This is a genomic window from Levilactobacillus mulengensis (assembly GCF_003946045.1).
GTDB classification, from domain to species: Bacteria; Bacillota; Bacilli; order Lactobacillales; family Lactobacillaceae; genus Levilactobacillus; species Levilactobacillus mulengensis.
In genome coordinates, this window is record NZ_RHNW01000011.1 from 57,672 (window position 1) to 114,264 (window position 56,593).

Annotated in this window: 54 protein-coding genes, 1 other RNA gene, 1 pseudogene and 1 other annotated feature; of the genes and pseudogenes, 47 read left to right on the top strand and 9 right to left on the bottom strand. The window is 50.8% G+C overall.

The window, feature by feature from the left end; genetic code table 11:
• Positions 1-470 precede the first annotated feature (470 nt).
• The 17 genes and pseudogenes from EKM84_RS10250 to EKM84_RS10330 all read left to right on the top strand — a co-directional run bounded on the left by EKM84_RS10250 (position 471) and on the right by EKM84_RS10330 (position 14,001).
• Positions 471-1,010, top strand: a complete 540-nt coding sequence (locus tag EKM84_RS10250) for a dCTP deaminase/dUTPase family protein (RefSeq protein ID WP_125765672.1) — start codon at positions 471-473, stop codon at positions 1,008-1,010.
• A 92-nt stretch (positions 1,011-1,102) separates the two neighbouring features.
• Entirely contained in the window at positions 1,103-2,485 is a 1,383-nt protein-coding gene (gene radA / locus EKM84_RS10255) for a DNA repair protein RadA (RefSeq protein ID WP_125765673.1), read from the top strand.
• A 33-nt stretch (positions 2,486-2,518) separates the two neighbouring features.
• Positions 2,519-3,697, top strand: coding sequence for a PIN/TRAM domain-containing protein (locus tag EKM84_RS10260; RefSeq protein WP_125765674.1), 1,179 nt, complete (start codon positions 2,519-2,521; stop codon positions 3,695-3,697).
• A gap of 152 nt (positions 3,698-3,849) precedes the next feature.
• The gene (gene gltX / locus EKM84_RS10265) at positions 3,850-5,340 is read left to right on the top strand and encodes a glutamate--tRNA ligase (protein WP_125765675.1); all 1,491 of its coding nucleotides are present in this window, start codon (positions 3,850-3,852) and stop codon (positions 5,338-5,340) included.
• 243 nt (positions 5,341-5,583) lie between these two features.
• Complete coding sequence (gene cysS, locus EKM84_RS10270) at positions 5,584-6,996, top strand: cysteine--tRNA ligase (protein ID WP_125765676.1); 1,413 nt, start codon at positions 5,584-5,586, stop codon at positions 6,994-6,996.
• On the top strand, positions 6,996-7,403 hold the full coding sequence (locus EKM84_RS10275) for a Mini-ribonuclease 3 (RefSeq protein ID WP_125765677.1): 408 nt from the start codon (positions 6,996-6,998) through the stop codon (positions 7,401-7,403). Before cysS ends, EKM84_RS10275 begins: the two co-directional genes overlap by 1 nt.
• Positions 7,403-8,170 carry a 23S rRNA (guanosine(2251)-2'-O)-methyltransferase RlmB gene (rlmB, locus tag EKM84_RS10280; protein ID WP_125765678.1) on the top strand — a complete coding sequence of 256 codons (768 nt, stop codon included), beginning with the start codon at positions 7,403-7,405 and terminating at the stop codon, positions 8,168-8,170. The genes EKM84_RS10275 and rlmB overlap by 1 nt, the downstream gene beginning before the upstream one ends.
• A gap of 30 nt (positions 8,171-8,200) precedes the next feature.
• On the top strand, positions 8,201-8,746 hold the full coding sequence (locus EKM84_RS10285; protein ID WP_125765679.1) for an NYN domain-containing protein: 546 nt from the start codon (positions 8,201-8,203) through the stop codon (positions 8,744-8,746).
• Positions 8,747-8,914: 168 nt separating this feature from the next.
• Positions 8,915-9,484 (top strand): sigma-70 family RNA polymerase sigma factor, encoded by a 570-nt coding sequence (locus EKM84_RS10290; RefSeq protein ID WP_125765680.1) that lies wholly within the window; start codon positions 8,915-8,917, stop codon positions 9,482-9,484.
• A 74-nt stretch (positions 9,485-9,558) separates the two neighbouring features.
• Entirely contained in the window at positions 9,559-9,708 is a 150-nt protein-coding gene (rpmG, locus tag EKM84_RS10295; RefSeq protein ID WP_125765681.1) for a 50S ribosomal protein L33, read from the top strand.
• Between the two features lie 46 nt (positions 9,709-9,754).
• Positions 9,755-9,931, top strand: a complete 177-nt coding sequence (gene secE / locus EKM84_RS10300; RefSeq protein WP_125765682.1) for a preprotein translocase subunit SecE — start codon at positions 9,755-9,757, stop codon at positions 9,929-9,931.
• 125 nt (positions 9,932-10,056) lie between these two features.
• A complete protein-coding gene (nusG, locus tag EKM84_RS10305; RefSeq protein WP_125765683.1) occupies positions 10,057-10,608 on the top strand; it encodes a transcription termination/antitermination protein NusG in 552 nt (183 codons plus the stop codon).
• A gap of 131 nt (positions 10,609-10,739) precedes the next feature.
• Entirely contained in the window at positions 10,740-11,165 is a 426-nt protein-coding gene (rplK, locus tag EKM84_RS10310) for a 50S ribosomal protein L11 (RefSeq protein ID WP_057732912.1), read from the top strand.
• Between the two features lie 98 nt (positions 11,166-11,263).
• Positions 11,264-11,962, top strand: coding sequence for a 50S ribosomal protein L1 (gene rplA / locus EKM84_RS10315; protein WP_125765684.1), 699 nt, complete (start codon positions 11,264-11,266; stop codon positions 11,960-11,962).
• Between the two features lie 72 nt (positions 11,963-12,034).
• Positions 12,035-12,159: a sequence feature (ribosomal protein L10 leader region), on the top strand.
• A 25-nt stretch (positions 12,160-12,184) separates the two neighbouring features.
• The gene (gene rplJ / locus EKM84_RS10320) at positions 12,185-12,691 is read left to right on the top strand and encodes a 50S ribosomal protein L10 (protein WP_125765685.1); all 507 of its coding nucleotides are present in this window, start codon (positions 12,185-12,187) and stop codon (positions 12,689-12,691) included.
• Positions 12,692-12,748: 57 nt separating this feature from the next.
• A complete protein-coding gene (rplL, locus tag EKM84_RS10325; protein WP_125765686.1) occupies positions 12,749-13,114 on the top strand; it encodes a 50S ribosomal protein L7/L12 in 366 nt (121 codons plus the stop codon).
• A 294-nt stretch (positions 13,115-13,408) separates the two neighbouring features.
• Positions 13,409-14,001 (top strand): annotated as a pseudogene (locus EKM84_RS10330) (NADPH-dependent FMN reductase).
• Between the two features lie 180 nt (positions 14,002-14,181).
• Here EKM84_RS10330 and EKM84_RS10335 read toward each other — a convergent pair.
• Positions 14,182-15,435 carry an RNA-guided endonuclease InsQ/TnpB family protein gene (locus EKM84_RS10335; RefSeq protein ID WP_125765687.1) on the bottom strand — a complete coding sequence of 418 codons (1,254 nt, stop codon included), beginning with the start codon at positions 15,433-15,435 and terminating at the stop codon, positions 14,182-14,184.
• Positions 15,436-15,530: 95 nt separating this feature from the next.
• Between EKM84_RS10335 and tnpA the strand changes: the two genes are divergently transcribed.
• The gene (gene tnpA / locus EKM84_RS10340; RefSeq protein WP_125765688.1) at positions 15,531-15,950 is read left to right on the top strand and encodes an IS200/IS605 family transposase; all 420 of its coding nucleotides are present in this window, start codon (positions 15,531-15,533) and stop codon (positions 15,948-15,950) included.
• 223 nt (positions 15,951-16,173) lie between these two features.
• On the top strand, positions 16,174-18,783 hold the full coding sequence (gene mprF, locus EKM84_RS10345; RefSeq protein ID WP_125765689.1) for a bifunctional lysylphosphatidylglycerol flippase/synthetase MprF: 2,610 nt from the start codon (positions 16,174-16,176) through the stop codon (positions 18,781-18,783).
• 49 nt (positions 18,784-18,832) lie between these two features.
• Here mprF and EKM84_RS10350 read toward each other — a convergent pair whose 3' ends face one another.
• A complete protein-coding gene (locus EKM84_RS10350) occupies positions 18,833-19,411 on the bottom strand; it encodes an LOG family protein (protein ID WP_125765690.1) in 579 nt (192 codons plus the stop codon).
• 178 nt (positions 19,412-19,589) lie between these two features.
• Between EKM84_RS10350 and EKM84_RS10355 the strand changes: the two genes are divergently transcribed.
• A complete protein-coding gene (locus EKM84_RS10355; RefSeq protein WP_125765691.1) occupies positions 19,590-20,501 on the top strand; it encodes a 3-hydroxyacyl-CoA dehydrogenase in 912 nt (303 codons plus the stop codon).
• A 292-nt stretch (positions 20,502-20,793) separates the two neighbouring features.
• On the opposite strand, the gene nrdF is transcribed toward EKM84_RS10355, so the two are convergent.
• The 3 genes from nrdF to nrdH all read right to left on the bottom strand — a co-directional run bounded on the left by nrdF (position 20,794) and on the right by nrdH (position 24,351).
• Entirely contained in the window at positions 20,794-21,789 is a 996-nt protein-coding gene (gene nrdF, locus EKM84_RS10360) for a class 1b ribonucleoside-diphosphate reductase subunit beta (protein ID WP_125765692.1), read from the bottom strand.
• Between the two features lie 59 nt (positions 21,790-21,848).
• Positions 21,849-24,014 carry a class 1b ribonucleoside-diphosphate reductase subunit alpha gene (nrdE, locus tag EKM84_RS10365; protein ID WP_125765693.1) on the bottom strand — a complete coding sequence of 722 codons (2,166 nt, stop codon included), beginning with the start codon at positions 24,012-24,014 and terminating at the stop codon, positions 21,849-21,851.
• A 109-nt stretch (positions 24,015-24,123) separates the two neighbouring features.
• Positions 24,124-24,351 carry a glutaredoxin-like protein NrdH gene (gene nrdH, locus EKM84_RS10370; RefSeq protein WP_125765694.1) on the bottom strand — a complete coding sequence of 76 codons (228 nt, stop codon included), beginning with the start codon at positions 24,349-24,351 and terminating at the stop codon, positions 24,124-24,126.
• 199 nt (positions 24,352-24,550) lie between these two features.
• Between nrdH and EKM84_RS10375 the strand changes: the two genes are divergently transcribed.
• The 18 genes from EKM84_RS10375 (at position 24,551) to EKM84_RS10460 (ending at position 39,323) form a co-directional block, all read left to right on the top strand.
• Positions 24,551-25,159: a class I SAM-dependent methyltransferase gene (locus EKM84_RS10375; RefSeq protein WP_125765695.1), complete on the top strand. Its 609-nt coding sequence runs from the start codon at positions 24,551-24,553 to the stop codon at positions 25,157-25,159.
• Between the two features lie 57 nt (positions 25,160-25,216).
• Positions 25,217-25,729 (top strand): nucleoside deaminase, encoded by a 513-nt coding sequence (locus EKM84_RS10380; protein WP_164511380.1) that lies wholly within the window; start codon positions 25,217-25,219, stop codon positions 25,727-25,729.
• Between the two features lie 22 nt (positions 25,730-25,751).
• An RNA gene (gene ffs, locus EKM84_RS10385) (signal recognition particle sRNA small type) lies at positions 25,752-25,838 on the top strand.
• A 794-nt stretch (positions 25,839-26,632) separates the two neighbouring features.
• A complete protein-coding gene (gene dnaX / locus EKM84_RS10390) occupies positions 26,633-28,369 on the top strand; it encodes a DNA polymerase III subunit gamma/tau (RefSeq protein ID WP_125765697.1) in 1,737 nt (578 codons plus the stop codon).
• A 19-nt stretch (positions 28,370-28,388) separates the two neighbouring features.
• Positions 28,389-28,709 carry a YbaB/EbfC family nucleoid-associated protein gene (locus EKM84_RS10395; protein ID WP_191988081.1) on the top strand — a complete coding sequence of 107 codons (321 nt, stop codon included), beginning with the start codon at positions 28,389-28,391 and terminating at the stop codon, positions 28,707-28,709.
• Between the two features lie 21 nt (positions 28,710-28,730).
• Complete coding sequence (gene recR / locus EKM84_RS10400) at positions 28,731-29,330, top strand: recombination mediator RecR (protein WP_125765699.1); 600 nt, start codon at positions 28,731-28,733, stop codon at positions 29,328-29,330.
• A gap of 14 nt (positions 29,331-29,344) precedes the next feature.
• Entirely contained in the window at positions 29,345-29,596 is a 252-nt protein-coding gene (locus EKM84_RS10405) for a YaaL family protein (protein ID WP_125765700.1), read from the top strand.
• A 570-nt stretch (positions 29,597-30,166) separates the two neighbouring features.
• Positions 30,167-30,811: a dTMP kinase gene (gene tmk / locus EKM84_RS10410; RefSeq protein ID WP_125765723.1), complete on the top strand. Its 645-nt coding sequence runs from the start codon at positions 30,167-30,169 to the stop codon at positions 30,809-30,811.
• Positions 30,812-30,838: 27 nt separating this feature from the next.
• Positions 30,839-31,168, top strand: a complete 330-nt coding sequence (locus EKM84_RS10415) for a cyclic-di-AMP receptor (protein ID WP_125765701.1) — start codon at positions 30,839-30,841, stop codon at positions 31,166-31,168.
• Positions 31,169-31,177: 9 nt separating this feature from the next.
• Positions 31,178-32,191, top strand: coding sequence for a DNA polymerase III subunit delta' (holB, locus tag EKM84_RS10420; RefSeq protein WP_125765702.1), 1,014 nt, complete (start codon positions 31,178-31,180; stop codon positions 32,189-32,191).
• Positions 32,192-32,220: 29 nt separating this feature from the next.
• Complete coding sequence (locus EKM84_RS10425) at positions 32,221-32,559, top strand: DNA replication initiation control protein YabA (protein ID WP_125765703.1); 339 nt, start codon at positions 32,221-32,223, stop codon at positions 32,557-32,559.
• Between the two features lie 11 nt (positions 32,560-32,570).
• Positions 32,571-33,452 carry a 16S rRNA (cytidine(1402)-2'-O)-methyltransferase gene (gene rsmI, locus EKM84_RS10430; RefSeq protein WP_125765704.1) on the top strand — a complete coding sequence of 294 codons (882 nt, stop codon included), beginning with the start codon at positions 32,571-32,573 and terminating at the stop codon, positions 33,450-33,452.
• Positions 33,453-33,457: 5 nt separating this feature from the next.
• On the top strand, positions 33,458-34,201 hold the full coding sequence (locus tag EKM84_RS10435; protein WP_125765705.1) for an acyl-[acyl-carrier-protein] thioesterase: 744 nt from the start codon (positions 33,458-33,460) through the stop codon (positions 34,199-34,201).
• Positions 34,202-34,394: 193 nt separating this feature from the next.
• Positions 34,395-35,123, top strand: a complete 729-nt coding sequence (gene tsaB, locus EKM84_RS10440; protein ID WP_125765706.1) for a tRNA (adenosine(37)-N6)-threonylcarbamoyltransferase complex dimerization subunit type 1 TsaB — start codon at positions 34,395-34,397, stop codon at positions 35,121-35,123.
• Positions 35,107-35,700: a ribosomal protein S18-alanine N-acetyltransferase gene (gene rimI, locus EKM84_RS10445; RefSeq protein WP_125765707.1), complete on the top strand. Its 594-nt coding sequence runs from the start codon at positions 35,107-35,109 to the stop codon at positions 35,698-35,700. The genes tsaB and rimI overlap by 17 nt, the downstream gene beginning before the upstream one ends.
• A gap of 41 nt (positions 35,701-35,741) precedes the next feature.
• Entirely contained in the window at positions 35,742-36,803 is a 1,062-nt protein-coding gene (gene tsaD / locus EKM84_RS10450; RefSeq protein WP_164511377.1) for a tRNA (adenosine(37)-N6)-threonylcarbamoyltransferase complex transferase subunit TsaD, read from the top strand.
• 24 nt (positions 36,804-36,827) lie between these two features.
• A complete protein-coding gene (locus tag EKM84_RS10455) occupies positions 36,828-37,892 on the top strand; it encodes a winged helix DNA-binding domain-containing protein (protein WP_164511378.1) in 1,065 nt (354 codons plus the stop codon).
• A 714-nt stretch (positions 37,893-38,606) separates the two neighbouring features.
• Positions 38,607-39,323 (top strand): SDR family NAD(P)-dependent oxidoreductase, encoded by a 717-nt coding sequence (locus EKM84_RS10460; RefSeq protein WP_125765709.1) that lies wholly within the window; start codon positions 38,607-38,609, stop codon positions 39,321-39,323.
• Positions 39,324-39,387: 64 nt separating this feature from the next.
• Here EKM84_RS10460 and abc-f read toward each other — a convergent pair whose 3' ends face one another.
• On the bottom strand, positions 39,388-41,340 hold the full coding sequence (abc-f, locus tag EKM84_RS10465; protein WP_125765710.1) for a ribosomal protection-like ABC-F family protein: 1,953 nt from the start codon (positions 41,338-41,340) through the stop codon (positions 39,388-39,390).
• A 345-nt stretch (positions 41,341-41,685) separates the two neighbouring features.
• On the opposite strand from abc-f, the gene EKM84_RS10470 reads away from it, so the two are divergent.
• From EKM84_RS10470 to EKM84_RS10490, 5 genes are all read left to right on the top strand, one after another.
• On the top strand, positions 41,686-42,321 hold the full coding sequence (locus EKM84_RS10470; protein ID WP_125765711.1) for a redox-sensing transcriptional repressor Rex: 636 nt from the start codon (positions 41,686-41,688) through the stop codon (positions 42,319-42,321).
• A gap of 681 nt (positions 42,322-43,002) precedes the next feature.
• Positions 43,003-43,287 carry a co-chaperone GroES gene (gene groES / locus EKM84_RS10475; RefSeq protein ID WP_125765712.1) on the top strand — a complete coding sequence of 95 codons (285 nt, stop codon included), beginning with the start codon at positions 43,003-43,005 and terminating at the stop codon, positions 43,285-43,287.
• 60 nt (positions 43,288-43,347) lie between these two features.
• The gene (groL, locus tag EKM84_RS10480; protein WP_125765713.1) at positions 43,348-44,973 is read left to right on the top strand and encodes a chaperonin GroEL; all 1,626 of its coding nucleotides are present in this window, start codon (positions 43,348-43,350) and stop codon (positions 44,971-44,973) included.
• Positions 44,974-45,335: 362 nt separating this feature from the next.
• Positions 45,336-47,174: an APC family permease gene (locus tag EKM84_RS10485; RefSeq protein WP_125765714.1), complete on the top strand. Its 1,839-nt coding sequence runs from the start codon at positions 45,336-45,338 to the stop codon at positions 47,172-47,174.
• A gap of 640 nt (positions 47,175-47,814) precedes the next feature.
• Positions 47,815-49,035, top strand: a complete 1,221-nt coding sequence (locus EKM84_RS10490) for an RNA-guided endonuclease InsQ/TnpB family protein (protein WP_125765715.1) — start codon at positions 47,815-47,817, stop codon at positions 49,033-49,035.
• 1,119 nt (positions 49,036-50,154) lie between these two features.
• Here the strand turns inward: EKM84_RS10490 and EKM84_RS10495 are convergent.
• Both EKM84_RS10495 and EKM84_RS10500 read right to left on the bottom strand, forming a co-directional pair.
• Positions 50,155-50,961 (bottom strand): LrgB family protein, encoded by an 807-nt coding sequence (locus EKM84_RS10495; protein ID WP_125765716.1) that lies wholly within the window; start codon positions 50,959-50,961, stop codon positions 50,155-50,157.
• Between the two features lie 44 nt (positions 50,962-51,005).
• Positions 51,006-51,374 carry a CidA/LrgA family protein gene (locus EKM84_RS10500; protein ID WP_125765725.1) on the bottom strand — a complete coding sequence of 123 codons (369 nt, stop codon included), beginning with the start codon at positions 51,372-51,374 and terminating at the stop codon, positions 51,006-51,008.
• A gap of 480 nt (positions 51,375-51,854) precedes the next feature.
• Here EKM84_RS10500 and EKM84_RS10505 point away from each other — a divergent pair, with 480 nt between their 5' ends.
• Positions 51,855-52,952 (top strand): glycosyltransferase family 4 protein, encoded by a 1,098-nt coding sequence (locus EKM84_RS10505; protein WP_125765717.1) that lies wholly within the window; start codon positions 51,855-51,857, stop codon positions 52,950-52,952.
• Between the two features lie 89 nt (positions 52,953-53,041).
• Here the strand turns inward: EKM84_RS10505 and EKM84_RS10510 are convergent, their stop codons facing one another.
• Positions 53,042-53,707, bottom strand: a complete 666-nt coding sequence (locus EKM84_RS10510) for a YigZ family protein (RefSeq protein ID WP_125765718.1) — start codon at positions 53,705-53,707, stop codon at positions 53,042-53,044.
• Between the two features lie 80 nt (positions 53,708-53,787).
• On the opposite strand from EKM84_RS10510, the gene EKM84_RS10515 reads away from it, so the two are divergent.
• From EKM84_RS10515 to hpf, 3 genes are all read left to right on the top strand, one after another.
• A complete protein-coding gene (locus EKM84_RS10515) occupies positions 53,788-55,104 on the top strand; it encodes a DEAD/DEAH box helicase (RefSeq protein ID WP_125765719.1) in 1,317 nt (438 codons plus the stop codon).
• The gene (locus tag EKM84_RS10520; RefSeq protein WP_125765720.1) at positions 55,101-55,778 is read left to right on the top strand and encodes a ComF family protein; all 678 of its coding nucleotides are present in this window, start codon (positions 55,101-55,103) and stop codon (positions 55,776-55,778) included. Before EKM84_RS10515 ends, EKM84_RS10520 begins: the two co-directional genes overlap by 4 nt.
• A 139-nt stretch (positions 55,779-55,917) precedes the next feature.
• Complete coding sequence (gene hpf / locus EKM84_RS10525) at positions 55,918-56,475, top strand: ribosome hibernation-promoting factor, HPF/YfiA family (RefSeq protein ID WP_125765721.1); 558 nt, start codon at positions 55,918-55,920, stop codon at positions 56,473-56,475.
• Positions 56,476-56,593 lie beyond the last annotated feature (118 nt).

A 56,593-nucleotide genomic window follows, 5' to 3' on the forward strand; every position in this document is an offset into this window, starting at 1 on the left:
GCCAATCGAAAATTAGAGGGTTAACGTCTGTGTAAAAGCTGTTGAACCCAGCGACAAAAAGATAATGATGAGGTCCTCTGCTGATTGGCCTGCTATCACGTTGATTGACTGGATTAATATGCGAGAGACGGTGACGGATGGCTTAGTCGATTACGGGCTAAGCCAATGTAAGCCGCAGGGCTGGGAAACTGGACCAGTCGTGGTAGTGACCAGAGGTGAGCCAAGGTGACCAGCTGTGTCGGTGGTCTTGGCTGGCGTTCTTTGCCAGCCTAGTCCACGGGGCAACCTTTGCGACCGTTCCTCAGGCGCAAAGTTGAGGTGGAAGCCCGTTTCTCAGGCTGGAACCGACCCCACAGCAGGGCAGCTTGAGCTCACCGCCGGGAACGGACGCGACTAGGTCCATTTTCACCAGCCCGGAGGCGACACCAAGGACAAACAAAGACAAAAGACTATCAAGGGAGTGTTTTGACATGCAACGAGGATTTGAAATTGTCAGTAAGTACGCCAACCAAGGACTAAAGCTGCCGTACCGGACCACCCAACAGGCGGCCGGCTACGATTTTGAGTGTGCGGCAGACTTTACCCTGCCATCTATTTGGCGGCATGACCTACTCCACGCCTTCAAGCGACTTCGGCACCAGAACGAGCTGACGACCGAGGAATTACTGGCCGGTCAAAGCGACCTGAAGCCATGGCTGGTACCAACGGGGGTCAAGGCCTACATGCAACCGGGCGAGGTCTTGATTCTGGCCAACCGGTCCAGCAGTCCGTTGAAACACAACCTGATTTTACCCAATGGTATCGGGGTGATTGACGCGGATTACTACAATAATGAAAAGAACGAGGGCGAAATTTTCGTCCAGTTAATCAATGTTGGATTAGAGGACCAGGTCATTAAGAAGGGGCAACGTATTGCGCAGGGCCTGTTCATGCCGTATTTATTGGCTGATGATGAGCAGGCGCCGCAACAACAGCGGACCGGTGGATTCGGGTCGTCTGACCGTAACTAAAACTTTACAATTGACGTTGATAGACTAGTGGGGGATTGCCCGCTAGATATGCTAAAATAAGGGTATTCAGACTAAGAAAAAGGGGGATCTCCGTGGCTAAACCAAGAACGACTTACGTATGTCAAAATTGTGATTATAGTTCACCGCGTTATCTCGGGCGTTGCCCGAACTGTGGTGAGTGGAATACCATGGTGGAGGAAGTGGTCACACCTACGGCCGCAAAGGCTAAGCCTCAGTCAACGCGGACTGCGGTAGGCAGCGAACAATCTCATCCCCAATTAATGAAGGATATCAAGCATTCCAGTGAGACGCGAACCAAGACCAAGATGGAAGAACTCAACCGGGTCTTGGGTGGCGGTATCGTAGCCGGTTCTCTCATCTTAATTGGTGGGGACCCCGGTATCGGGAAATCCACGCTGCTGCTCCAGGTCTCTGGTCAGTTGAGTGAGACCGGTGGCAAGGTGCTGTACGTTTCCGGTGAAGAAAGTGCCTCACAGATCAAGATGCGGGCCGACCGGTTAGTCGTCAACAGCGATAACCTCTACCTCTATCCCGAGACGGATATGGCCAGCATCCGAGCCAACATCGAGCAGATGCAGCCGGATTACGTGGTGATTGACTCCGTTCAAACCATGCAGGCACCGGGCATTGAGTCCGCCATCGGGTCCGTTTCACAGATTCGGGCCGTCACGGGCGAACTGATGCAGATTGCGAAGACCAATAACATTACGATTTTTGTAGTAGGTCATGTGACCAAGGGTGGCGCGATTGCCGGCCCTAAGATTTTGGAACACATGGTGGATACCGTCCTCTACTTTGAAGGGGACCTGCACCACACCTACCGGATTCTCCGGGCGGTCAAGAACCGGTTTGGCTCGACCAACGAACTGGGAATCTTTGAAATGCGCGAGGGTGGCCTGTACGAGGTCGCCAATCCGTCGGAAATATTCCTGGAGGAACGACTCAAGGACGCGACGGGTTCCGCTATCGTGGTTTCAATGGAAGGGACGCGGCCAATTCTGGTCGAAGTTCAGGCCTTGATTTCACCGTCCGTCTTCGGAAATGCCCAGCGGACCTCCAGTGGTTTGGATCGTAACCGCGTGGCCCTGTTGATGGCGGTTTTGGAAAAGCGGGCCAACCTGATGCTCCAGAACCAGGATGCCTTCCTGAAGGCGGCTGGTGGCGTTAAGCTGGATGAGCCAGCGATTGACTTGGCCATTGCCTTGTCGATTGCCTCCAGCTATCGCGATACGGCCACGGCACCAACGGACTGTTTCGTGGGTGAAGTTGGCTTGACCGGTGAAATTCGCCGGGTCAACCGGATCGAATCCCGGGTGGCCGAAGCCAAGAAGCTCGGTTTCAAACGGATTTTTGTTCCTAAGAATAACCTCCAAGGTTGGACGGCCCCCAAAGGCATTGATGTGGTGGGGGTCTCCACCTTGCGGCAAGCGTTAAAATTAGCCCTCGGCGTGTAAGCCACAGGGACCTTTGAAGGGAGGTGAACAAATATGCGTAAAAAAACGGTTGTGTTAATTATTTTCGCCATCTTAGGTGGGGTCATGGGAGCCGCTTACTTCTCCCGGCTCTGGCTACTGATGGGGGTGACCAGTCGGTTACTGAACAACGTTATCGTGAATATTTTGCTTGGTGCCATTATTTTCCTTATTCTTGGAGTCCTCTTCGCGGGCGTGATTCTCCGACTGATCAACCGCATTGAAACGTACCTGAATAAGCAAAACCCGATGACCATTATCTTCGGTAGCCTGCTGACCATTGTGGGCCTGGCACTGGCTTTGCTGATTTCTCAGTTTCTGTTCCACGTGCCGTCATTCTTCATTGGCACGGTGATTCCGTGGATTCTGATGTTGCTGTTCGGTTACTTCGGGTTCCGTATCGGGGCGCGGCTCAGCAAGATTCGGCTGGAGGAGTGGCGGAAGCTGTTCCAATCCCGTGGGAAAAAGGCTGAGGAAGAGGCTGACAAGAAGGTCTTGGACAAGGAAACGGAGCCTAATTTCCATCACTACAAAATCTTGGATACCAACATCTTAATCGATGGGCGGATCTATGATTTGGCTAAGACGGGCTTCCTGGAAGGCACGTTATTGGTGCCGAACTTCGTGCTCTACGAACTCCAGTACATCGCGGATTCTAGCGATTCTATCAAACGAGTTCGTGGGCGGCGCGGACTAGACATCTTGAACAAGTTGCAAAATGAACATATCATGCCAATTGAAATGTACGAGGGTGACTTCGAAGACATTCCGGAGGTAGATAGCAAGTTGATTGCGTTGGCCAAGCAAAACGGCGGGGTCATCGTCACTAATGATTACAACTTGAACAAGGTCATCCAGTTCCAAAACGTTCAGGTCTTGAACATTAACTCCTTAGCTAACGCCCTGAAACCACGAGTCATTCCTGGAGAAAACCTCCACGTGATGGTCGTGAAGAACGGGACGGAACGCCAACAGGGGGTCGCTTACCTTGACGACGGCACCATGGTCGTGGTCGAAGACGGGCGGTACTTTATCAACAAACAACTGGATGTTGTGGTCACCAGTGCCATTCAAACGGATGCTGGGCGGATGATCTTTGCCAAGCCACTACATTCCAGCAAGAACATTGAAGAACAAGCCGATGCCGGTAAGAAAGGGTCTAGCGAGTCCAAAAACGGTAAACGTTCCCGGTAATGGACTAGACAATTTCACATTTCTGGAAAGGATTGAGGCGCACACCTTTATTTTTCCGCGGCGGCATTGTAGAATTAAAGCATTGCGTCATAAAATTATGACGAGGCTTCACCAAATTAACGTAATAAAATTTAGAAAGAGGCGCAAACGTTTTGGCGAAAAATTCAATTCGGGTTCGGTACGCTCCGAGCCCAACCGGTCATTTGCATATTGGTAATGCCCGGACGGCCATTTTCAACTATTTATTTGCCCGTCACAACAAGGGTAAGTTCATCATTCGGATCGAGGATACGGATACGAAACGGAACATCGCTGACGGTGAACGGAGCCAATTAGAAAACTTGAAGTGGCTCGGTTTGGATTGGGACGAAGGTCCTGACGTCGGTGGCGACTACGGTCCTTACCGTCAGTCTGAACGCCGCGACATTTACACGCCACTTATCCAACAACTGTTGGACGAAGGCAAGGCTTACGAATCATACCGGACGGAAGATGAATTAACTGCCGACCGTGAAGCCCAAAAGGCGCGTAAGGAAATGCCTCATTACGAATACGAATATGCTGGGATGAACGAAGAAGAAAAGCAAGCTGCCATTGACGCCGCTAAGGCTAAGGGCTTGAAGCCTGTTATTCGTTTCCGCGTCCCTAAGGATGAAGTCTTTGAATGGGACGACATGGTTAAGGGTCACGTGGCCTTTAACTCCGACACCATTGGTGGGGACTTTGTTATCGCCAAGCGCGATGGGATGCCAACCTACAACTTTGCCGTTGTCGTTGACGACCACAAGATGGCCATCAGCCACGTCTTCCGGGGCGATGACCACGTTGCCAACACGCCAAAGCAATTGATGATCTACCAAGCATTCGGTTGGGAAGCCCCAAAGTTTGGGCACATGAGCCTGATCATCAGCAAGGACACCGGTAAGAAGCTGTCCAAGCGTGACGAATCCGTCTTACAATTCATCGAACAATACCGTGACCTGGGTTACTTACCAGAAGCTATGTTCAACTTCATTCTGTTGTTGGGCTGGTCCCCAGTCGGTGAAGATGAAATCTTTAACCGGAAGCAATTTATCAAGATGTATGATGAAACGCGTTTGAGCTCTTCACCAGCCACCTTTGATAGTGACAAGCTGGAATGGTTGAACAACCGTTACGTGAAGGATGCTGACGACAGCACCATCATGGACCTGGCTTTGAAGCAATTGATCAAGGCCGGCAACATTCCTGCTAACCCAGACAACATGAAGTTGGAATGGGCGCGTCAATTAATCAATTTGTACAAGCGGCAAATGAGTTACATGGCCCAAATCAATGACATGGCTTCGGTCTTCTTTGAAGAACCCGAACAAGTCAGTGGTGAAGCCTTTGACGAAATTAACAACGAAACGGCCCCGGTCGTTTTGAAGGAATTCGCTGCCCAAATTGAAAAGCTCGACCTCTTTGATTCCGTAGAAATTTTCCACGTGATCAAGGCCGTTCAAGCCAAGACCGGCATCAAGGGCCGTCAACTTTGGATGCCAATCCGAATTGCCGTGACCCACGAAATGCACGGGCCAGAATTACCAGAATCCATCGAATTAGTTGGACGGGAGACCGCCTTAAAACACATTCACCAGACCTTAGCACAATTAGAAGGCTAATGATTTGGTAAAGAAGCCGAGTGAGGGCCAATTGGCGCTTCATTCGGCTTCTTTGTTATCGGGTGAATATGCTACAATGGAGCTAACTCATTTGGTCCTGCATGGTTTGCCTGAGTTAAAAGGTTTCGTCAGTGTGGCAAAGTAGTCGCTTGGATGTCAGTCTAAGCGCGGGTACACAGAAACGGCCGCCAGCAGGGCTAATTCAAACTATAATTCAACTAATGACGTGAAAGGAGCTTCGGCATGCTCAAAGTTTTTAATACCATGACTCGCCAGAAAGAAACATTCGAACCAATTACCCCGGGAGTGGTCAACATGTACGTGTGTGGCCCGACCGTTTACAATTACATTCATATTGGGAATGCGCGGAGTGCCATTGCCTTTGATACGATTCGACGGTACTTTGAGTATCGGGGCTATCAAGTGACCTACGTGTCTAACTTCACGGATGTCGATGATAAAATGATTAATGAAGCCCACAAGGAAGGCATCACCGTGCCCGAATTGGGGGACAAGTTCATTGCGGCCTTTAAGGAAGACACGGCGGCCTTGAACGTGGAACCCGCCACGGTTAATCCCCGGGCGACCGACCACATCACTGAAATCGTGGCGTTTGTTCAGGACTTGATCGATAAGGGTTACGCCTATCCGGTTGATGGGGACGTCTATTATCGCGCGCATAAGTTTGCCCACTACGGCGAACTGGCTCACCTGAACCTCGACGACCTTGAAGAGGGGGCTTCCCAGCATACCAATGATGAGGAGACCGCCCGTAAGGAAGATCCCGTCGACTTTGCTCTGTGGAAGGGCGCCAAGCCGGGTGAAATTTCCTGGCCATCTCCTTGGGGCGCTGGTCGGCCGGGCTGGCACATCGAGTGCTCGGTCATGTCGACCCATTACCTGGGCGATACCTTTGACATTCATGGTGGTGGCGAAGACCTGATCTTCCCCCATCATCAAAATGAAATTGCCCAGAGTGAAGCCAAGACTGGTAAGCCATTTGTCCATTACTGGCTGCACAATGGTTTCGTCACGGTGGGCGATGATGACGAAAAGATGAGCAAGTCACTCGGAAATTTCGTCACGGTGCACGACATCTTGAAGACCGTGGATCCGCAGACGTTGCGCTTCTTCATGGCAACGACCCAGTATCGTCGGCCCATCCAGTATACGCAACAGAACCTGGACACGGCGGAACGCAACCTGGAACGGCTCCAGACGGCGTACAACAACATGGGCTACCGCCTGAAGGATGCCGAAGACGGTAATGATCCTAAGGTTGAACAGGAAACCCGACAAATTATTGCGGACTACATTGATGCCATGGATGATGATTTTAACGTGCAAAATGGGGTCGCCGAAGTCTTTGAGCTGTCCCGTTTGGGGAATGTCTACGCGGAACGGCCCGTGGTTTTTGCCGGGACGCTGGAGTTTATGCGTAAGACGTTAGTCGACCTGCTCAGTGTCTTTGGCGTGAAGTTGGCCGAGGCCACGAGCCTGGGTGACGACGGAATTCAAGCCTTGATTGACGAACGCTTGGCTGCCCGAAAGGCCCGGAACTTTGAACGTAGCGATGAAATCAGAGAACAATTGAAGAACCAAGGGATTATTTTGGAAGACACGCCCCAAGGGACGCGTTGGCGAAAGGAAAATTAATGACAGCGACAGTGGATTATCAACAACTGAATGGGGTGGCCCTGGCCTACATGGGTGATGCTTCCTATGAAGTCATCATCCGGCGGCACCTGATTGCGGAAGGCTTAGCCAAACCCAATCATTTACAGAAGAAAGCCACCCATTACGTGTCGGCCAAGGCCCAAGCAGCCTTGATCAGCCTGATGGAACAAGACGGCATTTTAAGTGAGGACGAGTGGACCATGTTCAAACGCGGGCGTAATGCCAAGAGCTATACCCACGCCAAGAACACGGACGTCGTGACCTACCGAATCTCAACCGGGTTTGAGGCCTTAATGGGCTACTTGGCCCTGAGTGGGCGGCAAGATCGCGTGGATGAACTCGGCCAATGGTGCATTGAACAAGTAGAAGCGGGGCGGACTGAATAATGACAGAACAAGCAAATACCGAAACCAGTAGCGATTTCGTGATTGGCCGGCACCCAGCCGTCGCCGCATTACGGAGTCAACAAACGATTAACAAGGTCTTTCTCCAAAGTGGCTTAAAGGCTGAGGCCATTGACGAGATTCGCCAATTGGCTAAGAAGCGACATTTAGTGATTTCCGAAGTGCCTAAGCAAAAGTTAGATCTCTTGACCGATCACCAAAATCACCAGGGGGTCGTTCTGGGCGTGGCAGCATTTGAATACGCCACAATCGATGACCTCTTCGCTAACGCTGAAAAGGCCGGCGAAGAACCCTTCTTCTTGATTCTAGACGGTGTGGAAGATCCCCATAACTTGGGGTCCATCTTACGGACGGCCGATGCCAGTGGTGTCCACGGGGTGATTATCCCTAAGCGCCGGGCCGTTGGACTGACGTCAGTCGTGGCCAAGACCTCGACCGGCGCCATCGAACGTGTGCCCGTTGCCCGGGTAACCAACCTGGTCAACACCGTGCATGACCTGAAGGACCGTGGCGTCTGGGTCTTTGGGACTGACATGGCCGGAACCGACTATCGGGATTGGAACGCCAAGGGCGCCAGTGCCCTGATTATCGGTAACGAAGGCAAGGGCATTTCTCGTCTCTTAAAGGAAACCGTTGACCAGATGTTAACGATCCCCATGGTCGGCGAAGTGCAGAGCTTGAACGCGAGTGTCGCGGCGGGACTGTTGATGTATCAAGGCTTCAGTTCCCGGCACCCGGTTCAACACTAAGGAACGGTTACGAGCGAGGGGTAAGTTGTAATGAAAGAAGACATTTTAATTGTCGATGCCTACAACATGATCGGCAACTGGCCCAAACTCAACCGGCTGAAGTTAACGGACCGGTTACCAGAAGCGCGGGACGAGCTGTTGAACATGCTGGCTAACTATAAAAAGTTGCGGGATGCCAAGATCACGGTGGTGTTTGACGCCATGTACGTGCCCGGCATTTCCAAGAGCTATAAGCAGTTTGACTTGGAGGTTGTCTGGACCAACCGTGACGAGACCGCCGACAGCTATATTGAAAAATTAGCGAAGGAGCGGCAGACGCGGTTCACCCAGGTGACCGTCGCTACCAGTGATCAGGCGGAGCAGTGGACCATCTTTTCGGAGGGGGCCCTGCGGATTCCAGCCGGAGAACTGCTGACGGACATCGAGCGGGCGCAAAACGAAGTGAAACAGACCGCCCGTGAATTTGCGGACAAGGGTATCGTGCGCAAGTCGCCGTGGAATGATCAACAGCTGTACAAGTTGGAAAAGCTGCGCGACCAGATGATGGCCAAGCCAAAACGAAAAAAGAAACCGTAAGCCCCTTTCGTGGGGAATGGTGTGGGTGCTTGATGGGCTCACACCATTTTTATTTGGCGAGAAAATCGATTGCATAACAAAATAAATTGCGCGGAAAACGTTCGTTCGCTATGGGGCGTGGGCGGGCTCCTTTAGACTTAAGTTACTACTTAAGGGGAGGCGTTACCCGTGTCTGACTTATCCGATCACGCGTTAATTGAACTGCTGCATCAAAGCCTGGATTCACCCGCGTTACCCATTTTATTTGAGTGTTATCGGCCCGTGTTACAACGTTTGCAAAATCAGTATTTCATCCCGGAATTCGAGCAGGGGGATTGGGAACAGGAGGCCTTGCTAGTGATGTGTGAAACGGTTCGGCGGTTTGAGACCCAACGACTACGCAGCTTTGGTGCCTACTACCGACTGCGCTTAGCCCACCGGATCTTTGATTTGATTCGACAGGCCCAGGCGCTCAAACGGCAAATGACCCGCAACGCCATGTCGATTGAGACGGAGGCCGAGTACATTGCGGATACGGTGCCGGACCACCACTGGTTGTTGCGGGAACAACTGGAGACCAAGGAGGCCATTTACCAGGTTTTGCCCAGGCTCTCGGGAATCGAACACACGGTGTTTACCGGGCTGCTGCTAGGTCAGACGCTGGCGAGCATTAGCCAGCAGTATCAGCTGAGTGATCAGCAGGTCCGGGGCGCTTGTCACCGGGGACAGGCAAAGCTACGTCAAGTCCTCGCCGAATGATTGACGGCAGGGGCAAAGGATGGTAAGCTACTACAGTATGAGTTGGATTGGATAAAAATAAAGGTGGTGGAAAGATGGCTCAACGGAAAATTGCCCTGGCCTGTTCAGTTTGCGGGTCGCGGAATTACACCATCACTGCGAGTGCAACACGGACACAACGACTTGAGGTTATGAAGTATTGTAAGTACTGTGGCAAGCACACGTTACACCGGGAAACCCGTTAATTTGACTGATAATCACGACAAACATTAATTTTAGGGAGGCAACACCATGCGTTTATTCCGTTTCTTCAAATCGGTCGGTGCCGAAATGAAACAAGTTTCTTGGCCCGGCGTTAAGCAGACTCGTCACGACACGGGCACTGTGGTCGGTATTTCTGTCCTGTTCGCAATCTTCTTTGCGGTCGTCGACTGGGTCGTGCAATTCGGCTTAAAGTTCCTTTCCTAATCGGAATTGTCGGTGGTCAAATCACTTAAAATATGCTATATTAGTTGGTAACAGGGAACTTCGTGTATGCGGAGTTTTTTTATTTTGCTCGAAAAGTCAATGAAAATTAAAGGAGTGCACCAAACATGGTTGAGTCAGCTGAAAAGCAATGGTACGTTCTTCACACCTACGCGGGTTACGAGAACAAAGTTATGGCGAACTTGGAATCACGGTCCGAATCAATGGGGATGCAAGACAACATTTTCCGCGTTGTCGTTCCCGAAGAAGAGGAACACGAAGTTAAGAATGGTAAGGACAAGGTCTCCATGGAAAAGACTTTCCCTGGCTACGTCTTAGTTGAAATGGTCATGAGTGACCAAGCTTGGTATATCGTCCGGAACACGCCTGGGGTTACCGGGTTCTTGGGTTCCCATGGGCAAGGAAGTAAGCCAACGCCACTGTTACCTGATGAAGTGGAACGGATCTTACGTCGTGTCGGCATTTCTGCCCGTCACGCCGACCTGGACGTTGCGCCTGGCGATTCCGTAACCATCGTCGACGGTGCCTTCAGTGGCTTAGTCGGTAAGATTACCGAAGTCGATGACGAAAAGATGAAGTTGAAGGTTAACATCGACATGTTCGGTCGTGAAACCAGTACTGAACTGAACTTCGACCAAGTCGACCCAATCTTAGGCTAATTCAAAAAGAACTTGTTGTGATTAGTAAAGTGTGGTATGATTCTCAGGTATGCGTGACGCATATGTACAAAGTGGGAGGGGCAAACTAACAGCCCCACTTACCACACACGGACTCAAGGAGGTATTGTCTCGTGGCTAAAAAAGTAGCTAATGTCGTTAAATTACAAATTCCTGCGGGTAAAGCAACCCCAGCTCCCCCAGTTGGACCAGCTTTAGGTCAAGCAGGTATCAACATCATGGGCTTCACTAAGGAATTCAACGCTCGTACCGCTGACCAAGCTGGTATGATCATTCCTGTTGTGATCAGTGTCTATGAAGATCGTTCCTTTGATTTCATCACTAAGACTCCTCCAGCAGCTGTTCTGTTGAAGAAGGCCGCTGGTGTTGAAAGTGGTTCTGGCGAACCTAACACGAAAAAGGTTGCTACGGTAACCAAGGATCAAGTTAAGCAAATCGCTGAAACTAAAATGCAAGATCTAAACGCAGCTGATGTTGAAGCAGCTATGCGCATGATTGAAGGTACTGCCCGGAGCATGGGCTTCACGGTCGAAGGTTAAGCTCAGTTTTCGGATAGTCGGACACTTCACGAAAATGAAATGTGTCAAGTGGGAGGTTTATCCGTTACAACCACATTTGCAAGGAGGAATACACAAAAATGGCTCACAAACGAGGTAAGAATTATCAAGACGCTGCCAAAATGGTCGAGGCTGACAAGGTCTACGGCATGGGCGACGCGATTGATTTAGTTAAGAAGATGGATTTCGCTAAGTTCGATGCAACTGTTGAAGTTGCCTTCAAGCTTAACGTTGATACAAAGCAAGCGGACCAACAACTCCGTGGCGCATTAGTATTACCAAATGGTACCGGTAAGGAAACCACGGTAATCGTATTCGCTAAGGGTGACCAAGCTAAGGCTGCAGAAGCTGCCGGTGCTGACGTTGTTGGCGAACAAGACTTAGTAGAACGCATCCAAGACGGCTGGTTGGACTTTGACGTTGCTATTGCAACGCCAGACATGATGGCCCAAGTTGGTCGTTTAGGTCGGGTCTTAGGACCTAAGGGCTTAATGCCTAACCCTAAGACGGGGACTGTTACGATGAACGTCGAAAAGGCTGTTTCCGATGCTAAGAACGGGCAAGTTACTTACCGGACTGACCGGGACGGTAACGTTGCTGTTCCATTTGGTAAGGTTTCCTTTGATGCTGACAAGCTTGCCGGCAACTTGAAGACCATTGCCGAAACGATTGTTCGTATCCGCCCAGCCGCTGTGCGTGGGACTTACGTGCAACACGTTTCAATCGCTTCAACGTTTGGCCCTAGTGTCAACGTTGACTTGGCTTCTTTATTAGCCTAAGTTAAATTTTAAATTAAAAAAATCCCCTGCAATACGTTGACAGTGATGCTGAAGTATTGTATGCTATTGAAGTTGTATTTAATAGATCTACCTAAGACTCAGGTGGCCTAATGGTCTTAATTTCCTGCCGAGGAAGAAGTTTACTTAAACTTTTGACTCCTTATGTCTTGGTGACATGGGGATTTTTTTATCCCACCAAACTACTCCGGGAGGTGAATTAATTTGAGTGAACAAGCTATTGCAATTAAAGCTAAAAAGGTTGATGAGGTTGTTGAAAAATTCAACAACGCCACCAGTGCTATCGTCGTTGACTACCGTGGTTTAACTGTTGAAGAAGCAACTGACTTACGGAAGCAATTGCGTGACGCCGGCGTTCAAATGAACGTTATCAAGAACAAAATTTTGGTTCGGGCTGCTGAAAAGGCTGGTTACGAAGGTCTGAATGATCTTTTCGCTGGTCCTACTGCCGTTGCATTTTCTAACGATGATGCAATTGCCCCAGCTAAGGTTTTGAAGAAGTTTGCTGACAGCGTTGACGACCTTGAAATCAAGGGTGGTTTCATCGAAGACAAGATTGTCTCCGTTGACGAAATCAACACTTACGCAAGCTTGCCTAGTCGTGAAGACCTGCTCTCTATGCTGGCTAATGTTTTACAAGCACCAGTACGGAACGTGGCTTACGCTGTTAAGGCTATTGCTGAAAAGGGTGACGAAGGCGACGCAGCCTAAGTTCCTGATTCAATTTGAAACATAAAAAATAAAACCCAATTATTGGAGGAAAATAACATGGCTTTTGATAAAGATGCTATCATCGCTTCTCTTAAAGAAGCATCCATTACTGACCTTAACGACTTAGTTAAGGGTATCGAAGACGAATTCGGCGTATCCGCTGCTGCCCCAGTTGCTGCAGCCGGTGCTGCTGGTGGCGACGCTGCTGCCAAGGATTCATTCGACGTTGAATTAACTGAATCTGGTGACGCCAAGGTTAAGGCCATCAAGGCTGTCCGTGAAATCACTGGTTTAGGCTTGAAGGACGCTAAGGGCCTCGTTGACAACGTACCATCTGTCATCAAGGAAGGCGCTACTGAAGACGAAGCCAACGACATCAAGGAAAAGCTTGAAGCTGTTGGTGGTGTGGTTACTCTTAAGTAATCATCTTCACTTACGAAATGAGAAACCGTTGCCCTCGGGTGACGGTTTTTTTGTATCCTAATTTTGGGGTGACGGAAAGACTCACGGTCTGTTAGGTGATCTGTTGATGGTGAGTGAGCAGCCGATAGGCCAAAAGTTTTCACTTACATAAAGTTAGTCAAAAGCTAGTAACCGCACAGTTTTACTTACATTTTACTTACTTTTAGTTATCGAATGATTGACCAGTTTTTATTATGAGTGATTGATAGCTGTGATAAGGTTGTCCTTATACTTAAAAATCAGGAGGTCGCTAACATGACAGTAAAAATTGGGGTTATTTTAGGAACTACGCGGTCAAATTCTTTAGGGTCTAAGCTCCTTCGGTATTTGCAGCAGTCGCTGACAACGGCAGGGGTCACCTATACGTGGATTGACTTGCAGGATTACCCGTTACCATTCTATGACCACGCAGAGACACCACTCTCCGAGTCCATCCAAGGATTAGCGACCAGTGAACAAAAGTGGTTAGACGTTTTGGCTGCTCAGGATGGCTACCTTTTTTGAGTCCGGAATACGATCATGCCATCACGGGGAGCTTGAAAAACGCATTGGACTTTGTCGGACCTGAAGTTGCGGCCAAACCTGCTCAAATCGTGACGTATTCCAAGTATAGCGATGGTGGTATGTTAGCAGCAGCCTCCTTCGTGGGCATTTTACAAATGCTAAAGATACTGGTGCTACCGACCCCCGTCTTGCTTTGGAATGCGGAACCTAACTTTACGACGGCTGGACAGCTGGTGGCTACGGCGCCAAACAGCGCCCACTTTGCAGAACGGCTAGCGGCGGCTGGTGATGAGCTGCGGCACTACGCACAAGTCATGAAGGACCATCCATATCACGCGGAATAAATAGTTATTTGATAATTAAAGCCGTCAACCACGCCCGTTTAAAAACGGACGCTTGTGAGAACCACACCCCTTGGCATGGCGACCACAATTTGCTTAGATACAGCGCTAGCCTACGAATAGGACTTATCCGCTAATTACCAAAGCCTTTTAGGTCCGCAGGTTGCCAGACGGACTTGCTGCTTACAAGGTTGCTAACCCCTTCGCCAGAATATTTTTAGCAGCATTATGGTCTCGTGCATGAAACATGCCACAACTAGGACACGTCCACTTGCGGTCAGCTAACGTCAACTTATTCTTGCCGACCATGACATGTCCGCAATGGCTACAAGTTTGCGTCGTATTTCGCGGATCAATCGTCAAAAACTTCCGACCATACAAATCGGCTTTATAAGTCAACATGCTCAGTAACGTTCGCCAACCGACGTCTGAGATGCTCATTGCCAAAGCGTGGTTTCGTAACATATTTTTACTCCGCAGTTCTTCAGCTACGACTAAATCGTGGTTTTTGATCAAGGCCGTAGAGACGTGGTGCAGGAAATTTTTACGTTGATTGGCAACTTTAAGCTGTAGCTGGGCTACTTGTAGCCGTTGCTTTTGATAATTCTTAGATTCTGATAAGCGCCGTTGGGCCTTTTTAGCTCGTCTGGCTCGCCGTGACAGTTTTCGTTGAGCTTTAGCCAGCCTTCCCTTAATCATTCGGTAGTAACGGGGGTTCTCAATTACTTGTCCATTGGAGTCTGTCAGAAAATTATCAAGATTTAAATCGATGCCGACTTTAGATTCAATTGCGGGCTGCTTGGCAACAAAGGGGCATTCTGACCCAATCTGCATGGACACAAAGTAATGACCTATAGCGTCCATTGAGACCGTTGTCGTCCCGATCCTAATATCATCAGCTCGTTCTAAAATCTTCAGCGGCAGTCCCTTGAAACGGAGACAACCTAATTTGGGCAGCCATAGATGGTGGGAATCAGTTAGTCTAACACTACCATTCTTCATAGTTGGAACTGTCACCTTGGCACTGTAAAGACAAGAAGTTTGATAAGTTTGCTTATAACCACGCTTATGAAATTTAGGCGTCCCCGACTGATGAACCTGGTGGAATAGCTTCCAGGCAGTCTTATAATTCTTGATAGCGTTGGCTTTCATCAAGCTATCGAAGTCTGGATGATTGAGCCAACCGTGGATATTGGAGATAGCAGTCGATGGCTTCTTTAGACGCTCGGTCAAATCAGCGATTCGCTTCAAAACAAGCGTGATTGGCGTGTTAACTTTCTTCAGCCAGAATAGGTCAGTGTTCATCCCATTCATTTCGTTATAAATAAAGCGGCTCGCATCACTGTTACGTTTGATCAGCCGTTTCTGTTCGGTTGAAGGAAAGACCCGGACCTTAATCCCATAATGATAGGGTAATTGTGCCATCGTCTTCGTCATAAACCGCCACCTCCTTTGCTTGATAACAAGCATATCATATGAGTATACTGTAACCATAGTAAGTTGTCTTATAATATTATTTATGGAGGATACATATGAGTAAAAGTAATGGCGGAGCAATCCACGAGCGAGGCTATGTTTACAACTTTCATTTTCACTTGGTCTGGGTCACCAAATACCGGCATGAAGCATTCACAACGCCTAAGTTAGTCGCTGAAATGACCGACATTCTAACGAAGATAGCCCGGCTAAACGAAGTGACCATTGAGCAGATGGAGGTAATGGCGGACAATATTCATTTGTTATTAAGCTTTAAGCCTAAGTATGCGCCAACCAGCGTTGTTAAAGCCTTCAAGGGCGGTTCGGCTCGCTTATTTTTTGAATTACATCCAGAGATAAAGGTTCAGAAGTTCTGGGGTGGACATCTTTGGTCTCCTAGTTACTTCATGAGCACCCTGGGTGATATGAGCAAGACGACCGTGGAAAACTACATTGCTAATCAGCGAAAGATATAATGGCATTCATCCCTTGTTTGAAAGCAAGGGAATTCTGCCTAATATATATTAAATTTAGAGTAAGCCCACCGCAAGCACTGGTCGGGGCTTGCTCTTTTTTGCTATGCTGGGTATTAATGAGAAACTGTTAGGTTGTTAAATTAACCAGCGCTTTGTACAGGTTAACAATTGTTCTTCATCGAATTGGTTGCGATAATGAAGAACTACGGGGAGGTAAGCGACTATGGGGAAACGATTGTGGGGGCGAATTCAGAAACATTTGACCCTGATCAAGGGACTCTTTATATTTTCAATTTTGATTTTTGTGATTCAAATGGTCGGCCGGGTGGCGCGCGAAGTTAACGGGGAACAACTGCGTGCGGAGCTAGCGACCCTAGATACGGGGACCTTTCTCTTGTTACTGGTCGGAGGCTTTGTGGCCGTCTTACCGATGTTGGTCTATGATTTTACGATTGTGGAATTTCTCCCGGGAAAATTTTCGCGGGGCTACGTGATCCGCAGTGGGTGGACCACCAATACGTTCACGAATCTAGCCGGCATGGGGGGCTTGCTGGGGGCCAGCCTCCGGGCCAACTTTTATGCCAAATCGGCGACGAAAAAGCAGGTGGTGTATGCCATCTCCAAGATTGCCCTGTTCCTATTGGCGGGGCTGTCGCTATCCTGTTGGGTCGCGTTAATTTTACTGTTCGGCTTTGATGTGGGTCAACCATTTCGGGGGTACTGGTTCTGGCTATTGGGCGGGGGTCTCTATTTCCCAGGAATCTTTATCTTTACCCGCGTCAGTGATGGCGAATTCTTTAAGGACCTCACGCTGCGTCGTGAATTCAAACTGATCTTGGGTTCCAGTCTGGAGTGGGGGAGCTGTGCGCTCTTCTTCCTGTTGATTGGCTGGGCCTTGCGCTTGCCGATTCCATTAGCCGCGGTCTTTCCGATGTTTGTGGTGGCGTCGGTCGCCGGGGTCGTTTCCATGATTCCTGGGGGACTGGGTTCCTTTGATGTCTTCATGATTATTGGCCTGGGCTTTCTGGGCGTCAGTCGAGCGGATGCCACCGGGTGGTTGTTGCTCTACCGGCTCTTTTATTACCTCTTGCCATTTGGCGTCGGCGTGGGCTTCTTTATCCACGACGTCGGTCACCGATTGAATCAATTCTTAAATGGCTTACCGGTAGCCACGTTCCGGCGGGCGGCTCATCTGTTTGTGACGACCTTTATGTACTTTTCCGGGGTCATGATGCTTTTATTTGCGACCATTCCCGATGTGGTGTTGGCGAATCATTTTTACCTACGCTTAGTGCCCTACATGTTTTATTTCTTGAGTCAAGTTACGAACATCGTGATGGCCTTCCTACTGATTGGCCTGGCCCGTGGTGTGGGCGCACGGGTCAAGCGGGCCTACTGGCCAACGTTAGTGGTCTTGGTCGTGGCCATTGGCAACACGTTGTGGCGCGAGAACTTCCCAGTTGGTCTGGCGATTCTGCTAGGACTGGTCTTAGCCTGCCTGCTCTTTGCACGACCGGAGCTGTACCGTACCAGCTTCCACTACTCCTGGGGCGGACTCCTGGTGGACGGGGCCATCTACATGGGGACCTTTGTGGTGTACACGATCATTGGGATTTCCAGTTTCCCTAGTCACCATCACCGGCCATTTTTACCGGAATCGTGGCTCTTACCGTCCACACAGGTCTGGCTGACCGGTTTAGGGAGCCTGTTGGTGGCGCTGCTGATCCTGTTAGGCATCTTCCGGTACCTAGCGGCTGGTAAGCCCCAGTGGCTCCAGGCGCCTTACGATGCCCCGAGAATGCGGGCCGTGATTCGTCAGTTTGGTGGCAATGAGGTCAGTCATCTGGCCTTTCTGCGGGACAAACGCGCGTACTTCTACCAGGAGGCGGGCGTCGATCAACTCTTTCTACTCTACCGGCAAAAGGCAGATAAGTTGCTGGTGATGGGCGAGCCCATTGGCAATCAAGATAAATTGGCGCCGGCCTTGCAGGCCTTTATGCACGATGCCAATCAAGCAGGCTTACGGCCGGTCTTCTATGAAATCAGTGAAACGCTGACGTTACGTTTGCATGAAATGGGCTTTGATTTCATCAAGGTTGGTGAAGAGGGGCACGTTCGCCTACAAGACTTTACCTTGGCGGGGAAGGCCCACCGGGGGGAACGCGCACTGATCAACAAGTTCAAGCGGGAGGGGTATCGCTTTGACCTCCTACAACCGCCGCTGAGTGAGGACCAATACCAGGCATTAAAAACAATTTCCGATTCCTGGTTGGGTGACGAAACGGAAAAGGGCTTCTCGATGGGTTACTTTGACCGAGAATACCTGAACGAAGCACCGGTCGCCGTGGTGGTCGACGCTGAAGGAACGCTGGTGGCCTTTGCCAATCTGATGCCGACCGGTGACCAACAGATGACGTCAATCGACCTGATGCGTGCCCGGCGAGATGCGCCATCAGGCATCATGGACGGCCTCTTCGTCTACTTATTTGAGACCTGTCGCGACCAGGGCTACGCCAGCTTTAATTTGGGGATGGCGCCCCTGGCAAACGTGGGGGTCTCGGAATTTAGTTTCATTGAGGAACGGGCGGCGCACTTGATCTACGAGTACGGTTCGAACTTCTACAGTTTCCAAGGCTTGCGGGCGTATAAAGAAAAGTACGTGACGGACTGGCAGCCGAAATATTTGGCTTACCGTCGCCGGCAATCGTTGATCTTTACCATGCTCCAATTGGTCCTGGTGATCAATCAACCGACGACACCGTTGCCGCGACTAGCTCCGCGCTGGTTGAGCAGCTGGGTCACGGATGAGGTCCACTGGCAAAATCACAATTAAAGAAGGCGCCACGGCTGGCAGTTTCTTTGCGGGTCGTGGCGTCTTTCGTCTAGTTCGTGTATTTGAATGGTAATTGGTGCTTGAAATTAGCAAAGCCGGTAAACATGTCGTCAATCGTGGCGGCGTCAATGAAGAGGTTCATATTTTCCTGTGGTGCAAAGCCTTCGTCGCAGCTCTTTTGCATCATGGCCACCAGTTGATCGTAGTAGTGGTCGATGTTGAAAAGGGCGATGGGTTTCTGGTGGACGTTGATCTGACTCCACGAGAGCATGGTCGTGAATTCCTCAAAGGTGCCAAAGCCGCCAGGGAGCACGATGAAGGCATCGGATTGGCGCAGCATTTCATCCTTGCGTTCGTCCATGGTGCTGGTCTCAAGCAGCGTGGTGATGTCCGTCTTGGCCAGGCCCATTTCGCTTAGAAAGGTCGGGATGATTCCGATGACCTCACCGCCAGCGTCCATGGTGGCGGTGGCAATGGCGCCCATGAGGCCTTCCTTGCCACCACCGTAAACCAGTGGGTGGTGATTGTCGGCCAGGTATTGGCCCAGCGCATTCGTTTCCTTTAGAAAATTCGGATTGTAACCGTGGTTGGAGCCACAGAAGACACAAACATTTTTAACAGTTGGCATAGGATTACCCCCAAAGTTTTTAGTCTAAATAATTATACCGCAAAATGGTTCCGACCTGGCGAATAAAGTCACTTAGTTAATGACTGACCTTAACACCCTAGTTTTGATTGCCGCCGGCTAGCTCGCTGAGTAAGCTAGGGGTAATCAAAATGAGTCGGTGTTAAGGAGGATGAACAATATGGCGTTTAAAAGAATTGTCGTCGCTGGCGGTGGGACACTGGGCAGTCAGATTGCCTACCAAGCAGCCTATAGTGGGTTTCAGGTGACTATCTATGATCTGAATGCAGCGGCTATCGCGGCGGCCAAGCGGCGGATTGCCACCTGGGACCAAGCCTACGCCCAGGAAATGAATGCCACGCCAGCCGTAATTCACGACACGAATGAGCGCTTGGCCTTTGCGACCGACCTGGAGACGGCAGTGGAGGACGCGGACCTGGTGATTGAAGCGGTGCCCGAAGTTGTGGCCATTAAGAACGAATTTTACGCAGCTCTGGCCAAGGTCGCGCCGGCTCGCACCATCTTCGCGACGAACTCCTCAACACTAGTACCTAGTCAATTCGCGGCCATTACCGGGCGGCCTGCCCAGTTCTTGGCACTCCATTTTGCCAATCACGTGTGGGAAAACAACATGGCGGAGGTCATGGGGCACCGAGGCACGTCGCCTGAGGTCTACCAACAGGTCGTGGCGTTTGCCCGGCAGATTGGGATGGTTGTTATCCAGCTACACAAGGAGCAGCCCGCCTACATTCTCAATACAATCTTGATTCCCTTCGTGGATGCGGCTCTGGTCTTGTGGGTCCATGGCGTCGCTGATCCGCAAACGATTGACCGGGCCTGGATGGTGGCCACGGGAGCGCCCATGGGACCCTTTGGCATTCTGGATGAGATTGGGTTACGGACGGCCTACAACATTATGCTAGCGGCCAGCACGGAGCCAGGAAAGGGTACGCTGGTCGACGTCGCCCACAAGATCAAGTCAGAAATGATCGATCAAAATAAACTGGGACAGGAAAGTAACCAGGGATTTTACAGCTATCCGGCACCGGCCTTTGCGTCGGCGAAATTTTTAAAGGATGACGGCAAAGATTAAGTGTCGCGAGTCGGAGTCTGGTGAGCGATTGCCAGACTTTTTTGATGCACACTTTTTTCGGGTTAGGTTGAATCTTACGCCAATTTACCGAGATTGCAACCCAAATCAGGGTATAAAATTAACTGGGGGTGTACCATAAGTGACCGATGAGATTTCCCATGAAAATCGTTATTTCTGCCATTGAAATAGTTATTTTCACAGTCGCCAACGGGTGGCCGACTAAAATTTAACCGCAAAAAAAACCGGCAACACCAGCCCCTGAGGACTGTGTGTTGCCGGTTTCGGCGTTAATTTAATGTTGAGAATCGTCTGGGTCGGCAGGTTCGCCAATGTTATAGTCGTCGTTGCTCATGGCTTCAACGTTTCCTAACAAGTAGCCGTTGCCGACTTGGGAGAAGAAGTCGTGGTTGGCGGTCGACGTGGAAATCCCGTTCATGACCACGGGGTCGACGTCTTCGGCCGTATCGGGGAAGAGGGGATCTTGACCGAGGTTCATCAGTGCCTTATTGGCGTTGTAGCGGATGAAGGTCAAGACCTTGTCGGACCAGCCGATTTGGTCGTATAGCGTGTGGGTGTATTGTTCCTCGTTGGCATACAGTTTGTACAAGAAGTCGTACATCCAGTCCTTCATCTGTTGCTGCTCGTTATCGGTCAATTCTTTCATGCCTAACTGGAATTTGTAGCCAATGTAGGTGCCGTGAACCGACTCGTCCCGCAAAATCAATTTGATGATTTCGGCGACGTTGTTCAGCTTGTTGTGCCCCAGGTAGTAGAGCGGGGTGAAGAAGCCAGAGTAGAACAGGAAGGTTTCCAAGAACACACTGGAGATTTTTTTCTTCAGGGGATGTTCATCGTCGTGGTACAGATCGTAGATGCGCTTGGTCTTGTTTTGTAAAAATTCTTCCGAATCGCTCCATTGGAAAATTTCATCAATTTCGTCCGGCGTGTTCAGCGTGGAAAAGATCGTTGAATAACTCTTAGCGTGAACGGACTCCATGAATTGGATGTTGTTCAGGACCGCCGTTTCGTGGGGCGTCCGGACATCGCGACGAAGGGCCGCCATTCCATCCTGAGACTGCAGGGTGTCTAGCAGGGTCAAGCCCCCAAAGACGTGGCCCACGACCCATTTATGGTCGGTGTCTAACGTCCGCCAGTCGTCCAGGTCATTGGAGACGGGGATCCGGGTGTCTAACCAGAATTGTTCCGTTAATTTTTCCCAGGTGGCCTTGTCGATCTCATCGGAGACCTGGTTCCAGTTGATTGCGTTGTAATTTTCAGTTCTTGCCATGTGCGGGCACTCCTTTTAGTGTGCGTCTGTTTGTTCCCAAAACAAGTCGGTGGGCCGGTCTAAATGACACAGCTTTCACACTGGTTGGCGCCGACTTCGTTGTTGTCGTCGGTGAAGGTCCGAACGTAGTAGAGGGACTTGATGCCCTTGTGGTAGGCGTAGTTCCGCAGAATGCTTAGATCCCGCGTCGTCATCTTATCCGTCCGGCCATTCTTCCATTCGTACAGGCCAGTTGGCATCGTGGAACGCATGAACAGCGTCAGGCTCATCCCTTGATCCACGTGCTTCTGAGCGGCAGCGTAAACGTCAATGACCCGGCGCATGTCGGTGTCGTAGGCGGACTTGTAGTAAGGCATGGTGTCGTTGCTGAGGTAGGGCGCTGGGTAATAGATCTTCCCAATCGTCTTTTCCTGGCGTTCTTCGATTCGGTTGATGATGGGGTGCAGGCTCGCAGTCGTATCGTTGATGTAGGAAATGGACCCGTTAGGCGCAACGGCCATCCGGTTTTGATGGTACAGGCCATCCTGCATGACTGCGGTCTTTAAAGCTGCCCAGTCTTCGGGTGAAGGGAGCCACACGTCAGCGAATAACTCCTGAACCTTCGCGTTGGCTGGCCGCCAGTCGGTCGTGGTGTAGCGGTCAAAGTAACTGCCATCGGCGTAGGCACTCTTGTCAAAGTTGTGGAACGTTTCGTGGCGTTCCTTAGCAATTTGGTTGGAAGCCTTTAACGTCCAGTAGTTCAGCAGCATGAAGTAAACGCTGGTAAAGTCGATGCTGTCCTTGGAACCGTACATCATGTGGTTCTTGGCAAAGTAGCTGTGTAAGCCCATGGCGCCCAAACCAATCGTGTGGGCCAATTGATTGCCCTTTTGAATAGAAGGCACCACGTCAATGTCAGAGTGGTCGGTGACAAAGGTCAGAGCCCGGACCATCGTTTCGACGGAATGGCCAAAGTCGGGAGCCGCCATGAGGTTGACGATGTTGGTCGACCCCAGGTTGCAGGAGATGTCGGTGCCTAATTGGCTGTATTCCTGACGATTGTTGACGGTGGAAGGCGTTTGGACCTGCATGATTTCGGAGCATAAATTACTCATCACGATGCGCCCGTCGATGGGGTTTTCACGGTTAGCCGTATCAATGTTGACGATGTAGGGGTAACCGGATTCCTGCTGGAGCTTGCCAATATCCGTTTCCAAGTCGCGCGACTTTAGTTTCTTCTTATGAATGTCGGGGTTGGCGACCATGTTGTCGTATTCCTTGGTGATATCCACGTAGGAGAAGGGCTTGCCGTAGATCCGTTCAACGTCGTAAGGACTGAACAGGTACATATCCTCGTCGGCCGCGCAGAGTTCGTAGAATTTATCGGGCACGGTAATGCCCAAGGACAATGTCTTCAGCCGAATCTTTTCGTCGGCGTTTTCCTTCTTTGCGCTCAAGAAGGCCACGATATCTGGATGGAAGACGCTCAGGTAAACGACCCCGGCGCCTTGACGTTGGCCCAGTTGGTTGGAGTAGGAGAAGCTGTCTTCGAGTAACTTCATGACGGGCACGACCCCGGACGCAGCGCCCTCGATGTGCTTGATGGGGTCACCGGCACCCCGCAGGTTGGAGAGGCTAATGCCGACCCCACCACCGATACGAGAGAGTTGCAGGGCGGAGTTGATGGTCCGGCCAATCGTATTCATGTCATCTGTCGACTGAATCAGGAAGCAGGAGACCAGTTCGCCCCGGCGAGAACGACCGGCGTTTAGGAAGCTAGGCGTGGCTGGTTGGTAGCGTTGGTGAATGATTTCATCCGCTAGGTCATGCGCCAGTTGTTGGTCTCCGTCGGCGAAGTCCAAGGCGTTCATGGCCACCCGGTCGATGAAGTTTTCTAAGTAGTAGTCGTTGTCATCCGTCTTCAAGGCGTATTGGGCGTAGAACTTATAAGCGGCCATGAAGGATTTGAAATGGAAATTCTGGGCGCGCAGGTAGGCGTACAGGTCTTCAATAAAGCTCATGGGATAGGCGGCGATGACTTTCTCTTCCACGTAATTGTTGGCAATCAAAAAATCAAAGCGTTCCTGTAAGGAGGTAAATTTTTTGGTATTGGGAATCACGTTTTCCTTCAGAAAGGCTTGGAGGGCCTCTTGATCCTTGTTCAACGGAATTTGACCGTCAACGGGGATGTTGATTTCGTTATTTAAGTCGTAATACGTCACGTCGGTTAAGTCTTTTAAAGGCATACTGATCAACTCTTCCTTTTCTTAATTTGCGTAAAATTCAAACAAAAATGGCGGCACCGTGAACAAACACGACGTCGCCAAGACGGGTTTGTGCCGAACTAAAAAAGGCTTAGCCCGCGATTTGCGTTAATTGGTCCGGACGGAAGCCATAGAAGGCTGGGATGCCCGGTGCTTCAACAACGGGAACGGCTTGGAAACCCTTCTCCTTGAGGTACGTCACATATTCGGGATTTTGGTTAATATTCCGTTCTTCAAAATCCACGTTATGTTCGCTCAGAAAACGCTTTGTCATCTTGCACTGCATACAATTGTTCTTTGAATAGACTGTTACTTTCATGGTTGACACTTCCTCGTAAAATTCATTATCAATGTGTTCAGTGTACACCAGATATGGAAAATTACAATCAAAAAAGACACTATATTTGGTAGTTGAAACATACAATAACTACCAAATATAGTGTCTGAACGGATAAACTTTTTTTATTAGCCACCAACGACCAACTACGGTAAAATAGTCAGTAAAGGTGGCGGAGAAATTGACTAATCACTATTATACACAAAATCCAGACGTTTTACACGAGGAACATCATTGGCCGTTTACCCTCTTAGGCAACGAATTGTTGTTTACCACCGACAACGGTGTTTTTTCTAAAAACCGGGTGGACTACGGCTCGCGGGCACTGCTGAACGCGTTTAACGCCGACAAGACACCGGCTGGTCCTTGGTTGGATCTCGGCACGGGCTATGGCCCAATCGGCCTAGCACTGGCGAAGAAGTGGCCTGATCGTCAGGTCACTATGGTCGATGTGAATGAATTAGCCTTGGATTTGGCCCGGCAAAACGCGGTTGCCAACCAAATTGAAAACGTGGAAATCAAGACCTCAGACGTCTACACCCACGTCACGGAGCGTTACGCAGCTATCATTACGAATCCGCCCGTTCGTGCCGGTAAGCAGGTCGTGACGGCCATGCTGACCGGGGCCAAGGATCATTTGCTCCCGGGGGGAACGTTGACCGTGGTCTTACAGAAGAAGCAAGGCGCACCGTCGGCTGAGAAAACTATGATGGCAACGTTTGGTAACTGTACGAACATTAAGAAGGATAAAGGCTACTATATCTTGGAGAGCACACTGACAACCGATTAGCTGAAAGGAGGGGTCCCCGTGCGCGACCAGAGTTATACCGGATTACAGCGTCACTATATGGAAGAGGCCCTCTTTGAAGCGGATCAAGCCGCCATCATTGGCGAGGTGCCGATTGGTGCCGTCATTGTGCACGATGATCACATCGTGGGGCGGGGACACAACCTCCGCGAGCACGGCAACGATGCCACGATGCACGCCGAGGTGCGCGCTATTGAAGAGGCCTGTGGGACCTTGAAGAGTTGGCGGCTGGAAGACTGTCAGCTCTACGTGACGATTGAACCGTGCCTGATGTGTAGCGGCGCGATTATTAATTCACGAATTCCCGAAGTCTTTTATGGCGCGCGTGATCCCAAGGCGGGCGCGGTCGATAGTCTCTATGAAACGCTGACGGATACGCGGTTGAATCACACCGTGACGGTCCATGAAGGGCTATTAGCCAAGGATGCTGGCGAGCGGATGGTCAGCTTTTTCCAGGCGGCCCGCAAACGGCAGAAGGCGGCGAAGAAGGCGCGGCAAGCAGCCAAACGCGCAGAAGCTAACAAGACGCTAGACAGCAAGAATAAATCATGATACACTAGTATTTGCCGTAAAGGCCTTGGAGCAAGGGTGGGCTTACGAATCGTGTCAGGTCCGGAAGGAAGCAGCACTAAGTTCGTTTCGCTTTGTGCTTCAAGTTTATGTGATAATTCCAACTCCTAGTCCGTGGACTGGGAGTTTTTTTGTGTCTAAGATAAGATGTTCAAGTGTTTTTGTTAGGCTATTTTATATGGTCGAAACGTGGGACAAAAGGCAGCCGGTTCCGCTTAAAACTGATAACCAAACAATCCAAGATCGGGATTATTCGGTTATCAGCCTTAATGCTCGCCGGCTAACCGCCTCTTGCCCCACTCTGTTTTTTCGTGTCCAAATTTAGCCCATTAAGTTCCGGTAAATCTCCGACTTGAGTCGTGACAGGACCCGGTCAAAAAGGCTATAATGTTAATCAGTGAATTTAAGCAAAATGGGTAAAATTATGAAGAACGTTTGTGTTACACGTAAAGAAATATTTCGGCTAACCATTGGTGAAATAGGCAGGTCGATGAGGCCTGAGTAGTTGTAGAGCTGATGAAAATACCGCCGAAAAATAATCAGCGGGTTAAGTCAGCGTCCGCCGCAGGGCTGGTGAAAATGAGCTGACTAGGTCGGTGTGAGTGACCAGAGGCAGATCAAGGTGACCAGCTGTGTCGGTGGTCTTGGCCGGGGGTCTATCCCGGCCTAGAGCACGGGGCGGCCTTGGAAACTCGCGATTCTCAGCGCGGTTTCAAGCCGAGCTGGAAGACCGTTTCTCAGGCTGGAAGCGTTCCCCACAGCAGGGCACCTTGAATCTGCCGCCGGGAACGGCGCCCACAGCGTCACGGCCCATTTTCACCAGCCCGGAGGCAAAATCAACGACCATTTAACCAGATGAATATTTTCAAGAAAGGAACAGATTGCATGGCTTATCAAGCACTTTACCGGGTCTGGCGGCCCCAGCGATTCGAGGATATGATTGGGCAAGAAGTCATTACCCGCACCTTGAAAAACGCCATTACGACCAACCAAATCAGTCACGCGTACCTCTTTGCTGGTCCGCGGGGAACCGGGAAGACCTCGGCGGCTAAAATCTTTGCGAAGGCCATCAACTGTCACCATCAAACGGACGGCGAACCCTGCAATGAATGTGAGACCTGCAAGGCCATCACTGAGGGGACGCTCAACGATGTGATTGAAATCGATGCGGCTTCGAACAACGGGGTCGAAGAAATTCGGGATATCCGGGATAAGGTGAAGTACGCGCCGACCGTGGCCGATTACAAAGTCTACATTATTGATGAAGTTCATATGTTATCGACGGGGGCCTTCAACGCGCTGTTAAAGACGTTGGAAGAGCCACCGGCTAACGTGATCTTTATTTTGGCAACCACGGAACCCCACAAGATTCCAGCCACAATTATTTCGCGGACCCAACGGTTTGATTTCAAACGAATTGCGGCCAATGATAGTTACAACCGAATGACCTATATTTTGGACCAAAAGGGTGTCACCTACGACGAACAGGCCGTTAAGGTGATTGCCAAGGCGGCCGAAGGTGGTATGCGGGATGCCCTGAGCATTCTCGACCAGGCGTTGTCCTTTGGGGATAATGAAATCACCTTAGATAACGCGCTGTTGGTGACGGGGAGTGTGACCCATGAACTGTTGGCAACCTACGTGCAACAGGTTCTGGCCGGAGATACCAAGGCGGCCTTAGCCACGCTCCAATCCGTTTTGGAAGCGGGCAAGGATGCCGAGCGGTTCACCGAGGACGTCATCAGCTATGCGCGTGACCTGCTACTCTATCAACAGGCCCCGCAGCTGGTTGAAGAGGCCGAGATGGGCAGTGTGAGCGAGGACTTCCAGGCTTTGGCTAAGAAGACACCAGCGCAGACCATGTACGCCATGATCAATGAGTTAAACGCCATTCAACAACAGATGCGGTTCACCACCCATCCCGACGTTTACCTAGAAATCTTGACCATTAAATTGGCCGAAATTGGCCGGCAGGTGGGTGCAGCCCAGCCGACAGTACCCACGGCTGAAGCATCCGCCGCGCCACAGGCAGCAGCCAGTTCAACCGAACTGACATCCCTGCAACACGAGGTCGACCAACTACGCAACACGGTCAAGCAACTGGAACAAGCTCCGGTTGCGGCGAAACCCGCAGCGGCCAAGCCACGAACGACGAAGTCAGCGCCGGCTAAAGAAGTCAATCTCGCGAAGATCTATCCCGTTCTGGGGTCGGCTACGCGGGAGAAACTCAACCAACTCCAAGAAGTTTGGCCGGACCTGCTGGACACGTTGTCCATTACCCAGCGGGCCGTGATGAAGGTCTCACAACCGGTCGCGGCGGCGGATTCCGGAGTCATTGTGGCCTTTGATTACTCCTTCCTGTACCAGCGTGCGACGACCGATCATGAGTTGACCGACGCCCTGGAAAATGGGTTGGATCGCATGATTGGGACGGCGTTACCCGTCGTCTTCGTGCCTAAGGATGACTGGCCAACGATTCGGAAGAATTATTTGACAGCCCACCGTGAGGAGTTGCAAAATAACGCTGAGTCACCGGAACCGGCCAAGCCAGCACCTAATCCCGTCGTCACCAAGGCGGAAGAGCTGTTTGGTAAAGATGTTGTTGATGTTAAAAATGATTAAAACCTTGAAAGGATGATTAATGATGCGGAACATGGGAAATATGGGGAACATGATGAAACAAATGCGTCAAATGCAAAAGAAGATGGAAGAGGACCAAAACAACTTGAACGCCCAAAGCTTCACCGGCGTTTCACCAGATAGCATGGTCCAAGCCACCTTTACCGGCGAACGGAAGATGACCGACCTGACTATCAAGCCAGAAGCCATCGATCCCGATGATCCGGATATGTTGGCTGACTTAGTCTTGGCCGCCGTTAACGATGCCTTGGGCCAAGTTGATGCAGCAACGAAACAATCCCTGGGCAAATACACGCAAGGCATGAACATTCCCGGGATGTAATTTAGAAAGGACGTTGTGACCATGCAGTATCCAGAACCGATTGCCCAACTGATCGACAGCTACATGAAGCTGCCCGGCATTGGGCAAAAGTCAGCGACGCGGCTGGCCTTCTTCACGATTGATATGCAAGAAGACGACGTCACGGCGTTTTCCAAGGCTTTAATTTCAGCTAAGAAAAACCTGCACTTCTGTTCCATCTGTGGCAACATTACCGAGAGTGATCCGTGTGTCATCTGTACCGACAAGACGCGGGATCAATCGCACGTCTTAGTGGTCGAACAGGCCAAGGACATCATGGTGATGGAAAAAATGAAGGAATATCATGGCCTGTATCACGTTTTGCAAGGGGTCATGTCACCAATCGAAGGCAAGGGGCCGGAAGACCTGAACATCGCCAGCCTCATCAATCGGTTACAGCAGAATCCGTCAATTAAAGAAGTCATCATCGCGACCAACGCCACGCCAGAGGGTGAAGCCACGGCCATGTACCTGTCACGCTTGATCAAGCCAGCCGGTATCAAGGTTACGCGCTTAGCCCACGGTCTGTCCGTCGGGAGTGATATCGAATACGCGGATGAAATGACGCTGTTCAAGGCGGTTGAAGGCCGAACGGAAATGTAGAGGAGGGTTGCCACATGTTTGGACGAAAGAAACGGCAACTCCCGCGGTTGAAGGCTGCGTACGATGAACAACTTCTGTTGAGCATCGACGACGCCAAGGACCGCTGGGACCACGCCAAGCAAACGGAAGAGGCCATTGCGGACGCCGACAATCAAATGACGGCCAACACCGCACTGGCCCGGCAGACGTACCTCTTCTTGTACCGCGAAGCCCGTCGCCGCCACGTCAGAGGAAAGCACATCTCTGCCGCAGTGTTCCGCGATTAATTTAATCAGTAATTGAGAAAGGACGAAGGCTGTTGTGGCTTTCGTCTTTTTTACGTGCTCGTGTTGACGGGGCGTGTAGAATTGAGGGGAGCGAAGTTGAAAAAGTTTAAGCAACACGGTGATTGAAATATTTTTGAGCTCTTAGTTACCGCGTTTACAATAGAAAAAGAAAGTCAGCATGTCAGTTGGACAAGCATCGTGCGTGAACGTGAACGACGGGCTTGATGAAAAGGTCCACGCAATGTCAGTGACCAGAGGTGGGCCAAGGTGACCAGCTGTGTCGGTGGTCTTGACTGAGTGAACTTCTCAGTCTAGAGCACGGGACGACCTTGGAAACTCGCGAATCACAGCGAGGTTTCAAGGCGAGGCGGAAGACCGCTTCTCAGGCTGGAGCCGTTCCCCACAGCAGGGCGCCTTGAGCCCACCGCCGGGAACGGAGTTGCACGCAGACATTTTCACCAAGCCAAGTCGTGAACTTTTGGTAAGAAACAGGCGAAAGCTAGCGATGCAAATAGACATCAATTCTGAATTCAAGTACAATATAACTATCAAACAAAAATGGGGTCGAGTATGTTGTCAGGAACGTTTATTAGTTTTGAAGGACCCGACGGCGCCGGGAAAACTAGCGCGCTGCAGGCCATTACCGCACAAATTGCGCCTGTGTTGGGTGACCGACTCACGATTACGCGAGAACCCGGGGGCAACCCGATTTCTGAGAGTATTCGGGCCATCATTTTAGACCGCGCCAACACGGCAATGGATTACCGCACGGAAGCCTTACTGTACGCAGCGGCTCGGCGGCAACACTTAGCGGAGACCATTTTACCCGCATTAGCCGCCGACAAGTTGGTGCTGTGTGACCGTTACGTGGACAGCTCCGTTGCCTATCAAGGGGCCGGCCGCGAAATCGGGGAAGCCGCCGTTGCCCAAATGAATGAATTTGCCACGGACGGGTTGTTGCCCGCATTGACCGTGTACTTTGATGTGCCCGCTGAAGTTGGGTTACACCGAATTCAAGCGCACCGGGACCCCCAGAAGGTCGACCGGTTAGACGTTGAGCAGGCGGCCTTTCATGACCGGGTCCGGGCGGCCTATTTGCGCTTACAAGCGGCGCACCCGGACCGCATCAAGCTGATTGATGCCACGCAGGCCCCCGAAGTTGTGGTGGAACAGGCGTTGGCACTCATCAAGCACACGGCCCAAGCTTACTTTTAACACCGGCATTGAGGGAGGAAACCAGTTATGAAATTATTAATCGCCATTGTCCAAGATAAGGATGCAAACCGACTCAGTAATGAATTTATCGATCACGATATTCGCGCGACCCGGTTATCCACGACCGGCGGCTTCTTAAAGTCTGGGAACACGACGTTTATGATTGGGTTAGAAGACGAGCGCGTCGATGAGGTGCTGGACATGATCAAGGAAGCCAGCCACACGCGCCAGCAGTTCATGACGCCACCGGTTAACCTGGATGCCCAACTCGACAGTACTTCCGCCTACCCGGTCGAAGTTCAGGTCGGCGGGGCCACGGTATTCGTGATGCCTGTTGAGCAGTTCCACCGTTTTTAGGAGGAAAATATGACCGAAGAATCCGTGGTCGCCACGGCCCAACGGCTTCAGCCGCAACTCGTGACCCACTTTATGCAACTGATTCAAACCAATCATTTGGCGCACGCCTACCTCTTTAATGGGGCGGATGGGACCGGCCGGCAAGCGGTTGCCCGGACCGTGGCTATGCGGTTGTTTTGCCAAAATGTCACGGCTGAGGGCTTGCCCTGTGGCACGTGTGCCGAGTGCCGGCGCATCATGGTGGGCGACCATCCCGACGTGGTCAGCGTGGTCCCGGACGGTCAACGTATCAAGGTCGACCAAGTCCGCTACTTAAAGGCGGAATTCACCAAGAGTGCGGTGGAGGGCAATCAAAAGATCTTCATCGTCGACCAGGTCGACCGCATGACGACCGGCGCCGCCAATAGCCTGTTAAAGTTCATCGAAGAACCCGTGGGTAACACGGTGGCATTATTACTGACGGCCAATAAAAACCTGATTTTACCCACAATTTTGTCGCGGACGCAGGTCGTTGATTTTCTCCGGGTGTCACCGAGCGCCCTGACGGATGCCTTAGCCACGGCCGGCGTCGTTCCAAGTCAACGCTACTTGTTGACCACCTTAACGGAAAGCGTCAGTGCCGCCTTGGACTTGACGACGGATGACTGGTTAAAGGACGCGCAGACGGCGGTAGGCCAATGGTTAGCCGCCTGCTGTGCTAAGGACGAGCGGGCCTTTGTCCGCGTGCAAACGGACCTGGTGCCCCTCGGGAGCAATCGGGATCGCCAAGGCATCCTTTTGGACATGGTCGTTCAGGCCTGGCACGATGCCTTACGCCAACAGTCGGGGACGGTCGGCCCAGATGACCTGGCCTATCCGCAGGTGGCACAGGCGAGTCGTGAGGTAGGTCAACGCCTATCCATCGATCAGCTGGTGGCCATCATGACGCTGACGCTTGCCACGCGCGGGCAGTTGGCCGGGAACATGAATTTTCAAGCAATCTTAGAAGCCTTAACGTTACAGATTCTGGCGCAAATGCGCTAAGACTAGTCAGCATTGGAGGGGTGGCAGCTTTGGATAAAGAAGAAGTTTATGATCAGTTCAAGAGTCTTGAGGGTCAGTTGCAGCAGATGCTCGCCCAATTCTCTGACTTACAAACGCAGATGACGCAGGTGTTTGAGCAGAATGCCGAATTAGAAATTGAGAATCAGCACTTGCGGGACTTGGTGCGGGAGCTACAGAAGACATTGCCTGAGGATCCCGAAACACCCCAAGGGCTCTCCAAGTCGCGACAGATTCTGGAGAAACTTTACGAGGAAGGCTTTCACGTTTGCCGGGAATTCTACGGAACCCGGCGCAAGCAGGATGAGGAATGTGCCTTTTGCCTGGAAGTTATTTACCGCGATCAGTAGGAGGCCACATGATGGAACGAACACGGAGTTTTAAGGACGATGCTCAGGGACATTTATACCTGGTGCCAACGCCCATTGGGAACCTGGACGACATGACCTTTCGGGCGGTTAAGACCCTAAAGGCCGCTGATTTAATTGCCGCTGAGGATACCCGCAACACGCAGAAATTATTAAATCATTTTGAAATTACCACGAAACAAATCAGCTTTCACGAACACAATACGCAGGAACGCATTCCCCAGTTGGTAGCCAAACTCCAACAGGGACAAGACATTGCGCAGGTCAGTGACGCGGGGATGCCGTCCATTTCGGATCCCGGTCATGAGCTAGTCAATGCCTGTATCGCGGCACAGATTCCCGTGGTGCCACTCCCTGGGGCCAATGCGGGGTTAACTGCGTTGATTGCCTCTGGCTTACTGCCACAACCGTTTTATTTTTACGGGTTCTTAGACCGGAAACCCAAGGATCAACGGTCTGAAATCGAGGGCTTGGCGCAACGCCCAGAAACCTTGATTTTCTACGAAGCTCCCCACCGGCTGAAAAAGACCCTGCAAAACCTGGCAACGGGTTTTGGGGATGATCGGCCCGCCGTGCTGTGTCGAGAACTCACCAAGCGCTACGAGGAATTTCTCCGCGGCTCTTTAGCCGAACTGGCTGAATGGGCCGCCACGGATACGGTCCGGGGCGAATTCGTGGTGTTGGTTGGCGGGAATCCCGCACCCACCACGACGGCAACGACGGCGGTCGATTTGAGTGAACCCGTCGAAGTTCAGGTCGACCGGTTGATTGCGGCGGGGGAGAAGCCCAACGCTGCCATCAAAGAGGTCGCTAACCTGCGTGGCGTGAAGAAACAAGCAATCTATAACACGTATCATCATTTAGACAAGGAGTGACCTAGGTGGCCGCAAATGAATTTACCGAACCTCATCGTGTCGTTTACTACGAAGCAGACGATACCGGCCATTTAACCCTGGCCATGTTGATCGACCTCTTCGTGCTGGTCTCTGAGGATCAGAACGCTGCACTGGGGTTGACCACAGAATTTGTGCAATCCCATGGGGTGGGCTGGGTCGTGACCCAGTACCACATTCAGGTGACCCAGTTGCCAGCAATTGGCGCCCAAGTAACGCTGAAGACCCGGGCAACGTCGTTTAACAAGTACTTTGCCTACCGCGAATACTGGTTGCTCGACGCCGACGGCAATCAGTTGGCCTACGCCGAAGGAATCTGGGTGACTATGAGTTACGCGACCCGCAAGATTGCGGCGATTCCGGCTGAAATCATGGCGCCTTATGAGAGTGAGCCGAGCGTGCGGTTACCCCGGTTACCTCGACCAGACCGATTGTCTGAGAAAACCACGTTGACGGATAAGCCCTACACGGTCCGTTACTTTGATATCGATGAAAATGGACACGTCAACAACGCCCACTACTTCGAGTGGATGCTGGATGCCCTACCGGCGGACTTTTTACGCCAGCATCAGCCGAAAGATATCCGGATCCGCTATGAAAATGAGGTCACGTACGGCCGGCAAGTCACTAGCGATTATGCGCAGCCGGATGACGCGTTGGTGAGTCAACATGCCATCTACAGTGGCGACGTGTTAGCTGCCAAAGCAACGATTCAGTGGCAAGCACGGTAGTCTTTTTAAGAAAATTCAAGCAGAGAAGATGTCGCGCCCGTCCGTTTGTGGTAGTATAATAAACTGATAAAGACAGTAAACGGGCGCAACAACCGAGACAGATGGTTAGCGGTGGGCGAGTTCGGCCACCGCTTTTCACTTCCCGGCAACTCACCGGCTTGGTGAAGTCCAGTAAAGGGGAACGCAAGTAATTATGAAGATTTTAGCAATTGATACATCGAATCGACCTTTGAGCGTCGCCGTGTTAGATGACAGCACGGTGTTAGCTGCCATCACGGTCACCGTTCATCAAAAACACGCGGAGTACCTTTTACCAGAAATTGAACGACTTCTGGGGATGGCGAATCTCAAGCCGACGGACCTTGACCGGGTCGTTGTCGCCGCGGGACCGGGTTCCTACACGGGGATTCGGATTGCCGTGACGACCGCCAAGACGCTCGCGTCGACGCTAGACATTGAGCTGGTGGCCGTTTCCAGTCTGGCAACGCTCGCAGCCAACGTGCCGGTGGAAGGTGCCCTGGTAGCGCCTTTGTTTGACGCCCGGAATCAAAACGTCTTTGCTGGGTTGTACCGGATTAAAGATGGCGTGCCAACGGCCGTGATTGCGGACGCCCACACGAACATCACGAGTTTCTTAGAGGCTGTGACGGAGTACGCTGAACCCGTTTGGTTCCTGGGGGATGCCAGCCACTTTGCTGACCTAATTAACACGACCGTGTCAGCTGCGACCCCTAAGATCAGCCCTTGGTTGAACCTTCCCCAAGTTGCCACCATTGGTTTACTGGGGCAAGAGATGGCGCCCGTCAAGGATGTCGACCGATTTGTGCCGAACTATTTACGTTTGACGCAGGCTGAAGCGGAATGGCAAGCGAAGAACCCGAATAATAAAAAGGATAACGACTCATATGTTGAAAAAATTTAAAGTCTGGTATAAAAATATTTTTGGCAGCCGGCGCGAACAGGTGCGTGAGGAGGCTATGGACGTCAAGAACCACCGGGTAGACATCCGGGAGGTCACTTATTTTGTGGCGAAAGCGCTCTTCACGGATATCCCCGAAATGATCGAGATTGAACGGGCGGTTTACGCTGGCAAGGCCCCGTGGGACTCCACGGCCTTCGCCAACGAACTGCGCCGGGAGAAGGATCGGCTTTACCTGGTTATTCGTAAGGAAGATAAGTTGCTGGCTTTCATTGGCTGTACCTTTGACGAACGGAACCAAGACGCCCATATCACCAATATTGCCGTACTGCCGGACTACCAGAACCGGGGACTTGGGCGGTTTTTATTGGCCATCATGATCAAAAAGGCACGTAAGCTGAACTATAAGTCTGTCAGCTTAGAGGTCCGCGTCTCCAATACCAATGCCCAACGCCTCTACCGGGACTTGGACTTTGAGCAGACCGGCATCAAGCGGGGCTACTATTTAGGCGACCACGAAGACGCAGCGGATATGAAACTGTACTTAAACGATGACACCGTTGCGGACGCAGACGAGTAGGCGTTTGGCCACTCGTCTTTTTAATTGAATGCGTAAATAAAATGATAACGGAAAAGGGAGTGGGTCCAACGGATAAGCGAAATTTAATTTTAGCGTTCGAATCAAGTTGTGACGAAACGAGTGTGGCGGTCATTGAAGATGGCCACAAGATTCTGTCAAACATTGTGGCAACGCAGATCAAGAGTCACCAGCGCTTTGGTGGCGTGGTGCCCGAGGTGGCGAGTCGGCACCACATTGAAGAGGTCACGCTGTGCATCAAGGACGCGCTGACTGAGGCCGAAGTCGGGTATGACGACTTGGATGCCGTGGCTGTGACGTATGGTCCCGGTCTGGTCGGTGCCCTGTTGATTGGGGTCACGGCGGCCAAGACGGTGGCCTTTGCCCACAACTTACCGCTGATTCCCGTCAACCACATGGCCGGTCACATTTATGCGGCCCGTTACGTGGAACCGATTGAATTCCCTGCGATGGCTTTACTGGTTTCCGGTGGTCATACGGAACTGGTCTACATGCCAGCTGAAAATGAATTTGAAATCATCGGTGAAACGCGCGATGACGCGGCCGGTGAAGCCTACGACAAGGTCGGCCGGGTGATGGGCGTCAACTATCCTGCCGGGAAGACCGTGGACGAGTGGGCGCACCAGGGCCACGACACGTTTAACTTCCCCCGTGCCATGGAGAAGGACGACAACTTTGACTTTAGCTTTAGTGGGTTGAAGAGTGCCTTCATCAACACGACCCACCACGCCGACCAGATTGGCGAAACGCTTAGCAAGCAAGACTTAGCGGCTAGTTTCCAGCAGGCCGTTGTCGATGTCTTGGCTGAAAAGACGCAGCGCGCCTTGGCCGATTACCCCGTTCACCAGCTGATCTTGGCCGGTGGGGTGGCGGCTAATCATGGTCTGCGAGACCGTTTAGCCAGTGACTTGGCCAGCAACCCAACGACGCACTTGGTCAAAGCCCCGCTGAAATTGTGTGGGGACAATGCGGCCATGATCGGCGCCTTTGCGAACGTGGCTTACCGTCACGGTGTCTTCGCTGATGCCACGTTGAATGCCGACCCCAGTTTGGAATTCGACTGGGCGGCTGATTCAGCCAAGTAGGTCAGCCGCGAAGGGAGCATGCCCATGACGCCAGCAGAACTTTTGGCTTACCGGTTATTTCAGCAGGGGGTGTTAACGGCTGATGCACCAATATTGCAGCCGGTTACGCAGGTGATGGGGATTCAAGCCCAGAATCAGCGGGTCGCCGAACTGACCATCGCGCTACAAACGCAGGCCAGCATGGCCGAGTTGACGGCGCTGTATCAGACGCGGCAACTGGTTCGCTCCTGGGGACAACGGTGGACGCTACACCTCTATACCACGGCGGACTGGCAGTTGATGATCAACGCCCGGCAAACGGAGCGGCTCCCCAAAGCTTATTTTGAGGGACAGTCCGAGCAGGTCCATGCCGTAGCCGATGAGATTGCGGCGGTCCTGCAGCATCAGGAGCTGTCCAAGGCGGATTACCTGACCTGTGTGGCCGAGCGGGTTCCTGACCTGAAGCGCTCACGGAACTTTGACTATGCGGTACTCCAGGTGCTGGAAGCGCAAGGTCGAGCCGTGATGCCGGGTCAGCCGGGGCAGAGTCAGTTTCACCTGTTTCGACCGGACTTTACCCGGGTTGACCAGCAAGTGGCGACACAGGAACTGATTCGTCGCTACCTGATGGGATTCGGTCCCGCCACGTTGACGGACTTTGTCAAATGGTCGGGCGTTAAGATTGGCAAGGCCCGGCCGGCGTGGCGCGTGGTTGAACCCGAGTTGACGCCCGTGACGGTTGCGGGTAAAACGCTGTGGCTGATGCAGGCAGTGTCGGCCCAGCGGTTACGAGAAATAACGGCAGAGGTGGCCGACCGCACGCTGATTGCGCCGCGGTTCAGTTCACTCATGACCGGCTACCAGCAAAAGGCCTGGTTGGTCGACTCCAAACTACAGTCAAAAATGTGGACCGTGAATGGGATCCTGATGGCCCCAATTATTGCCAACGGCCAGTTGGTCGGCCACTGGAATTATCAGATTTCGGGGAAACGGATGCGGTTTACGGTAACGCGTTGGGGTGACTTTGATCAGCCAGTTGTGGAGAGATTCTTCCGGCGTATCGCCGAGTTCTGCCAGTTAACGTATGACGGCATTTCGGTTACTGATTAGGCGCAATGGTTTTGGTGGTGTCTTTGGACTGGTGAAGATGGGCCAGAGCATGATCCTGGCCGTTCCCGGCGGCGGACTCAAGGTGCCCTGCTATGGGGTCGGTTCCAGCCTGAGGGGCGGTCTGGGACCTCGACTTTGAGCCGAGAGGCGGTCTCAAAGGTCGTCCCGCGGACTAGGCTGGACAAGAACTCCAGCCAAGACCGCCGACACAGCTAGGCACCTTGGTCCGCCTCTGGTCACTGACATTATCATGTCGGCTAATTTTCACTATCCGGTGTCTGACATGGTTTAATCCTAATCGTTTTGGCGGCTTGAGGTTACATTAGCGTGGGGTGCACATATTTAAATAGAATAAATGACGCGGTCGTTTCCATTTTTATTGGGAACGACTTTTTAATAAGGATGTTTTACGGCGAATCGTCCTCGTTTGAAGTGGCGGAAATTCCGTATTGATGGGCTAAGCCGAAGTGAGCCGCAGGGTGGGGGAAAATAAGCCTAGCCGTGGGAGTTTCCTTAGCGGCTTGGCCGCTTAGGAAACTGATATCTTTGAGACGCGTTTCTCAGCGGCTCAAAGTAAGTCTGGAGAACGGTTTTTGGCTCCAGGCGTTCGCCCACCGCGGACCGGTCTTATTTTCCCCACCCGGAGGCACGATAAAAGCGTTTACATATAAACGGCAATCTGCAGTATACTAAAAAGCAAAGGAGTGATGTGTCATGGGTAAGCTAGAGAACAAGGTAGCCGTTGTTACGGGTGGCTCGTCCGGAATCGGACTGGCAACGATTCAAAAGTTTACGGCGGAGGGTGCGACGGCGGTGTCCGCTGACGTGACGGCTCCTGCCGACGCCGAAATTGCGTTTATCAAGACGGACGTCACGGATGAGCAGTCTCTGCAAGCCATGGTCAATCAGGTGGTCAGCCAGTACGGTCATTTGGACATTCTGGTGGCCAATGCTGGGGTTGCCGAGCAGAAGGCCGGTGTGGCCGACATTGACATGGCCAACTGGAATAAGGTCATCGCAATTGATTTGACCGGTGTCGTGTTGACCAATAAGGTCGCCGTTGCCCAGATGGTGAAGCAGGGGAGCGGGAGCGTCGTTAACATGAGCTCGATTCTCGGGGTCGTGGGCGCTGCCAAATCTCAAGCCTACTCCGCGGCCAAGGCTGGTGTGGCCAACTATACCAAGTCCCAGGCGGTCACCTATGCGCAACAGGGCATTCGGTTCAACTCGGTGGCACCAGGCTACGTGGCAACACCCCTTCTGAAGACGTTGCCGCCAGAGGTGACTGGCCCGATGGTGGGCAAGATGCCAATCGGCCGGCTAGCCGAACCGGCGGAAATTGCCAATGTCATTGCCTTTATCGCCAGTGATGAGGCTTCATTTGTGACCGGCGCCACGATTAACGTTGACGGCGGATACACCGCCTTATAAAAGGGTAAATTAAAACCGCTTCACCTGTGTCCCTTAGGGGATAACAGGTGAAACGGCTTTTTAATTAATCATCAAAATCTTCTAAGGCTAAACTTTTTTCCGTCCATTCCTCTTCGGTGGCGTCGAGGTCAGTGGTGACCGCAGTCAATTGGGCCTGCAGGTCAGCCAGTTTCTCGGCGTCATTGAAGTTGTCCGGCGAACTCATGTCGGTTTCGATAACCGTTTTCTGTTGTTCAAGGTCACCGAGTTTGGCTTCTAGCGCGTCGACCTGGCGGCTCAATTTCCGCTTGGCCTTCTGTTGTTCCTTTTGCTGCTGGTAGTCGACCTGCGTTTGCTTCGGTGCGGTCACGGTTGGGTGGGCTTCCTCAGCTTCGGCAGCTTCCTTGGCGGCGTAGGCATCCTGTTCCGCCTTTTTCTCCATGTAGTAATCATAGTTACCCAGGTAGCGGGTCGTGCCGGTTGGGGCCAATTCGACGACCTGTGTGGCCACTTGGTTGATGAAATACCGGTCATGGGAAACGAAGAGGATGGTGCCGTCGAATTCATTCAGGGCATTTTCCAAGACCTCGCGGCTGTCGATGTCCAAATGGTTCGTCGGTTCGTCTAGCATCAGGAAGTTATCGTGCCGTAACGCCAGCTTGGTCAGCAGGAGCCGCGCCCGCTCACCCCCGCTGAGACTGTGAACGCTCTTGTCGACGTTGCTGCCGGTAAATAGAAAACTTCCGAGGATGGAGCGAATATCGCCTTCGGGGGTTGTGGGATGGTCGTCCCACAGTTCATGCAAGACGGTTTTCTTCTCGTGCAACGTGGCTTGGTCTTGGTCGTAGTACCCGGTATCCACGCCGGTGCCAAAGATGATTTGACCCTGAATGGCGGGAATGCGACCCAGAATCGTTTTCAACAAGGTGGATTTTCCGATACCATTGGGGCCGACGATGGCGACGGCTTGGTGTTTCTTGATATCGAGGGTGACCGGGGCGCAGAGAATCTGTTGGTCGTAGCCAACGGCGCCATTGACCACGTCTAACACGACGTTCCCACTTTGGCGGTGTGGGGTGAAGGAGAAGCGCGCGACCTTTTCATCGCCCTCGGGCTTCTCCATGCGGTCCATCTTGTCCAGCTGTTTTCGCCGAGCCTGTGCCCGTTTCGTCGTCGAGGCCCGGACGATGTTCTTGTTCACAAAGTCCTCGAGCTTGCCGATCTCAGACTGCTGCTTGTCGTATTCCTTCCATTCACGCCGCAACCGTTCGGCTTTAGCGGAAATGTAGTGGGAATAGTTGCCCGGATAGTGGACCAGGCCGCCGTGTGCCATGTCATAGACGTCGTTGACCACGTGATCCAGGAAGTACCGGTCATGGGAAACGACGAGAATGGCGCCCGAATAGCCCTGGAGGTAGCCTTCGAGCCAAGTTAACGTTTCAACGTCCAAATGGTTCGTGGGTTCGTCCAAAATCAGTAAGTCCGGCCGTTCCAGCAGCAGTTTAGCCAGGGCCAATTGGGTTCGTTGGCCACCCGAGAGTTCATTGATGGGTTTATCGTAGTATTCCTCGCCAAATTCAAACCCGTGCAGCACGCCGCGAATCTCGGCCTGATAGCCGTAGCCGTTGTGGTCGCTAAAATCTTGTTGGAGCTGATCGTAGGTCGCACTGATTTGGGCAAACTGTTCCTCGTCGGCAATGATGGCGGGGTCACTCATTTGCGTTTCAAGTTCGTGAATCCGCTTTTCTGTCGCTCGAACCTCGGCGAAGACGTCCAGCATTTCGTTCCAGACCGTTTTAGATGAGGCTAAGCCAGCGTTTTGCGCCTGGTAGCCCAGGGTAAGTCCCCGTTTAGTGGTAATTTGACCGACATCCGGGGTGGTTTCGCCGGCAATCATTTTGAGCAGGGTGGATTTCCCAGCACCGTTGCGGCCAACTAGGGCGACGCGACCGTGTTCGGGGACATCCAGACTGACATTTTCAAACAGGACGGTGGCGCCGAATCGGCGGGTAACCTGTTGCACTTGTAAAAGTATCACGGTGAACCGACCTCCTTATATTTTTTAGTTTAATTCATGTTGGTAGTTAATTAATTGTTCATTGGTCAACTGAAGCGAAAGCCACGGAAAGCAAGTGTGACTGTGGCTCCCAGCTATTTTCGCCAGGACGGAACTGACCAACGCAGATACGTCTATTTTAGCATATTCTGGGATTAGACCGAAATTAGTAAAGAATTGTGAAAAATATTTGCAAATTCTTTCACAAGGCCGGTGGTTATGCTATAATTTGTAAGAAAGTCAATTTCACAATCAGGATGTCATTTAGAGAAAGATGTTATCACCGACTGGTGGTAACTCGTAATATTGATTAGGAGGTCTCGTTTTTTGACTGAACAAAAGATTCCCCGCGCTACAGCAAAGCGGTTACCCATTTACTATCGTTACTTAAACATTTTGTTGGATGCAGACAAAACGCGTGTTTCTTCGACAGAATTGTCAGAAGCCGTTAAGGTTGACTCTGCCACCATTCGTCGTGATTTCTCGTACTTCGGTGCTCTCGGTAAACGGGGATACGGTTACGATGTTGAGAGCTTAATTAAGTTCTTTAAGAAAATTTTGAACCAGGACCGGTTGACGAACGTTGCCTTGATTGGGGTCGGGAACTTGGGCCATGCGCTCTTGAACTTCAACTTCCATCAGGACGGCAACGTGCGGATTAGTGCTGCCTTTGACGTGAACGCAGATATTGCCAACACGATTCAAAGCGGTGTGCCGATCTACCCCATGTCAGAGTTGCGGACGCAGCTGGAAGAACAACAGATTCAAGTGGCTATTTTAACGGTCCCAGCCGATGTGGCCCAATCCGTGACGGACGATGCCGTTGCCGGCGGGGTGAAGGGGATTTTGAACTTCACACCACTGCGGGTCACGGTGCCTAAGGATGTCCGCGTGCAAAACGTTGATTTGACCAACGAATTGCAAACGCTGATCTACTTCTTGGAACACTACAACAAAGAATAATTAAGGAGTCGTAATCTAGTCTTAGGTTACGACTTTTTTGTTGCCGTTTGTGAAAGTCGCCGGCTAATTTTGCCGATTTTTTTGAAAAAGGCCTTCACATTTGAGACTTTGTGATTGTGTACTTAAAAACAACCACGTTAATTGTGTTGACGGTCAGTTGATTGGGGGCATAGTCACTCAGGGGGTAACTGGACCATCCCCGTCGGCTAGTGTTGAAATTGGTCTATTTAGGTAGTCGTAATGCCCAGCCAGCAGCCTTGCCAGCAAAGATGGCGGTAGACATTATCAAATTAGTAGCAATTTGCCAGGGGGTTAGTATGATAGGGACCAATGGGGATGACCAGTAAGGATGAGACTGGTTTAACATCAAGGCAGGTTATGGGCACAAAATAAGTGTGTTTGGCCTCCAGCTGGGCCCTAACGCCTACGACCATCGTGCTACTCACCTGGAGGCGCTGCCAATGAGATGCCACCAGTCTTTGAGTATGAATAAATTCATACAATGTGCGGTCATCCTTAGGCCCACAAGGCATCGGTGGACTGACCAATTAGCACTCGAGAAATTGTTTGCCAAATTCCTTGATTTTTACGAGGAAAAACCATATATTAGATATTGTGATTAGCACTTATGTTAGTCAAGTGCTAACAGTGCTAAAAAGTAAGTTTATTGGAGGGATTCAAGTGTTAAAACCATTAGGAGACCGCGTCATTTTGGATCAACCACAAGAAGAAGAAACTACGGTTGGTGGCATTGTTTTAGCAAGTAATGCTCAGGAAAAGCCTTCAACGGCCAACGTCGTTGCTGTCAGCGATGGCCGTGTGTTAGACAATGGCGATAAGGTAGCCCCAGCTGTTAAGGTTGGCGACAAGGTATTGTTCGATAAGTATGCCGGTACGGAAGTTAAGTACGAAGACAAGACTTACCTTGTTTTACACGAAAAGGATTTAGTCGCTGTCGTCGACTAATTGCTTTCCCACTAATACGTGCAACTATTTAAAAAATTTAGTATGAGGTGAATGTAAAAAATGGCTAAAGAATTAAAGTTCTCTGAAGATGCACGCAGCAAGATGCTTGCTGGTGTTGATAAGTTAGCTGACACAGTCAAGACCACCTTAGGGCCTAAGGGTCGTAACGTGGTTTTGGAACAAAGCTACGGCAACCCAACCATCACAAACGATGGTGTCACGATTGCTAAGGCAATTGAATTAGACGATCACTTTGAAAACATGGGTGCAAAGTTAGTTTCCGAAGTTGCTTCCAAGACCAACGATATCGCTGGTGATGGGACCACGACGGCCACTGTCTTAACGCAAGCCATCGTTAACGAAGGCATGAAGAACGTCACTGCCGGTGCCAACCCAGTTGGTATCCGTCGCGGGATCGAAAAGGCCACTGACGCCGCTGTGGACGCTTTACACAAGATGTCTATCGACGTGAAGACCAAGGACGATATCGCCCAAATCGCTTCTATTTCATCTGCCAGCAAGGAAACCGGTAAGCTGATCGCTGACGCCATGGAAAAGGTTGGTAACGACGGGGTCATCACTATTGAAGAATCCCGTGGGGTTGATACCAGCTTAGACGTTGTTGAAGGGATGCAATTCGATCGTGGGTACATGTCACAATACATGGTTACCGATAACGATAAGATGGAAGCAAACCTCGACAACCCTTACATCTTGATTACTGACAAGAAGATTGCCAACATTCAAGACATCTTGCCATTGTTACAATCCGTCGTTGAACAAAGCCGTTCACTCTTGATCATCGCTGATGACATCACTGGTGAAGCTTTACCAACCTTGGTATTGAACAAGATGCGTGGGACCTTCAACGTGGTTGCTGTTAAGGCACCTGGCTTTGGTGACCGTCGTAAGGCCCAATTAGCTGATATCGCTACCTTAACTGGTGGGACTGTGATTACCGATGACTTAGGCCTGAACTTGAAGGACACGACCATCGATCAATTGGGCCAAGCCCAAAAGGTCAACGTGACGAAGGATGACACCACCATCGTTGAAGGTGCTGGTGCTAAGGACCAAATCGCTGCTCGGGTTGCTGAAATCAAGGGTCAGATTGACGATACGACTTCTGACTTTGACCGCGACAAGCTGAAGGAACGTTTGGCTAAGTTATCTGGTGGGGTTGCCGTCGTTCGTGTCGGTGCCGCTACGGAAACTGAACTGAAGGAACGTAAGTACCGGATCGAAGATGCTTTGAACGCTACCCGTGCGGCCGTTGAAGAAGGCTTCGTTGCTGGTGGTGGGACTGCTTTGATCAACGTCATTAAGGACGTTGCCAAGGTTGAAGCCGAAGGCGACGAACAGACCGGTGTGAACATCGTGCTGCGTGCCTTGGAAGAACCTGTTCGTCAAATCGCTCAAAACGCTGGGGTCGAAGGCTCTGTCGTTGTTGAACATTTGAAGGGCGAAAAGCCTGGGATTGGTTACAATGCTGCTGACAACACCTACGAAGACATGGTTAAGGCCGGTATCACTGACCCTACCAAGGTTACCCGTTCTGCTCTGCAAAACGCTGCCTCTGTCTCAGCTCTGTTGTTAACGACTGAAGCCGTTGTTGCTGAAAAGCCAGAAGACAATCCAGCCCCAGCAGCCCCAGCTGCTAACCCAGGAATGGGCGGCATGATGTAAGCGACTGCTTCATTAAAATGATTATCACAAAAACGAGAAGATTGCGATCTTCTCGTTTTTTTCTGCGCAAATGCCGGTTTGTTAGGGTGATTCGACCCAAATTTCAGGGGAAAAAGAGTCGGTATATCAGGGATTAGGGGGTAGCAATAAAACAAAGCAAAAAGAAAGTCTTTATTTCTCTCGGCCTTTGCCGGATAATGGATAAGTTCGTTGAGAAATTCTGGTGTTGCTAACTGCTAGAATTGTGGTAATGTGGAGCTAGTTGTAGTAGACTTACCACACATTCGGATTCAAGCTGAAAAGCACTTATTAACGGGCATAGACCCGTTTTCATTATTTATGGAGATAAGGAGTAAATAGTCATGTGGCGTTATTTAAAGCGGGTTTTAATTGGTAAACCCCTCAAGACCATGGACGAAGGCGGTCAGGCGTTAACCAAGTTCAAAGCGTTAGCCTTACTCTCGTCTGATGCGTTATCTTCCGTGGCTTATGGTACTGAGCAAATTACGACAGTTCTGATTACCTTATCAGCAGCCGCTTTGATGTATCAGTTGTGGGTTGCCGCACTGGTCTTAGTTCTGTTATTTGCGATCACGCTTTCTTACCAGCAGATCATTCACGCGTATCCTTCCGGGGGTGGCGCGTACGTGGTTGCCAGCACCAACTGGGGCCAATCGGCCGGGTTAGTGGCTGGGGGTTCCTTGCTGGTTGATTATATGCTGACCGTGGCGGTTTCAACGACTTCTGGGACCGAGGCGATTACCTCGGCGATTCCAGCGCTGTATCCGTATTCCGTATTGGTATCAGTCTTAATCGTTATTGGGATTATGCTTTTGAACTTACGGGGCATGAAGGAGTCGGCGGCCTTTCTGACGATTCCGGTCTACCTGTTCATTGGGATGATTCTCGTGATGATTGGTGTCGGCTTCTATAACATCATGAGTGGAAATATCACGTATCACGCCGCAGCAACCCCATTGGGCGATCCCGTAAAGGGCATGACGCTGTTGCTGTTCCTGCGGGCGTTCTCATCCGGGTCATCTTCATTGACCGGGGTCGAGGCCATTAGTAACGCGGTACCAAACTTTAAGGAACCGAAACGGCATAATGCAGCGGCAACGCTGGCTATTATGGCGGGTATCCTGGCCCTCTTCTTCGCTGGAATCACGTTCCTGAGTTACTACATGGGCATTCGGCCACAGAGCAGCCAGACCGTGTTGTCTCAAATTGGGACGGCGGTCTTCGGCCATGGGGTGCTGTATTACATTTTCCAACTGTCAACGGCCATGATTTTAGCCGTGGCAGCGAACACTGGGTTCTCGGCCTTTCCAATCTTGGCGTACAACTTGGCCAAGGATAAATTCCTGCCACACGCGTACCTCGACCGGGGGGACCGGTTAGGGTATTCCAACGGGATCATCTCGTTAGCCGTTGGGGCCATTGTCCTGATTCTGATTTTCCATGGTCAAACGACGCTGCTGATTCCCCTCTATGCAATTGGGGTTTTCGTGCCATTTGTCCTGTCACAGTCTGGGATGATCATTCACTGGTTCAGAACACGCGAAGGCTGGTGGGTTGGTAAGGCGCTGATTAACTTGTTAGGAGCCTTAATCTCACTGGGATTGGTCACCGTCTTACTGTTGCTGCGTTTTGGCAATGTTTGGCCATACCTGATTATTATGCCATTGATTCTGTTACTGTTTTATCGGATTAATGGTCATTACCATAACGTCGCGAAACAGTTGCGAGTGGCGGAAAAGGAACGGGCTGATATCCACGAGTATGACGGGGCAACCGTTATCGTGCTGGTCAGCAACATTACCCGGGTGACGTCCGGTGCCATCAATTACGCACGGTCCATTGGGGACTACGTGATTGCGATGCACGTGTCCTTCGATGAAAATCCGGAGAAGGAACACAAGACGGCTCAGGAGTTCAAAGAGGAGTTCCCAGATATCCGGTTCGTGGATATTCACTCGTCTTACCGCTCCATTGCCACGCCAACGTTGCGGTTCTGTGATGTGATTGCCAAACGGGCGGCTGAACGGAACTTTACGACCACGGTCCTGGTACCGCAGTTCGTTCCGCGGCACCCTTGGCAAAATGTCCTGCATAACCAAACGGCGTTACGCTTACGGACCATCCTGAATTCACGGGAAAACATCATCGTTTCAACTTATAACTATCACTTAAAAGAGTAGTTTCACCAGAAAAGGCGTTCCTCAAACAACCGTTTACGCGGGTGTCGGGGGAGCGCCTTTTGTGTATCCAGAACTTGCCGTCTAGCAAACAGCACAAATCAGCTCTAAAGTTCTGTCCAATTTTTAAAGGTTCACTTCAAAATTGAAAGACGGTGTATTTACATGACTAAACGGGTAGCATGCTGTTAGAGGCGCTCATATGCGTGATTATAGAATTTATCGTGGATTGATAACATTCAAGGTGTACCCAACAGCTTGAATGTTTGTTCTTAAAGGCTGTTTGTGTCAGATAAGCAAAAGTGATGACTTTTTGATGGGAATGATTCCGTGTTTCGCAAAGTGATATTTTGGGTTTTAGCATGGAGTGGGGTGCCCTTGGTCCTGTATGATCTGACAGGCATGGCAATTACCATGCTGTTACTGATGCTCAATGGGAGTGCGTGGCTCGTCCTATACTTTTGGCTACTGGGCCTAACCTCCATTGGTTTCGTGTCCTATATCTTCTATTAGAAACCAAGCAGAAAACCTGCGATTTTAATCGCGGGATGAATGCCAGAACTTAATAATTCTTCTCGAAACGTATGTTCCCCCAGAGAGTTAAACATGGTATACTTAATCCAATCTACAAGGGAGGTATCCGTTGGTTAAATTAGGGCGAACAATTAAGCTGAGACTCTATCCAGACACGAATCAAGCAGAACAATTTCTAGCAATTAGTCAAGAGTATCAACGATTAGCTAATATTGTCAGTCAATGGATCTTTGACCATGAGTTTCAGTTAAGCTGGCTAAAAATCAATCACCACCTGTACAAAATATTCAGACAAGAATCACCGCTCAACAGTCAGATGGTCCAATCTGTTTTTCGGACAGTAGTGGCTCGCTATAAAACTGTTCAGGAACAAATGAAACAACACCCTTACCGCTACAAGAACGAAGAAAAGAAGTGGGTTCAAGTTCCTAGAGACCTGAACTGGTTAGTGCAACCCATCCAGTTTCGTCGACCACAAGCGGACTTGGTTCGCCAGAGTAATTACTCTTTCGTAGATGGCATGCGACAAATTTCAATAACTACTCTAGGTAAACGAACTAAGTTGAGGTTCACTGATAAAGGATTCGAGAAGTACTTCACCGACGACTGGAAACTGGGTACCGCTAAGCTGGTCCACAACCGAGGCAAGTGGTTTCTGCACATCGGTATCACAACAGAAGTTAGTGATTTCGATGCCAAAGATAATCCTAAGGTTGTAGGAATTGATCGCGGTTTACGCTTCCTAGCAACTACCTTTGATAATGAAGGAAAGACGCTATTCTTTGATGGTCAAAAAATCTTACTTAAGCGAAAGAAGTTCCTGGAGATTCGTCGAAAACTACAAAGTAAAGGTACTAAATCTGCCAAGAAAAAGTTAAAACGACTAGCGCAACGAGAGAACCGCTGGATGACTGATGTGAATCATCGGTTAGCTAAGACACTCGTTTCACGGTATGGTTCGCATACACTCTTTGTTTTGGAAGACTTAACCAACGTGACATTCAACACCGATGATCTGCCTAAGCCCTTACGAAAAAGCCATCGTTCCTGGTCTTTCTTCCAGCTAGAATCTTTCTTAACGTACAAGGCTCAGGCTATTCAAGGCGCCGACGTGAAGGTGAATCCAGCATTCACTTCGCAGAGATGTCCGAAGTGTGGCCTAGTTGAGAAGACTAATCGTCATCACGAAACTCACGAGTATTGGTGCTCTCAATGTCAGTATCGTTGTAATGATGACCGATTAGGAGCCATGAATATTGAGATGCTTGGTCGAGATTGGTTAAACGGTGTCAAACGACCAAAGATTAAGAAGCTAACAGCTATTGGGTAAACCTAGTAGTTAAACGGGTAGCCGTCAATTACCCGATGATGTTGCCACTACGAGTAGGAGTGCTTTAACGGGCATGTTGGACTACTGTGTCGCCAGACACGTGAGCGACAAGCCTCTGAATTCATTCAGGGGCAATTGACGCAGCACTGAAAAGATGGTCTATAAACCTATCTTGATTTGTAGGGTACTGATGGTGTTAGAGTACTGCCACTATTTCTTTTTAAGCGGCAAGATAGCTTCGACATTTTTGGTGGTGTATGTTTTCGTTTACATTGGGCTGGGCTTAGTTGTCCCATTTGTACTAAGGACATTTGAAAAGAATCATCCGAATTGTGATGAGGGTTAGTTATCGCGCTGAGAAGGTATTATTAAATGAGAACACTTGCCGTTATTGGTAGGTGTTCCTTTTTTGCGTGCTGTTGCCGGGGGAGAATGAAAGTCCAATTGAACGGTGGAAAGAGCGACAAGTTAAAATGACAGTCATCAAAATAAGTGGACTGCTGGATTTCAACGATATTCGGCACTGTCAGAGACTTTAGCCGTTCATGGGTAAGTTTACCAACTCACCAGCAAATCCACGGAGAATGATAGCTAGACGAGCAAATTACGGGTTGTGTGAAGCGGCTCATGTTAGCGGACGCTTTTTAACAAAACTTGCTAACAAAGTGGGGGAGTAAGAGCAGCTAAAGGAGTTATACTTGGCTGTTTAACAGACGACGTGGCGATTGATCTTGCGCTTGAGTCCTGGGCTCAAGGTCTTGGGCCAAACGGGCTAAGCGAACGCAGCAACCAACGCACAATCGAGAGCCGGAGGAAGCCAGGACGGAGACGGCTGTGTCGATTCTGTTAGTCGGCGTTCTTGGGCCGGCTTACAGAATGGGACAATCTTTGAGCCCTGCATGAACTTAGCAGGGCTCAAAGTTGAGGTGGGAGCCCGCACTCCAGGCGGAAACCGGCCCCACAGCAGGCGTAGTCCTGGAAGCCGCAGGCGGCCAATCGCAAGTGACTTGACGGGTTTGACTTAAGCCCTTGACGTAAACCTAAAACCGAGATCCCAAGAGAGCAAAAAAACACCGAACCCAAATGGATTCGGTGTTTAGCAAGCTAGTTTAAGTTAGCTTAGATTAAGCCCATCATAGAAGCAAATGGTGGAACAACGATATCAACAACGATAGAGATAACAACAACGGCGATGGATGCCATAGACCCTTGGATAGAACCAAGTTGTAAGGCCTTAGCAGAGCCAACCGTGTGTCCGGCAGTACCTAAACCAAGTCCGGCACCAATTGGGTCGCTGTTAACATGGAAGAACTTAACGAGCCAGTCACCCAAGGCGTAAATGATAACGGCGTTGAGGATGCAGGCCATGGCAGTAACGGCAGTGTTACCACCGATAGCACCGGCAATAGGCATCGCGATGGCGGTCGTGGCAGCTTGTGGCATCATTGAAGCAATACCAACGTTGTCCAAACCGACAAGCTTTGATACGTAGTAGATAACGAACAAGGAAATAACTAACCCAACGATCAGGGAAAGCACGATTTCCAACCAGAACTTCTTAACAACGTCATTCCGACGGTACAGAGGAATAGCGAAGGCGATAGTAGCTGGGTTCAAGAACCAGAAGATAATGTTACCACCTGGTAAGTAGGCTGACTTGTAGAAAGTAGCCGTATCCGTTCCGAATGCCTTAGCAAACAGGAACAGGATGAAGATCCCTAAGACCATCCCAACGAACAGAGGTTGGAATAAGAAGAAACCTTTACCGATCTTGAATAACCATTGACCGAATAAGTAAACAACTAATGATAGAAAAATACCAAATAATGCGTTACCGGCAGAAGCACCAGCGGCGTTAGTTCCTAACGCGTCACCGAGCCATTTGCCCCAAGCTGCCATATGGGCAGTTGCAGTTAAAGTCATCATAAATTTTCATCCTTTTCTAGTGAAAGTAGTAGCAGTCGACGAATTTATTCTTCGACGTTAACGTCACGATGGAAGACGTTCTTCCGAAGCCAGATGAATCCGGCGGTCGTGTAAGCCACAACAACCAGCAGGACAATCGTTGCAATTAAGATAACGACAACCAGTTGAACCCCTTGTGCCTTTAAGATGTCCAGGCTAGCAGCCAATTGGATACCTGAAGGAACGAACAAGAAGGCAATCAAACTGATCATGAAGTCCCCAAATTTTTCAACGTTACGTAACTTAACGATGTGGGAAGCCAATAAGATGTAAAGGATTACCAAACCGATAACAGGCGTTGGAACTGGGAACGTTGCTGGGAACAGTGGGGAAATTAGGCTGGAAACAAACAGGATAGCGGCGAAGATCCCCATTTGAATTAAGATGGGTGAAGCTTGTTCTTCTTTAGCCGTTTCTGTCTTTGTTGCTTTATCATTAGCAGCCAATAGAAAAATCTCCTTTCAAAATACAAACCAAAGTAACGGACGACTGGAAAGGTTTCACAAGGAAATAGGATAAATAGCTTGGACACAAATGAAATGTGAAACCTTTCTCAATGACACAATCCTATTATATGGCTTTTGGCTGATTTGCACAAGAAAAATCTGTGAATTTTAGGCTTTCGTCTGTACACTTGTGCACGAAATCGCCCAACTGGATAGAAAGGAAACGCTTACACAAACTTTATGAATTAATTTTTAATTCACAAACCCGACACGGGGTACTTTGTGAATTGTGTTAGTTGGCTGAACAAAGCTTATTTTTCTCTGACGAGTCCGAAAAGGCGGTTGTGTTTAATTTCATAGATTTGTATAATTAGCAAAAGAGTTGAATGAAAGAAAGAGGACACTTTAATGAAATTTGAGATTATTGTTAGCTTATTTGCTACCATGATTATCTCCGCGGTCCTAACCCCGTTTGTACGCCGCTTTGCGTTTCAAATTGGTGCGGTGGATAAACCGAATCAACGCCGGGTCAACAAAGTTCCCATGCCGACCCTGGGTGGCCTAGCCATCTTCATTGCGTTTACATTTTCAACCATGTTTTTGTTACGTGACCAAATGCCAACGCAACAGCTGTGGGGGTTGTTCGGTGGTGAATGCATTATTGTTGCTGAGGGCATGATCGATGATGTCTTCGAGCTTTCCCCCAAGCAAAAGATTTTAGGACAACTACTGGCGGCCCTGGAAGTTTATTTCGTGGCCGGCGTGCGGATGCGTTACCTGACCTTACCCTTCGTGGGTGTCTGGCACTTCGGCTGGTTAGCCCTGCCCATCACGTTGCTGTGGATTGTGGCCATCGTGAATGCCATCAACCTGATCGATGGGCTGGATGGATTGGCGACCGGAGTCTCAATCATTGCGTTGACGACTACCGGGATTACCGGTTTGTTCTTCTTAAACGTGGCCAACACCTGGGTTGCCATCATGATTTTCGCGTTGGTGGCGGCCATGGTTGGGTTCTTACCTTATAACTTTTTCCCAGCCCGGATTTATTTAGGGGATACCGGGGCGCAGTTTATCGGGTTCATGATCGCCTGTTTCTCCCTATATGGGTTAAAGAACGTCACGTTTATTTCCGTGATCATCCCCGTGATCATTCTCGGGGTGCCCATCACGGATACCGTGTACGCCATGATTCGCCGGATCTTAAATCGGCAGCCCATTTCGCATGCGGATAAACACCATTTACATCACCGCTTGATGCAGTTGGGCTTGACTCACCGGCAAACGGTGCTGGTTATCTACGGAATCGCGTTGATTTTTTCCTTTATTTCCTTACTCTACCCGTTGTCTACCATCTGGGGGTCCGTCCTGCTGACGGTGGCCATCCTGATTGGACTGGAACTCTTCGTGGAGGCCATTGGCCTGGTCGGTTCGAATCGACAGCCCTTGCTGCACTGGATCAACCGCGTGGTTCAAAAACTTACGTCGAAAAATTCTGACGAGTAGGAATCAATCAGATGTTTAACCAAAAAAGGTGTGTCGCCAGAAAATTCTGACGGCACACCTTTTCGTTTACCAATGTATTAGTAGAAGAATTAATCCGTGGTGTCGCGACTGCTGGCGTTGATTTCCACTGGGACTTCGTTGTAGGCGATGTCACCCACGACAACCGTCAGTCGGTCGCTCAGCAGGTTGGTGATGGCGGTCTGGGTGTCAGCGACGGCAGCCAAATCGACCGCAATCGTGACGGCGACCTGGTCCGTGTAGTTCGTGGCCAGGATGCTGATGGCGTTTTCAGTCAGGTAATGGTTGAGCCGGTCGTAGTTGGGGTAGTCGACGGTGAGCGTCAGTTCCTGTTGGCGAACCAATTTGACCACACCAACCGCTTCGATGCCGGTCGAGGTGGCGTTGCTGTAAGCCCGGATCAAGCCACCGGCGCCCAACTTGATGCCGCCAAAGTACCGGGTGACCACGGCAATCACGTTGTGCAAATGATTGCGTTGTAGGACGGTCAGAATGGGGACGCCTGCGGTTCCGGAGGGCTCACCGTTATCACTTTCCCGCTGGATTTCGTCGTGTTCGCCAATTAAGTAGGCCCAACAATGGTGGGTGGCCTTCGCTTCACGGGCCGTCACGTCCGCCAAAAAGGCCTTGGCGTCATCTTCCGTGGTGACCCGGCCGAGATCGGTGATGAACCGCGATTTTTTAATTTCGAGCTCGTGGTTGCCGCTCGCTTGGATGGTTAAATAATCTGTTTCCATTTAAAAAAGCACCTTTCAAAAAAATAATCGGCCTTCTTTTACGGAGTTAACTAGTAGAGTCACCGTAAGGAGGAGTAGCCGTGCAAAATGATGAAGACTTTTTTGGCCGCCAGTTACCGTTGCGAGGCGCGCCCACGAATGGGGCAGTCGGGCAACGGGCGTTAAGGACCGTGGGTGACCGGCGGCAGTGTCAGCGCTGCGGGCAGTGGTTAGCGGTCACGGACCGGTTGGCTAACGGCGACTGGTATTGTCGCCAGTGCCTGCAGCTAGGCCGATTGACCTCACAACATGAATTATACACTATTCCGGAGCCCAACCGGTTTGCGCGCGTCAAATCCGGGGGATTGACTTGGACAGGGCAGTTGAGTGCGCAACAAAACGTGGCGGCACAGGCTGTGTTACGGCACGTAAAAACACGAACGGACCACCTACTGTGGGCGGTCACCGGGGCGGGAAAGACGGAAATTGTCTATCCAGCGCTGGCGTGGGCGTTGGCCCAAGGCTGGCGGGTCGCCTGGACCTCGCCACGAGTGGACGTGTGCCTGGAACTTGCTCCCCGGTTGCGTCAGGCGTTCGGCGGGGTCGCGCAGGCCCTGTTATACGGCGGTCAGGCCGACCCGTACGCCTATTGTCCGCTGACCATTTGTACCACGCACCAACTATTACGATTCAAGGCGGCCTTTGACCTGATCGTTGTGGACGAGGTGGATGCCTTTCCGCTGGCGACCAGTCCGATGCTCCAACGGGCCATCGCCAATGCTCAGAAGCCAAAGGGATGTCACCTGTTGTTGACCGCGACACCCGGCAACGACCTGCAACAGCAGGTTCGTCGGCGACAGTTGGCGGTGACCTACGTCCCACTCCGCTATCACGGCCATTTATTGCCACAGATCGATCTGCGGTTGGCGTGGCGGTGGCGGGAGGGACTCTTACGAAACCGCCTACCGAGCACGCTGATTCACCAGCTGCGAGGGTATTTGACCAAGCACCAGCGGTTTCTGCTATTCGTGCCGCACGTGGTGGATCTGCCGGTAATCAGTCAGGCCCTGCAACTCGCTGGCATTCAGGGCGGCGTGACCGTCCATGCGGCGGACCCGGAACGGCCGGCCAAGGTCCAGGCGATGCGCGACGAGACGATTCCCTTTCTGATTACGACCACAATTTTGGAACGCGGGGTCACCTTTCCCAACATTGCCGTGGTGATTTTGGGCGGAGATGATCCGGTCTTTTCGACGGCCGCCCTGGTCCAGATTGCCGGGCGGGTTGGCCGGAGTGCGGACTTTCCCAGTGGGCAGGTCACCTGTTATTGCCATAGTCATACCAAACGGGTGCGGTTGGCGCGGGGGATGATCGCCCACCTCAATCTCCAGGGCAGACGCCAGGGTGGTCGGCCATGAGCGCCTGTATCTGGTGCGGCCGTCAGCTGCAAACGACGCTGACGTTAGCCCAAATTTGGCGGTTCACGCCGATTGCGCAGGCCACCGTCTGTGACGCGTGTCAGCACCGATTTGCGGCGATTACGAGTCAGCATTGTCCGGCGTGCGGTCGGCAACAAATGGATGAGACCGTCTGCCTGGATTGCCAGCGCTGGTCGGGGATTAGACTGACCAATCATGCCGTTTACGTGTATGATGCGGCGATGAAGACCTACATGCAACAATATAAATTTCAGGGGGATTACGCGTTACGGGTGCTGATGCAGGCCCCACTGGCAGCGGCTCTACAGCGGGAGGCCTATGATGTGTTGGTGCCGATCCCAGTGGATCAGACGACCTGGCGGACACGGGGCTTCAATCAAGTGACCGGATGGCTACGGAACCAGCCTTTCCAGCAAGCCCTGCTGGTGCGAGCAACGCACAAGGAACGACCACAATCGGCTAAGGCCAGGGCCGACCGGTTGCGGACTCCCCAGCCATTTATCCTGGCACCCAACGCCAATCAACTTCTTCGAGGACAGCGTGTTTTACTACTGGATGATGTGTACACGACGGGACGCACCCTGCGTCACGCCGCTGACCAAATTTATTTAGGAGGGGCGAAAGCGGTTACCAGCCTGACGTTAGCCCGTTAACGGGTGGTTAAAAATGAGTAGATTAATTGTTTCTGGTAAGGCTTTCTATTATAATAAGTGTAAGCAAAGCATATTAGAAGAGTGGTCCTTCTAATGCTGAGCAAGCCAAGGAATTCTTGGCTGAAGGGAGAGAAGTTTTATGCTCACATTTAATATTCGTGGTGAAAACATCGAAGTTACTGACGCAATACGGGATTACGTTGAAAAGCGTATCAGCAAGTTGGAGAAATATTTCGACAACAACGTTGAGGCAATTGCGCATGTCAACCTGAAGGTCTACCAAAACAAGACAGCGAAGGTTGAAGTAACAATCCCACTCCCATACTTGACATTACGGGCAGAGGAAACCTCTCCGGACTTATATGCAAGTGTTGACCTGGTAACGGACAAGCTGGAACGTCAAATTCGTAAGTACAAGACCAAGGTCAACCGTAAGTCCCGGGAAAAGGGTTACAAGAATCTCGACTTCTCACCGGACACTGACAGTGAAAAACCGGCTGACAGTAACGAATTAGAAGTTGTCCGCACCAAGCGAGTTTCATTGAAGCCAATGGATAATGAAGAGGCCGTTCTGCAAATGGACATGTTAGGCCATGACTTCTTTATCTACGAAGACGCTGAAACCAATGGTATCAGCATCGTCTACCGTCGGAATGACGGCCGGTATGGCTTGATTGAGGCCGATGACCAAGATTAAGTAAATTTTGTTTCCGAAGCGCTGCGAGTTTTCGCGGCGCTTTTTATATGAAATAAAAGAATATTTGAGCGCACTAAACCATAACGCTCGAATCAGCGAAAAAATTCTAGTATACTAG

Bases quoted from the DNA above. Each gene is read 5' to 3' on its own strand.
- hpf (WP_125765721.1), top strand. From the start codon at position 55,918: ATGCTCACATTTAATATTCGTGGTGAAAACATCGAAGTTACTGACGCA.
- rimI (WP_125765707.1), top strand. From the start codon at position 35,107: ATGTTGAAAAAATTTAAAGTCTGGTATAAAAATATTTTTGGCAGCCGG.
- EKM84_RS10380 (WP_164511380.1), top strand. From the start codon at position 25,217: ATGGAAGAGGCCCTCTTTGAAGCGGATCAAGCCGCCATCATTGGCGAG.
- EKM84_RS10275 (WP_125765677.1), top strand. From the start codon at position 6,996: ATGACAGCGACAGTGGATTATCAACAACTGAATGGGGTGGCCCTGGCC.
- EKM84_RS10260 (WP_125765674.1), top strand. From the start codon at position 2,519: ATGCGTAAAAAAACGGTTGTGTTAATTATTTTCGCCATCTTAGGTGGG.
- holB (WP_125765702.1), top strand. From the start codon at position 31,178: ATGACCGAAGAATCCGTGGTCGCCACGGCCCAACGGCTTCAGCCGCAA.
- EKM84_RS10415 (WP_125765701.1), top strand. From the start codon at position 30,839: ATGAAATTATTAATCGCCATTGTCCAAGATAAGGATGCAAACCGACTC.
- nrdE (WP_125765693.1), bottom strand. From the start codon at position 24,014: ATGCCTTTAAAAGACTTAACCGACGTGACGTATTACGACTTAAATAAC.
- EKM84_RS10500 (WP_125765725.1), bottom strand. From the start codon at position 51,374: ATGGGGATCTTCGCCGCTATCCTGTTTGTTTCCAGCCTAATTTCCCCA.
- EKM84_RS10520 (WP_125765720.1), top strand. From the start codon at position 55,101: ATGAGCGCCTGTATCTGGTGCGGCCGTCAGCTGCAAACGACGCTGACG.
- EKM84_RS10455 (WP_164511378.1), top strand. From the start codon at position 36,828: ATGACGCCAGCAGAACTTTTGGCTTACCGGTTATTTCAGCAGGGGGTG.
- EKM84_RS10285 (WP_125765679.1), top strand. From the start codon at position 8,201: ATGAAAGAAGACATTTTAATTGTCGATGCCTACAACATGATCGGCAAC.
- EKM84_RS10395 (WP_191988081.1), top strand. From the start codon at position 28,389: ATGATGCGGAACATGGGAAATATGGGGAACATGATGAAACAAATGCGT.
- EKM84_RS10335 (WP_125765687.1), bottom strand. From the start codon at position 15,435: ATGACGAAGACGATGGCACAATTACCCTATCATTATGGGATTAAGGTC.
- EKM84_RS10460 (WP_125765709.1), top strand. From the start codon at position 38,607: ATGGGTAAGCTAGAGAACAAGGTAGCCGTTGTTACGGGTGGCTCGTCC.
- EKM84_RS10505 (WP_125765717.1), top strand. From the start codon at position 51,855: ATGAAATTTGAGATTATTGTTAGCTTATTTGCTACCATGATTATCTCC.
- secE (WP_125765682.1), top strand. From the start codon at position 9,755: ATGCGTTTATTCCGTTTCTTCAAATCGGTCGGTGCCGAAATGAAACAA.
- EKM84_RS10495 (WP_125765716.1), bottom strand. From the start codon at position 50,961: ATGATGACTTTAACTGCAACTGCCCATATGGCAGCTTGGGGCAAATGG.
- rplL (WP_125765686.1), top strand. From the start codon at position 12,749: ATGGCTTTTGATAAAGATGCTATCATCGCTTCTCTTAAAGAAGCATCC.
- tnpA (WP_125765688.1), top strand. From the start codon at position 15,531: ATGAGTAAAAGTAATGGCGGAGCAATCCACGAGCGAGGCTATGTTTAC.
- tsaD (WP_164511377.1), top strand. From the start codon at position 35,742: ATGATAACGGAAAAGGGAGTGGGTCCAACGGATAAGCGAAATTTAATT.
- rplA (WP_125765684.1), top strand. From the start codon at position 11,264: ATGGCTCACAAACGAGGTAAGAATTATCAAGACGCTGCCAAAATGGTC.
- tsaB (WP_125765706.1), top strand. From the start codon at position 34,395: ATGAAGATTTTAGCAATTGATACATCGAATCGACCTTTGAGCGTCGCC.
- EKM84_RS10250 (WP_125765672.1), top strand. From the start codon at position 471: ATGCAACGAGGATTTGAAATTGTCAGTAAGTACGCCAACCAAGGACTA.
- mprF (WP_125765689.1), top strand. From the start codon at position 16,174: ATGGGGAAACGATTGTGGGGGCGAATTCAGAAACATTTGACCCTGATC.
- rsmI (WP_125765704.1), top strand. From the start codon at position 32,571: ATGGAACGAACACGGAGTTTTAAGGACGATGCTCAGGGACATTTATAC.
- rlmB (WP_125765678.1), top strand. From the start codon at position 7,403: ATGACAGAACAAGCAAATACCGAAACCAGTAGCGATTTCGTGATTGGC.
- rpmG (WP_125765681.1), top strand. From the start codon at position 9,559: ATGGCTCAACGGAAAATTGCCCTGGCCTGTTCAGTTTGCGGGTCGCGG.
- nrdH (WP_125765694.1), bottom strand. From the start codon at position 24,351: ATGAAAGTAACAGTCTATTCAAAGAACAATTGTATGCAGTGCAAGATG.
- cysS (WP_125765676.1), top strand. From the start codon at position 5,584: ATGCTCAAAGTTTTTAATACCATGACTCGCCAGAAAGAAACATTCGAA.
- nusG (WP_125765683.1), top strand. From the start codon at position 10,057: ATGGTTGAGTCAGCTGAAAAGCAATGGTACGTTCTTCACACCTACGCG.
- EKM84_RS10405 (WP_125765700.1), top strand. From the start codon at position 29,345: ATGTTTGGACGAAAGAAACGGCAACTCCCGCGGTTGAAGGCTGCGTAC.
- EKM84_RS10350 (WP_125765690.1), bottom strand. From the start codon at position 19,411: ATGCCAACTGTTAAAAATGTTTGTGTCTTCTGTGGCTCCAACCACGGT.
- dnaX (WP_125765697.1), top strand. From the start codon at position 26,633: ATGGCTTATCAAGCACTTTACCGGGTCTGGCGGCCCCAGCGATTCGAG.
- tmk (WP_125765723.1), top strand. From the start codon at position 30,167: ATGTTGTCAGGAACGTTTATTAGTTTTGAAGGACCCGACGGCGCCGGG.
- EKM84_RS10485 (WP_125765714.1), top strand. From the start codon at position 45,336: ATGTGGCGTTATTTAAAGCGGGTTTTAATTGGTAAACCCCTCAAGACC.
- groL (WP_125765713.1), top strand. From the start codon at position 43,348: ATGGCTAAAGAATTAAAGTTCTCTGAAGATGCACGCAGCAAGATGCTT.
- recR (WP_125765699.1), top strand. From the start codon at position 28,731: ATGCAGTATCCAGAACCGATTGCCCAACTGATCGACAGCTACATGAAG.
- EKM84_RS10355 (WP_125765691.1), top strand. From the start codon at position 19,590: ATGGCGTTTAAAAGAATTGTCGTCGCTGGCGGTGGGACACTGGGCAGT.
- nrdF (WP_125765692.1), bottom strand. From the start codon at position 21,789: ATGGCAAGAACTGAAAATTACAACGCAATCAACTGGAACCAGGTCTCC.
- EKM84_RS10510 (WP_125765718.1), bottom strand. From the start codon at position 53,707: ATGGAAACAGATTATTTAACCATCCAAGCGAGCGGCAACCACGAGCTC.